This is a genomic window from Micromonospora sp. NPDC005254, assembly GCF_042872525.1.
Lineage (GTDB): Bacteria > Actinomycetota > Actinomycetes > Mycobacteriales > Micromonosporaceae > Micromonospora.
This window is the reverse complement of the sequence record NZ_JBIAKM010000007.1, coordinates 136,739-194,409: the sequence shown is the minus strand read 5'-3', so window position 1 is coordinate 194,409 and position 57,671 is coordinate 136,739. Positions and strand designations below refer to the sequence as shown.

Below are 57,671 nucleotides of genomic sequence, written 5' to 3'. Positions count from 1 at the left end.
CTCGGTGCAGTTCGCCGGGGACCGCGCCCTGACCTTCCGCGTCGTGTCGGTGTCGAACCAGCCGACGTACGAGGGTTGGGTCTGGTTGACGGGCTACGTCCTCGACCGCCGAGGCGACGCGACCGTCAAACGCGAGGTCTTCGTACAACTCGCCGGTCTCCGGACTCCGAAAGGCACCGGGGAGATCCCCTCCACGGTTCGTCACACGTCGTCGACGCGTACGGCGCTCTCGGCCGGTACGGTCGTCCGGCCGGCGAGCGCCTGACGTAGCGCGGCCGACTGCTCCACCGAGCCGCCCCGGACGCCGAGGCTCCGTCGGGCCGCCCGGTAGTAGCCGTCCCGGGCCTCGTTGACCCTGTCCAGTTGCGCCGAGATGTCTTCCGGAACTTGGACGATCCCCCGGGCCAGCCGCTCCAACTGCCAGATCGCGTCCCGCCAGGCCGCGGCGGCGAGCACCGTGGGCTCGTCGCCGAGAAGCAGCAGGTTCTCCCAGACGATGGTGCGCCGCGCGTCCGACTCGGCGAGCCGGGCGAGGCCCTCCTCCCGGTCGATCGGGTGGCTGTGCGACCCGGGCCGCAGGTGGGCCGTCATCCGCAACGCCACCGCGTGACTCTCCTTGAGGGCGTGCGCGAACTCGACGTACGCGTCGAGGCGTCGCTCGTCCCAGCGCACGTTCTGGCTACGACGCCAGCGCGCGCGGTCGGCGAGCGAGGTGGCGAGGATCGTGCCCAAGGTGCCGACCAACACACCGAGGAGCGCCGGAAGCTGCGTCAGGAACGTGCCCACGACGCCGAGGCTGCCGTACCGGGGTGGGCTGTGCCAACCCGCCGCCGGCGGACGGGACGCGACGAGGGGGCACTGTCCGTCCTGCTGCCGGTCGGGAAACGTGACCTGATTGAGGGACGTCGCGGTGGCACCCGCCGTCCATAGTGGTGGTCGGTCACCGATGTCGCACAGGACGGACAACCGATGAAGACGGTAGCGAACCTGGGCCGGACGGGCATTTCATCGGTCCCCGCGGACCTGCTGGAGCGGACCGAGCTTGAGGTGCTGTCCCTGTACGGCAACGAGATCCGCAGGCTACCGCCCGAGATCGGCGCTCTGGGGCAGCTGGAGAAGCTGGACCTCGCTGGAAACAGGTTGAGCAACCTCCCGCGCGAGATCGGCGAGCTGAAGCGCCTCCGCGAGCTGGATCTCGGCGGAAACCGGCTCACGGTCCTGCCCGAGGAGCTTGGTGCGCTGCCCGATCTGCAACTGCTCGACCTGCGGGGCAACCTGCTCAAGACCCTCCCGACGAGTCTCGCGCCGCTGCTGATCCGGGGTCAGCTGACGATCCGGCTCGACGACAACCCGCTGGACCAGGCCCTGATCGAGACGCTGCGTCGTGGGGACGCCGCGCTGGGGGCGTACCTGCAGAGCCTGGGGGACGGGGCTCCGCAGTACGAGGCCAAGATCCTGCTGGTGGGCGAGGGGAACGTCGGCAAGACGTCGCTGGTGGGCGCGCTCAACGGCGAGCAGTTCGTGAAGGGGCGTCCGACAACGCACGGCATTCAGATCCGGGAGTTGGTTCTGCCGCACCCGTTCCTGAACGAGACGTTGACGCTGCGCACCTGGGACTTCGGTGGCCAGGAGATCTACCGGGTGACCCACCAGTTCTTCTTCAGTCGACGCGCCATCTACCTGCTCGTCTGGCACCCACGCGAGGGCCAGGAGCAGGGCGAGGTGGAGGGCTGGCTGCACCGCATCCGACTGCGGGTGGGAACGGAGGCCTCGGTGATGATCGTGGCCACCCACGCGGACGAACGGCGGCCGGAGTTGGACTTCCCGCGCCTGCGGGAGCTGTTCCCGGGCATGATCGCGGGCCAGTACGCGGTGGACAGCGAAACCAACCGCGGCGTCACGGCGCTACGGAGGGCCATCGGCGACGAGGCGGCACGGCTGCCGCAGATGGGCCAGTTGACCAGCCGCCGGTGGGCCAGCGCCCGGGACGCAATCCTGGCGCAGGCCGGTGCCCAGCCGCAGATGTCCTTCGAGGACTTCGCCGCGATCTGCCGCCGTCACCGGGTCCGCGACGACGAGGTCGTCCACCTTGCCGAGTTGCTGCACGACCTGGGCCAGGTCATTTACTACGGCGACGACGACGGTCTGCGCGACATCGTGATCCTCAACCCCGAGTGGCTGACGAAGGCGATCAGCCACGTGCTGGAGGACCACGGCGTTCGGGCTGGCGACGGAATCCTCGAACACCACGAGCTGCGGCACATCTGGCGTCCGCGCGACGACGGCCTGTCTTACAACCCGGTCCACCACCCGTTCTTCCTGCGGTTGATGGAGAAGTTCGACGTCTCGTACCGGCTCAACGACGGTGACCGGAGCCTGATCGCCCAGTTGGTCCGGTACGAGCGCCCCCGGCTGCCGTGGGAGGCGACACAGCCGGTACCGGACGGTATCCGGGTGCTGCGGCTCACCTGTGAACTCGGCGAGAGCGCGCCGCCGGGCCTGGTCTCGTGGATCACCGTCCGCCACCACGACGCGTCGACGGGTCGGCACTGGCGGCGAGGCGTGTTCCTGCGCCATCCGATCGACACGTACCAGTCCGAGGCGCTGGTGGAGTTGCAGGCCGACCACAGGTTGGCCATCGAAGTCCGCGCTCCGTCGCCCGATCTCTTCTTCAACGTGCTGCGGGACAGCCTGGAGCGCCTCCTCACCACGCGCTGGCCGGGCCTGCCCTTCAAGCTGTTCGTACCGTGCCCGAGCCGCGACGCCGACGGCGTGGCCTGCACCGGGCGTTTTCCGCTCGACGGGCTGATCAAGTTCCGGGAGCGTTCGACGCGTCCCGGCCCGGTCCAGTCCGTCGGCCTGTTCGACGTGACCCCGGCGGCCGGGACGAACCGGCCGGAGGTCGTACTCCCCTGCCTGACCTGCCAGCAGGACCACGACGTCGCCGGCCTGCTGACCGGTTTCGTGGCGCCGCAGCCCTTCGGCGCGGAGCTGAACCGGCTGGAACGACGGCTCAGCACCCTCAGCCAGGAGGTCGGCCTGATCGGGGACCATGTGGCGGAGACGGCGTCGTTCGCCGCGGACACGGCCCACCACCTGCGCCGACTGGTGCGGGCCGTCGGCACGGAGGTGACCGACTGCCCGCGGCTGTTCACCGTCGCCACGATCCCGCCCATCGGCTGGCGTCGTCTCTCGTTCGGGCAGCGGTCGATCCGGATCACCCTCTGGTGCGAGCAGCCCGGCGAATGGCACACCTGGGACGGGGCCAGCTACGAGCTGACCCAGCCGCGCGCCTGGCTGGAGAAGGCCGCGCCGTACCTGAACCTGGTGTTCAAGACCCTGCGCCTCGTGTATCCGGTGGCGGCCTCGGTGGCCGGCTACGTCGCGCCCAACCTGGAGCACGCGCAGCGGGAGTTGGACCTGATGAAGAGTCTGATCGACTCGTTGCCCACGTCGCTCGCCGAGGACGCGCTGGCCGCGCCGCCCGAGTCACGGCACGCCCTGACCGTGGCACAGGGCGCCGCCCTGCGCTCGTTCAAGGTGCTGCTCATGGAGTTGGACGCCGTACGGACGTTTGGTGGGCTCGGCCGGGTGCTGACGTCCACCGGGGAGTTCCTGTGGGTGTGCCCGACCCACCGACGCATGCACGACCCAGGTCTGCCGGTGCTGCCCGCCTGACACCGCGCCGCCCCGATCGGTGGCAGCTCAGCAGAACGGCACGCGGCGTGTCGAATCGCTCAGCTGCCACCGATCACGGGCGGCCACAGATCCCGGCGCGTCGCGAGGATCGCCAGGGTCTCCCGGCGTACGTCGTCGTCCTCGTTGACCAGCCGGCGATGGGCGAAGCGGACCACCAGGATTCCGACGGTCGCCAACAGAGCGTCCCGGCGCAGGTCGGCCTCCCGTTGGCGGGGGTCGCCATGGGTGGTGGAGCCGTCGAGTTCGATGTTGACCCGTTCCCGCTCTGCGTACATGTCGAGGTACACGGTGCGGCGCCCGAGACGCACCGGCACCTGCCGGCGGAACTCCGGCATGGTCGGGCCGGTGAACACGTGCTCGTGGCCCCAGATCTCCAGCGGGCTACGGCTTCCCTCGCCGAGCCTGGTCAGCAGGATCCGCAACGCTGCCCGGTCGGTCAGCTTCGGCTCGCTGCTGAGGGCGACCGCCAGCCGCTCCGGGGTGGTCAGCCAGTCGTTGACCGCCCGGATCACCGGCGCCCGTCGCTCGGCGGACGGCAGGATCGGCCACGAGTCGACGATGGTCTGCTCAAGACGGGTCACCGTCAGCCCTCTGCGGACGACCACGTGCGGCGGCTCGATGACGAGGCCCCTGCGTCGGTGCACCACCACTCCCGGGCGCGTCCGTAGGCCAGCGTTGATCGGTGCGCTGAGGTGCAGTGGCTCGTTGGCAGTCGGCGCGTGCAGGCCCCATGCGGCGAGCGCGCTGACATGGCTGAGTGTCGCGCACCCCCGTGCCCACGCGAGAGCCGCGAGCGGGGCCACGCCCGGGTCGAGCTGCTTCAGGACCGGGATGCCCGGCCGACTGTCCACCAGGTGCGCCGCCACGAAGACCTCCGGCAGCACCCGTACCAATTCACCGCCGCGGGAGGCATGCTCCAGCGCCCACTCCGGCACCACCTGGGTCACCGCCGCGCGGGTGACCAGCCCTCCGGACCGTTTCACCAGTTCCCGCAGCACCGAGTTCACACCACGCACCGTGCGGCTCCGCCCCCGAGGGCCGCAAGGACCCCCGTCGGCCTCTGTGGACAGCACTCCCCATGTGGAAAACCCCCACGTGCGCCCACGTTCTGCTAGCCCGCGATGATCCGTGGCACCTCAACAGCGAAGCTGTCGGCGTGTCATGTCGCCCAGCCGCCAACGATCAAGGGGGACATCGATCAAGCGGGGCAACGGGGGCTCACGCGGCCAGCGTGGCGTAGCGGCCGTTGCGGTTGAGCAGGCTCTGGTGGGTGCCGGTCTCGACGATGCGGCCGTGGTCGAGCACGGCGATCTGGTCGGCGTCGCGGACGGTGGAGAGCCGGTGTGCGATGGTGAGCACCGTCCGACCCTCGGAGAGCACGTCGAACGCCTGCTGGACGGCGCGTTCGGTCTCGGTGTCCAGCGCGCTGGTGGCCTCGTCGAGGACCAGGATGCGCGGGTCGCGCAGCAGCGTACGGGCGATGGCGAGTCGTTGCTTCTCGCCGCCGGAGAAGCGGTGCCCGCGGGAGCCGACCATCGTGTCGTACCCGTCGGGGAGGCCGGCGATGAGGTCGTGGATCTGGGCGGCGCGGGCGGCGGCCTCGATCTGGGCGTCGGTGGCGTCCGGCCGGGCGTAGCGCAGGTTCTCCCGGACGGTGGTGTGCAGCAGGTACGTCTCCTGGCTGACGACGCCGACGATCGCGGCCAGGTCGGTCAGGCGCAGGTCGCGCAGGTCGACTCCGTCGATGGTGATGCGGCCGGCGGTCGGGTCGTGCAGGCGGCTGACCAGTCCGGCGAGGGTGCTCTTGCCGGAGCCGGTCTCGCCGACGAGGGCGAGGCTGGTGCCGGCGGGCACGTCGAGGGTGATGCCGGCGAGGGCGGCGGTGTCGCTGCCGGGGTAGCCGAAGGTGACGTCCGCAAGGCGCAGGTGGCCGCGGACCCGGGCGGGGTCGAGGCGGACCGGCTCGGCGGGGTCGGCCACGTCGACCGGCAGGTCGAGGTATTCGAAGATCCGGGCGAACAGCGCCAGCGAGGCGGTCAGCGACACGCCCACGTTGAGCAGGCCCATCAGTGGCCGGAACAGGCCGCCCTGCAGGGCGGTGAAGGCGACCAGGGTGCCGATGCTCAGCGTGCCGGCGGTGCCGGGCAGGCCGGCGGCGAGGTAGATCACTGCCGGTACGGCGGCGAAGATGATGCTCATCGAGGCCATCCGCCAGCGGCCGGCCAGTTCGCTGCGCAGCTCCAGGTCGACCAGGCGGGCCGACGAGGCGGTGAACCTGTCGATCAGGGCGGGGCCGGTGCCGAGGGTCTTGGCGAGCTGCACGCCGCTGATCGACAGCCCCTCCTCGACGGTGACGTTGAGGTCGGCGAGTTCGCGCTGGCGCTGGTCGGTGATCTCGCGGCGCATCCGGGCGACCCGGCGGGTCAGCCAGATGGCCGGCGGGAGCACCACGAGCGAGACCAGGGAGAGCTGCCAGGAGAGCGCGACCATGGCGACGGCGGTGGCGACCACGGTGGTGAGGTTGGCCGCGACGGCGGTGGCGGTGGAGGTGACCACCGACTGCATGCCGCCGATGTCGTTGGTGATGCGCGACTGCACCTCGCCGGTGCGGGTGCGGGTGAAGAAGCCGAGTGACTGCCGCTGGAGGTGGCTGAACACGTCGGTGCGCAGCCGGTGCATGACCCGCTGCCCGACCTGGGTGGAGATCCAGGTCTGGACGACGCCGAGAGCGGCGGTCACGGCGGCCACGGCGACCATGCCGAGGACCAGCCAGACCAGCAGGGTCACGTCGCCCTGCGGAAGGGCACGGTCGATCACGGCACGCAGCAGGAACGGGCTGGCCATCGCGACGACCGAGGAGAGCACGATGATCGCGGTGACGATGGCCAGCGCGGGTCGGTGGGGGGTGAACAGGCGGCCGATGCGGCGCAGGGACACCTGGCGGGCCTGCGTCTTCTCCTCGGCGCTGACGGTGCGGTGGCCGCGGTCGCGGCCCATCGGGGTGGGTTCCAAGGGGGAACTCCTTCCGGAGGCGATATGCTGAGGTTACCTCAACATGAGGGAACAACAGTATCGGCTGCTACCGTATTCCGGTGACCGAGGACACCACCGACAGCGGCGACGAGAGCCTGGCCGAGACGTTCTGGGCGGTCGCGTCCCGTCTGCGCCGACAGACCCGGGAGTCGTTGGCGCCGTGGGACGTCACCCCCAGCCAGTCCCGCGCGCTCGGGGTGCTCGGCCGTCACGGTGAGGTACGCCCCGGCACGCTCGCCGAGCACCTGCACATCGCGCCCCGCTCGGCCACCGAGGTCGTCGACGACCTTCAGGCCCGAGGGCTCGTCGAACGGAGACCCGACCCGGCCGACCGCCGGGCGACCCTGGTCGCGCTCACCGACGAGGGCACCCGCGTCAGCGCCGCCATCCGGGCCGCCCGCCGCGCCGAGGCGGACCGCTTCTTCGGCCACCTCCCCGACGCCGACCGCGCCGAGCTGGCCCGCATCCTGCGCACCCTGCGCGCATAACCGCCCCGCGCGCGGGTAGCCAGCCGCCCCGCTCGTTCGCCGGACCCCCGCCACCACCAGCCGGGGAGACGTGACAGGAGGCGCTCATGTCTGCCCTGAACCACCGCCACCCCGCCTGATGTGCGGGATCAGCGGGGAGGTGCGCTTCGACGGCCGGCCGCCCGACGCGGCGGCGGTCACCCGGATGACCGAGGCGATGCGCTCGCGCGGCCCGGACGACGAGGGCCTGTACGCCGACGACTGGGTGCTCCTCGGGCACCGGCGGCTGACCATCATCGACCTGTCCGATGCCGGCGGCCAGCCGATGGTGCGCGACGACCTGGGCCTGGCGCTGGTCTTCAACGGGTGCATCTACAACTACCCCCAGCTGCGCGAGGAGTTGCGGAACGCCGGGTACTCCTTCGGATCCACCAGCGACACCGAGGTGATCCTGGTGGCGTACGCGCACTGGGGTGAACGCTTCGTCGACCACCTGGTCGGCATGTTCGCGATCGGGCTGGTCGACCGGCCCCGGCGGCGGCTCGTCCTGGCCCGCGACCGGCTCGGCATCAAACCGCTCTACCTCGCCGAGGCCCCCGGGCGGCTCCGGTTCGCCTCCACCCTGCCCGCGCTGCTGCGGGCCGGCGACGTCGACACCGGCATCGACCCGGTGGGGCTGCACCACTACCTGTCCTGGCACTCCATCGTGCCGGCGCCCAGGACCGTGCTGCGTGGCGTCCGCAAGCTGCCGCCCGCCACGGTGCGGGTGATCGAGGCCGACGGGCGCAGCCGTGAGCAGGTGTACTGGCAGCCCGACTACGTGCGGGAGCCGGCCGACGCCGGGATGGACGCCGCCGACTGGCGGGCCGCCATCTCCGACGCGCTGCGCACGGCCGTACGCCGACGGCTGGTCGCCGACGTCCCGGTCGGGGTGCTGCTCTCCGGCGGTCTGGACTCCAGCCTCATCGTGGCGCTGCTCGCCGAGGCCGGCCAGGAGCACCTTCGCACGTTCAGCATCGGCTTCGACAGCCGGGGCGACGAGTCCGGCGACGAGTTCCACTACTCCGACCTGGTGGCCCGCGCGTACGACACCGACCACCACCGGATCCGGCTCGCCGACGACGACCTGACGCCCGCCGTACGAGGGGCCGTGCTGGCCATGACCGAGCCGATGGGCAGCCACGACGTGGTCGCCTTCCACCTGCTCTCAGAGCAGGTGGCGCGGCATGTGAAGGTGGCGCAGTCCGGGCAGGGCGCCGACGAGGTGTTCGCCGGCTACGGCTACCACCAGCCGCTGACCCAGGTGCCCCGCCACGGCGCCGCCGAGACGTTCGCCGCCGCGTTCTTCGACCGTGGCCACGACGAGCTGCGCGCCATCGTCGGCCCGGCGTACGCGCTGGAGCGCGACGCCAGCCGTGACCTGCTCACCGACCACCTCGCCGCGCCCGGGGCGCAGACCGCGCTGGACGCCGTCCTGCGCCTGGACACCCACCTGATGCTCCCCGACGACCCGGTGAAGCGGGTGGACAGCATGTCCATGGCCTGGGGGCTGGAGGTGCGTACACCGTTCCTCGACCAGGACCTGGTCACCCTCGCCGCGCGCTGCCCACCGGAGCACAAGGTGGCCCAGGGCGGCAAGGGCGTGCTCAAGGAGGTCGCCCGGGAGGTGCTGCCGGCCGAGGTGGTCGACCGGCCGAAGGGCTACTTCCCGGTGCCGGCGCTGCGCAACGTGGACGGGCCGGTGCGCGAGCTGGTCGCCGAAGCGTTGCAGGCCCCGGTCGCGCGCGAGCGGGGCCTGTTCCGCCCCGAGTACGTGGCGCGGCTGCTCGCCGAGCCGGACCGGGCCGAGGCCGCGGCGGGCAGCAACAAGCTGTGGCAGCTCGGTCTGCTGGAACTGTGGTTGCAGACCCACGACATCCGTTGAGAACCGTTGGTCAGCCGGCGGCGGTGTGGGCGGCGAGGTCGTCGATGACCGCGCGCAGGTCGCCGGTGTGCTCCAGCACCCGTCGCTGTCGGGTCGCCCCGGTGCCGTCGCGGCGCAGCCGGGCCAGTTGGGCCAGCACGTAGCCGAGATCGCCGTGACGCAGCAGCGCCGGGGCGATCACCGCCATCAGCTCGTCCACCAGGTCCCAGGCCGGTCGGGCGCCGCCGGCGCGCAGGTCGATCAGCTCGCCGTCCAGGCCGTCGTGGGCCGCCCGCCAGTGCGCGGCGGCGACGAGGCAGTCGCGCACGGGCGGGGCGAGCACACCGGCGCGTACGTCGTCGGCCAGTGTCGCGACCAGGCTGCGGACCAGGGCGGCGACCAGCACGGCGTCGTCCACGGTCGGACAGACATCACCGACACGGACCTCCACCGTCGGGTACGCCGACGACGGCCGGGCGTACCAGTAGACCATCGCCGCGTCCAGCATGATGCCGGCGGCGATCAGCTCGTCGACGGTGCGGTCGTAGTCGGCGGCGGAGTCGAAGTACGGCGTGGGGCCGATGCTGGGCCAGCGCTCCAACTGCATCGACCGCCAGCTGGCGTGGCCGGTGTCGTACCCGTCGTGCAGCGGCGAGTTGGTGGTGATCGCCTGCACCACCGGCAGCCACACCCGCAGGTGGTTGCAGACCTGCACGGCCAGCTCCCGGTCCGGCAGCCCGACGTGCACGTGACAGCCGCAGACCGCCGGATCGTGCGCCACCGGCCCGTACCGGCGGGACATGGCGTGGTAGCGCGGCCGGTCGGGCACCGTCCGGTGCGGCTCGGCCACCGGGGTGGCGCCGACCGCCACGAGCCGGGCCCCGGCCACGGCGGCGGCCTCGACGGCGGAGCGGCGCAGCGCCACCAGGTGGGTGCGCAGCTCGGTGAGGTCGGCGCAGACCGGGGTGACCATCTCCACCATGCTGTGCCGGAACTCCTGGCGGCCCTGGTCGCGGGCCGGGCCGCGCAGCGCGGCCAGCACCTGGTCGGCCACCGGCAGGTTCCGGCCGCTGTCCGGGTCGAGCAGCAGGAACTCCTCCTCGACGCCCAGGGTGAGGGTGAGGGTGTCGAGGTCCGGCACGGTGTCGACGGTCGCCGGTCGGTAGGCCATGGCCGCCTCCATCCGCTGCTGCGGCCAGGGGTGGACACCCCGGCCGACGGGCGGCTCGGTTTCCCGGCCGGGGCGGCCGGCAAACGCACGGTCAGCCCGCCGAAACCGCCGCCGCCCGACGGTCGAGAAAGGCCCGTTCGGCCGAATTGTCGGTCAGCGCGACGGCCGTCCGGTACGCCTCGACGGCCTCCCCACGCCGGCCGAGCCGGGCCAGCAGGTCGGCGCGGACGGCGTGCCGCACGTGGTAACCGGGCAGATCGAGGCGGTCCACCTCGGCCAGCGCCGCCGCCGCACCGGCGACCTCGGCGAGCGCGACGGCCCGGTTCAGCGCCACCACCGGGCCGGGGGCGACCACCGTCAGCTGGTCGTACAGGGCAAGGATCTGACGCCAGTCGGTGTCGGCGGCGCGCGGCGCGGCGCTGTGCACGGCGGCGATCGCGGCCTGGATCTGGTACGGCCCCGGCCGGTCGCGGCGCAGGCAGCGACGCACCAGCGACTGCCCCTCGGCGATCAGGGCGCGGTCCCACCGGTCCCGGTCCTGTTCTCCGAGCGGCACCAGCTCGCCGTCCGCCGTGGTCCGCGCGCCCCGGCGGGACTCGGTGAGCAGCATCAACGCGAGCAGGCCCAGCGCCTCCGGCTCGTCCGGCATCAGCTCGACGAGCAGCCGGGCCAGCCGGATCGCCTCGACGCACAGCTCGGCACGGACCAGGTGCGGGCCGGCGCTGGCCGTGTACCCCTCGTTGAAGATCAGGTACAGCACGGCGAGCACAGCGTGCAGCCGCTCGGGCAGGTCTGCGTCGCGCGGCACCCGGTACGGGATGCGGGCGTTGCGGATCTTCGACTTGGCCCGGACCAGTCGCTGCGCCATCGTCGCCTCCGGCACCAGGAACGCGCGGGCGATCTCGGCGGTGCGCAGGCCGCCGAGCAGACGCAGGGTGAGCGCGACGCGGGTGGCCGGGGCGAGCGCCGGATGGCAGCAGGTGAAGATCAGACGTAGCCGGTCGTCGCGCACGGGCCCCTCCTCGTCGGGTGGGTCGGCGGCGTACAGCAGGGCCGCCTGGGCGTGCCGGTCGACGCGCGTCGCCTCCCGGCGCAGCCGGTCGATGGCCTGGTGGCGGGCCGTCGTGATGATCCAACCGGCCGGGCTGGGCGGCGGGCCGCTGTCCGGCCACCGACGCAGCGCGATGGCGAAGGCGTCCTGGACGGCCTCCTCGGCGAGGTCGATGTCGCCGAGGAGGCGCACCAGCACGGCGACCGCGCGGCCGTACTCGGCGCGGAACACCGCCTCCACGTCGGGCACGGTCAGTCTCCGGCCCCGGACCGGAAGGGGCGGACCTCGATCGGCAGGGTGGTGGCCAGCGCGTAGCGGCGACCCCAGTGCAGGGCGGCGTCCAGGTCCGGCACGTCGATGATGGTGACGCCGCCCAGGTACTCCTTGCCCTCCACGAACGGTCCGTCGGTGACCAGGACGTCACCGTCGCGGGCGCGCAGCACCGTGGCGGTCTCCGGCCCGTGCAGACCCTGACCGAAGACCCAGGACCCGGCGGCTGCCAGCTCGTCGCGCAGCTCGCCGACCTCGCGCATCACCTGTGCCAGGAACTCCGGCTCCGGCACCCCACCCTGCGGCTGGTGCATGCTGAGCAGGTAGAGCGTCATCGTTCCTCCTCGTGGCGGCCGGCGCGACGCCGACCTCTCATCCTCCATACGAACGACTACCGCCCACCTCGACAGGCCGGCCGGAAAAAATCGGCCGTCCCGGCCGCGGGCGTGCGCCGCCGCGCCGGGCGGCCCCGGTCGTACGCCAGGTAACGGCACGGTGGCCAGCGCGTACGGGCTGCGGTGTCGCGCCGTCCGGGGCCGGGTGCGATGGTGTAGAAAGGCGGAGTGAGCGCAGCGGTGACGCAGGTGCCGGTCTTCGACCGAAGGACGGTCCACGGTGGCTGACCACGACCAGCCGCCCATCGGACGCACTGTCGGCACCGCTCTGGTGCAGCTCGGCGACGTACCTCTGGCGGACCTGCTGGCCGGCGCCGGTGACGGCGTCCTGGCCCACGTGCTGGGCACGCTGGCCGCCGAGAGTGAGCCGGGCCGGCCCGGCGACGTGTCGGCGTTCGAGTCGAGCTTCTGACCGTGCCGGCCGACGCCCCGCCGTCGGCCACCCGACACCGGCCTGCCGTGGCCGCGCCCCGCATCCGCCAGGTGGTGCTGAAGGTCCACTCACGGTGCAACCTGGCCTGCGACTACTGCTACGTCTACCGGCACGCCGACCAGGGCTGGCGGGCCCGGCCACGGGTCATGGCCCCCGGCACCGTGAGCCGGGTCGCCGACCGGCTCGCCGCCCACGTGGCCCGGCACGGCACCGACCGGGTCCGGGTGGTGCTGCACGGCGGGGAGCCGCTGCTCGCCGGCCCCGCCGTGCTCGATCGGACGGTACGCACGCTGCGCGCCGCGATGCCCTCCGGCGTCGCACTCGACGTGGCGATGCAGACCAACGGGCTCCTGCTCGACGAGGCGGCGCTCGACCTGTGCCACACGCACGGCATCGACGTCGGGGTGAGCGTGGACGGCGACCGCACCGCCAACGACCGCCATCGCCGCCACGCCGACGGCCGGGGCAGCTTCGCCGAGGTGGCCGCCGCGCTGCGCCTGCTGGCCCGGCCCGAACACCGGGCCCGCTACGCCGGTCTGCTCTGCACGGTCGACCTGGCCAACGACCCGATCGCCGTCTACGAGGGCCTGCGGGAGTTCGACCCGCCCCGGCTGGATCTGCTGCTGCCGCACGGCAACTGGAGCGCTCCCCCACCCGGGCGCCACCCCGACGACCCCGCCACCCCGTACGCGGACTGGCTGATCGCCGTCTTCGACCGCTGGTACGCCGAGACGCCCCGGCGTACCGGCATCCGGCTGTTCGAGTCACTGATCGCGCTGCTGCTGGGCGGACGCAGCGGCACCCAGGCGCTGGGCGCCGCCGAGCCGGACGTCATGACGATCGAGACCGACGGCACCATCGAGGGCACCGACACGCTCAAGACGACCACCGCGTCGGCGATGCGGACCGGCTTCGACGTCTTCCGGCACAGCTTCGACGAGGCGCTGCGTCACCCGTCGCTGGCCGGGCGTCCCACCGGGACCGCGGCGCTCGCGCCGGCCTGCCGGGCCTGCCCGGTCGTCGACGTCTGCGGTGGCGGCCTGTACGCGCACCGCTTCCGCGACGGCGCCGGCTTCGTCAACCCGTCCGTCTACTGTGCCGACCTGCTGCGGCTGATCCAGCACGTGCGGACGGTGGTGACCGCCGACCTGGACGCGCTGCGCCGTCGCGTCGCCGGGGCGAGCGTGCCGACGCCGGTGGCACGCCCATGACGGGCCCGCTGTCGGTGGCGCAGCTCGCCGGGCTGGCCGGGGGCCACGGCGACGCCGCAACGGTCGCGGTGTTGCGGGGCGGGCAGCTCGGTCGCCGTCGGCTGCTGACCGTCGCCGCGGCCCGCGCCTGCCGTGGCGAGCCACTGGTCCGGCAGAGTCTGGAGCTGCTCACCCGCGCCGAGCACGCCGACCCGGCAACGGTGGCCGCGGTGCTGACCCATCCGCCGGTGACCGGATGGGCCCGCGCCGCGCTCGACGGCGCCGCCGGCCCCGCCTACCTGGCCGCGCTCGCGGCGGCGGCGGCGACCCGCGCCGGCCTGACGTTCACGCTGACGCTGCCCCGCCCGGCCGACGGTGTGCTGCCGCTGCCCACCGTCGGCGCGGCGACGGGCCTGCCCTTCGACAGCCCGGTGCGGCTGTCCGGCGAGGCCGGCACGCTGCGGATCGGCAGCGGCGCGGACGAGGAGGTACGGATCGAGGCGGGCGGTGGCCGGCTGCTCGACGCGGGCGTCGGCGGGATCGGCTGGCTGCCGGTCCGCAGGACCAGGCCGTTCGACGCGGTCGAGGTGCTGGTCGACGACCAGGACCCGTGGCGCGACTGCTACCACCGGCCGTCGGCACCCCGACTGGACGACGTGTCGGCCGACCGACTGGACCGGCTCACCGCCGAGGCCGGGCAGTGGCTGCGTGCCCACCTTCCGGCGCACGCCGACGCGCTGGCCGGGCTGCTGCGCACACTCGTGCCGCTGCGACCGCCGCCCTCGGGCAACCCGGTGAGCGCCACCAGCAGGGACGCGCTCGGCGCCATAGCGCTCTCCGTGCCCGCCGACGCGCGGACCCTGGCGCTGTTGCTCGTGCACGAGTTGCAGCACACCAAACTCGGCGCGCTGCTCGATCTGGTTCCGCTTCACCGCCCGGGTGGGCCGGCCCGCTACCGGGCGCCCTGGCGACTGGACCCGCGCCCGGTCGGCGCGCTGCTGCAAGGCGCGTACGCCCACCTGGGGGTGGCCGAGGTGTGGCGTTGCCGGCGGCACGAAGGGACCGCCGCCGCGTTCGAGTACGCGTACTGGCGGGAGCAGACCATCCGCGCGGTCCGGCAGCTCGCCGACGCGGCCGAGCTGACCGCGGCCGGCCGGGCGTTCGTGGCCGACATGGCGAGCACCCTGCGCGGCTGGCGCGACCCGGTCGACGGCGCGGTCGAGGCGGCGGTGCGGGACGTGGCGGACGCCAGCGCGGTGCGCTGGGGCCTGGCCAACCTGGTTCCCGACCCCATGGAGGTCGAGCTGGCATTACGCGCCGTGCGGCGAGGCGAGCCATGGTCGGGCGGCGGCCCCGCACCTATCGTGACGGCCACCGCGGCTCGACCCGCGCTAGCCGTGCGCAGTGGCCCCGAGGCGGCGGTGCGCCGCCGCCTCGTCGCCCCCGGCAGCGGGTTTTTCACTGACGATCCGGCGGACCGGGCTTACGTCGCAGGTGACGTAGCGGGCGCGTTGATGGCGTACCAGCGGCGGCTGATCGATGATCCCGAAGACAGCGACGCGTGGGTCGGCTTGATGCTCGCTGCCCGTCGAGGCGGCCACTCCGACGCGGCGCACACCTTGATGGCGCGGCCGGACCTGGTCCGCGCAACCCATCAGGCGGTCCCTGATACCGATGTGCTCACGGTGGCAGCCGCCCTGACGCAACGTCGGTGATCATGGTGTACGCGTCCACGAGGAAGCGGCCGAGCCGTCGTCACCAGAGGCGTTCGGCGGCGGTTCGGGCGAGTTCGACGAGCACGCTCAGCACCGCTGGGTCATTCCGGAATTCGGGATCGCCGAGGGTAAGGCTCATCATCTCCGCACCACTTCGGACGAACACCTCGTAGATGCCGGAACCGGCCGCCGCCACCGCCTCGTCTCCGATGTCGACGACGTGCGGCTTGATGCCGCCCCCGAGGCCGAGCGTCCCGTTGCGCATGGAGGCGAACTCGGCCCTCGCGGACGCTTCGTCTGGCTCGAGGTCCAGGGCGAGATTGAGTCGTACGGCGCCGTCGAACCACGCGCAGCTGGGCCGGAAATCCGAGTCGAACGACTGCGCCTCCACCCACTGTCGCAGCACCCGTCGGACCTCGGCGAGGGAGAGCGCCTTGCACCACCTGGTCGTCGGCACAGTGGCCGGAGCGACCGAAATGGTCCGATCGCCTCCATTGACCACCCACTCCCTCTTGTCCGCCAGCCAGTCGTAGTTGGCGTCGAGGTAGCGCAACGTGCTGTCGTAGAGGGAGAAGGGGCGGCCACCATCGTCGAGGATGTGGGTTTCCTGGACGCCGTTGATCGTCACGTCGACCTCGATCTGGAACCCGATCCGGTGGGCGGGCCCGCCATGCCCCGTCACGTAGAACGGCACCCGCAGGTCCCCGCCGGCCGGCACGTCCAGGTCCTCGCTGGTCACGCCCAGGTACGACATTCTGACTGCCGGCCGATCGACGGACTCTTCGGGCCTCGCAAGCTGTACGACCTCGGTCTTGGTTGATGCGGGCGCGCCCAGGATGCCGAACGTCTCCGCGAAGCGCCAGTTCCCCGGACGAGGATCCACCGTGTAGTCGGAGTTGGTGCAGACGACGGCGGCTCGAGGGTCGACGGCCTCCGAGTCGACGGTTCGCACCCGGATGTCGCGGACGTTGACCTGCACCCGTCTCGGGACTCGGATCGAGATCTCTGCCCGTGCCTCACCGATGGCCGCGCCACCTATCGCCCGCATCCAATTCATCGCCTCCGCACAGGTACGGGCGGGAGGCGGCTTCTCGCCGGTCTTCAGCGGCATGGCGAGCGCGCCGATCTGGAAGGGCACCACGTCCGCGCGCACTGTGGCCGGTGGTGTTGACGCCGTGTCGACGGGCTGGACGTCGGGCGTTCCGGATGGTTGGTGTCGGCCCTCGTTCCGCACCACGAGAAGCGCCGTCAGGAGGGACGGCACCAAGAGGACGACAGTCAGGAGGACGATGCGCACGCCAGGCCTTATCCCGAACCCGCTCCTCATTCCGGTTTCCGCCACTGCTCACGCCGGCAGTCCGAGCCGCACACCTGCTCGACCGGCACCCGTTGCACGCCCTCGTCATTCCATCGGTACGAGTGGGAATAGCGGCTGGTCAGTGCGGTCACCCGCATGGGAGAGCCGCCCGGAAGCACCGTCAGCGTCCGGGCCCGACCACTGACCACATAGTCGATCTTGATTGACCACTCGACATAGCTGGATTTCGTACGTCCGACGAAATTGAACCTCAGCTTCTCGCCGCCGGTCAGCGTGAGGCCGGTTGTGTCAAGATACGGACCGGTCAAGACGTCGTGCTTGCCGAACGCCTGCGCGGACAGACTGGGCCCGTCAAGATCGAATCCGAGCGCGACCGGACCCGCACCGGGGCCACCCCCCGCCCGCGAAATGACGACCAAGGAATCGCTCAGCGGCACGGCACGCCGGTGCACGGAGGCGGTGATCGCGGTCAGGACAGCCGTATCAGAGCGCTTGTTCTCGATCGTGACCGCGGTCGTGGCCTGACCCGCCCGGACCACGCCCGCGGCGAGCAGGACAGCGGTGAGCCGCTCCGGGCTCTGACCGCCCGTCGTGATGCTCGACGGCAGTGGACGGCCCGACACCCAGGCAGCATCCAGCTCCGCGCCCAGGTCGCGGTCCGGAACCGCGTACACCTGCAACGGGTCACTGCCGATTACGTCCGCGGCCCCATCGACCACCGGATCGAAGCTGCGGGCGACCACCACGCCGGTGAGGGCGGCCAGCAGGCCGCTCGCGCCGACGATCGCCGCCAACCGCGATGCCATCCTGCGCGACCTCGACGACCCGTTCGATGGTTGCGGCGGCCCTTCGGCGGGGACCCGGCTCCGTGGCCTACGCCGCCTCGACATATGCACCATCCCGTCCCACTAGAGCAGCGCCGGTTCGATGTAGGCGTTGGAGCGTTCCCGTTGGCGGGCCTGCATCACCCGCGGGTTGTCACCGCCGAAGAGCTGCACCAACTGGCCGAACGCCTCGTCGTAGAGCGCCCGGCCGGCGTCCGCCTCGCTCTCGGTGGCCTGCCGGCTCAACGCCAGGTTGACCGAGGCGGAGAGCGTGTCCGGGTGCTCGGCGCCCAGCGCCCGGGTCAGCTCCACGTACGCGGTGGTGTCCAGCAGCAACGCGTTGTCGCGATCGCCGAGGGCGAACAGGTCGTTGGCCAGGTTGAGGGTGGCCAGCAGGGTGTGTGGGTGCCGCTCGCCGAGGTTGGTCAGCAACTGGTCGCGGACCCGCTGGGACAGCTCGCGGGCCTGGGTGTGGTCGCCCTGCTTGCGCAGCAGTACGCCGAGGTTGTTCAGGCAGGCCAGGGTGATGGCGTGCGACTCGCCGAGCACCTCGTTGTAGCCGTCGCGCAGGCGGCGTGCCACCCGCAGGGCGGTCTGGTTGTCGCCCACCGCCGACCAGGTGGTGGCCAGGGCCATCTCGGCGGAGAGGGTGTCGGCGTGCTCACCGCCGAGGGTGCGCTGGTAGCGGACCACGGTCCGCTCGATCAGCCGGTGCGCGTCGGCGAAGCGCCCGAGCTGACGCAGGGTGAGCGCCAGCTCCTTCGCCGTCCGCAGGGTCTCCGGATGGTCCGCGCCGATCACCTTCTGCTGGATGGTGTAGGTGCGTTGCAGGACGCTGTGCGACCGCCACAGCTCGCCGGTGTCGCGCAGGCCACGCCCGTAGTTGCTGGCCGAGGCGAGGGTGGACGGATCCTCCTCACCGAAGCGGTCCCGCCGCCGCTCGTGGATGTTCTGGTCGAGCGCGGCAGCGCCGCGGAAGTCACCGACCAGGCGCAGCGACACGGCGAGGTTGTTCTCCGCGGTCAGCGTACGGCCGCTGTCGTCGCCGAAGCTGCGCACGCTCAGCTCCAGGGTGCGCCGGTCCTGCGCCTCGGCCTCGTGGTAGAGACCCTGGGCGCGCAGGTCCGCACCGAGGCTGCGGGCCGTCATCAGGGTGTAGAGGTGCTCCTCGCCGAAGATCCGCCGTTGCCGGTCGTAGACGTCCCGGTCGATCTCGTACGCCCCGTCGAAGTGGCTCTGCGCGCGCAGGACGTTCGCCAGGTGGAAGCGCATCCGCAGCTTGGTGGGGTCGTCCTCGTCGGTGTCGCGCCACGCGGCCAGCGACTCCTCGGCCAGTGCGCGGCTGGTGTCGTAGTCGCCCCGGCGGTAGAGGTAGCGCACGATGTCCACGACCAGTTGCCGGGCCTCGTCCATCGTGGACAGGTGCAGGCCGCTGGGGCGTACGTGCGGCCACAGCTCGGCGTACCGCGGCCAGTTGACCGGCCTGTCGGGGTCGCGTGGGCTGGCGGCGGCGAGCAGCAGTTGGGCCTCCCGGCGGGCCTCGTCGGGGTCGGCCAGCTGGTCCTGGATGACGAGCTGGACCAGCCGGTGGATCCGCACCGAGTTGTTCTCCGCGTCGACCTGGGCCAGGCCGTAGCGGCCCAGTTCGGCGGTGACCAGGCCCTGCAGGATCGGGTCGGTCAGCGTCGGGTCGATCGGGGCCATGAAGCTGGCGAAGCGGTCGCCGGTGAGCATCGCGACCGGGATCGGCTCCGGCGCGTAGAACGAGCACAGCTCCAGCAGCCGGGCCGCCGCCGGCTTCTCCTCGCGCAACTGGCCGAGGGTGAACAGCCAGGTCGCGGCGAGCGCCTTGGAGTAGCCGGCGGACTGCCGGCCGTCGAGGATGCGCAGCAGGCCGGGGGTGTCCAGCGAGCTGAGGTACTTCTCGACCTGCATGGCGCTGGCCCGCAGGTACGCCGCGCCCTGCTCGACGGCGAGCGGCAGGTCACCGAGCTTCTCGGCCACCTGGGCGGCCTCGGCCTCGGTGAGCCCGCGGACCCGGTCGCGCAGCAGTTGGACGCTCTCGGCGCGGTCGAAGACGGTCAGCTCGGTCGCGGTGGCGTACTCGCTCCAGCTCTGGTCGCGGGTCGTGAGCAGGACGTGGCCGGGCCCCTGCGGCAGCAGCGACCGGGTGGCGCGGGTGGGCTTGTCGGCGTTGTCCAGGACGATCAGCCAGCGCCGGTCGGGCCCGGCGCGGCGCAGCGTGTCGAGCACCCGGCGGGCCGCCTCGGCGCCGCCGCCCGTGCCCAGCCCCATCGCCTGGCCGAGGTCGGCCAGACCACCGCGGATGCGGTCCTCGCTGTCCGCCGGGATCCACCAGACCAGGTCGTAGTCGCGGCCAAAGCGCAGCGCGTACTCGGCGGCGAGCTGGGTCTTGCCGACGCCGCCGAGGCCGTGCACGACCTGCGTGGCCGAGTCCGGCGAGGTGGTGAGCCGGTCGCGCAGCGCCTCCAGTTGGGCGGCGCGGCCGACGAACGGCGTCCCGTGCTGGCGGACGTTGGAGATCGCCGGGAACGGGCCGGGGAACCGGCCGACCGCGCGACCGCCGGCCGTGATCGTCGGCGTTCCCGCCGCCTCCAGCAGCCGGGTCCGCGCGGTGGACGGGTCGCTGTCGGTGAGGTCGACCGGGCTGTGCTCGCTGTACGGGGCGGTCAGCCGCGATTCGTCGACCCGCAGCGGCACCAGCACTCCCCCGCCGCCGAGCTGGTCGCGGCCGGTGGCGGTCTTCCACACCTCACCCGCGAGGGAGGTGCTCGCGTAGTGCCGGGTGAGCACGGCCAGCACCCGGCTGGCGCCGCTGACGGCCCGGTCGAACTCGGCCCGCCCGCCGGTGAGCAGCGGCACGTCCAGGGCGCGGCGGTCCACCCGCAGCCCGGCGTCCTCCAACTGGTCGGTGATCCACTCGGCCCAGAGCCGGTCGGCGGAGGCGTAGCTGAGCAGCACGGCCTGCTCGGCGGTGAGCCGGCTCCGTTCGAACTCGGCCAGCGAGCGGCGACGGTCCGTCTCGCCGATCGGGTGCAGCTGCGTGATCCGCCCGTCGGTGATCACCGAGGCGAGCTGCTCGTACGCGGCCAGCAGGGTGCCGACCTGCTCGGGCCGGTCGCCGAACGCGGCGAGGATCTCCTCGTAGGCGTAGAACGTGCGGTACGGCACCTCGATGGTGTTCCAGTAGCGGGCGGCCGCCGCGTCGGAGAGGTGGTCGAGGAACGGGGCGAACTCGGCGCGGACCAGGTCCCGACCGGTCTCCAGCTTGCGCAGCTCGGCGTCCTCCACGCGCATCGGCACCGGCAGCAGCAGCGGCGGGTCGTCCGGGCGCTGGCTGCGGATGGAGCGGGCCACCGCCGCCGCGCCGCGAATGCTCTGGGTGGACATGGTGAAGCAGTTGACGACCAGGTCGGGCAGTTGGACGGTGCAGATGCCGGCGACGTCGCTGAGGCCGGTGCGGCTGTCGATCAGCACCACGTCGTACTCGGCGCGCATCTGCGCCCGGACCGCGTCGATGAACGACGCGCCGCCCTGCCGCTCGTAGAAGTTGGCCCAGTCGAAGGTGCTCACCAGCCGGGAGTACGCCGAGTCCTGCTGCCCGGCGGCCACGAAGTCGATCACGCCGCCGTGGCTGAAGTCCCAGTTCAGCGAGACCGCGCGTCGTTGGATCTTGGCATGACCGGTGAGGATCTCCTGGGAGTCCTCGTCACGGTTGCGCTGCATCGTGGCGATCGAGTAATCCCAGATCATCTCGATGACGCCGGGGGTGGCGCGCAGCTCCTTGTCGCGCAGGAACGGATGAAAGTAGCGGTGCAGGCCCGGAGACTCCAGGTCCCAGTCGACGACCAGCACCTGCAACCCCTGGCTGGCCAGGATCCAGGCCACGTTGGCCAGCGCCATCGTGCGGCCGGTGCCGCCCTTGTACGAGTAGAAGGTCACGATCTGGCCGCGTGCCGTCTCGTTCACCGCCATGGCGTGCCTCCCCTAGGGACCTTCGAGGATCGGGCGAAGACCGGAGCCGTCGGTGGGCGGCTCCTGGTAGACCGTGCCCGTGCGGTAGATCCGACCCTGCTCGACCACCAGCACGTCCTCCAGTTCCTCCTGGAAGCGTGCGGAGGTCGCGATCTCGGTGCGCCACACGTCGCGGGTGTTGTGCAGCACGTGATGCGGGAGCACCCGGGCCAGGGTGTCCCACATCTTGCGGTTGCCGCCGGCAGCCGCGTCGTCGGCGGCCGTCCACGGCACCAGCACCGGCGCCCGGGGCGAGTTCACGTCCCGGTCGTAGCCGATCAGGCTGACCTGGTAGCGCGGCAGGTCGGCGGACCAGACGTCGACCACCAGCACGACGATCTGGTTGTGCGCCCGCGCCCACTCCCGGACCACGGCCAGCTCCTCGGCGTCCTCCACTGTCCAGCCGTAGCTCTTGGTGGTGGCGATGGCCCCGGCCCAGCTGCCGATCGGCACCTCCAGCTCGGGCCGGTACGGCCGCCAGTCCCGCGAGACCGCGCCGTAGCGGTCCTCGGCGCCGGGCCGGCTGCCAGCCAGCTCGGCGGAGCTGCCGGCGACCAGCACGATGTGCACGTGCCGGGCACTGGTGGCCCGCTGCACCGCCGTCGACATGCTCGGGCCGTGGTGCGCCTGCGGCCTCGCCGGCCGGTCGAAGGCACTGGTCACCTTGGACAGCACGGGGCGCTGCGCCGGCCGGTGCAGGGTGTGGTCGCGGGCGGTCTGCACGATGTGCCGGGCGAGCGCGTCGACGAAGTCCTTGTAATCGTCCTCGTGCCGTTTGCGCTGCTTGAGGGTGAGCAGGCCGTCCTGGGCGTAGGCGGTGCCGGTGTGGAAGTTGCGGTACTGGAAGCCGGCGACCGCCGTGGGCAGCCGGTCGCACGGGAGCCACTGCACCGGCACGATCGCGGGCGGACGGACGTGGAACTGCCGCTCGTGCTCGTCGATCCGGTCGGCGAAGACCTGGAACTCCCGACCGCAGTAGTCGCTGACGACGTACCGCGGCGAGGTGAGCGCGACCAGGCAGGCGCTGGTGGACAACGCGTCGGACAGGGTGTCCGGCCAGGTGCTGCCGAGCGGGATGTGCCCGTCGATGAACCCCGCCTCGTCCCAGTGGAGGGCGGCCAGCCCGGCCACCGCCTCGCTGAGATCGACGAAGAACTCCTGTATCTGGCTGTTGCGGTTGTCCTCCTGGGCGTAACTCAGGAAAAAGAGTGGCACGCCCGCCTCCGCTCACGGGTTCCACGACCGGTAGGCACAGTATAGGACCGTCGATGCCACCCCACCCGGACCGCGATCATCGCTGCGGGCCCGCGAAGAGTCATATGCCCGACGCTTTGGGGTAGACCGTCGCCGTGTCCGAGGGCCTCCGGGTGGTCGTGGTCGGCGCCGGCTTCTCCGGTCTCGCCGCCGCGGCGGCGCTGCACCGGGCCGGCGCGCGCGTGCGGGTGCTGGAGGCCCGCGACCGCGTCGGCGGGCGGGTGCTGACCCGATGGCTGCCCGACGGGACGCAGCTCGACCTGGGCGCCCAGTGGATCGGCCCGACCCAGGACCGGATGTACGCGCTGGTCGCCGAGCACGGGCTGGTCACCTTCGCCTCGGCGGCGCTCGGCGCGTCCACCCTGCTGTGGGCCGGCGAGCGGCGACCCGACCCGCCGGCGCAGGTCGCCCGGGTACTCGGGCTGCTCGACGGGTACGCCGCCGTCCTGGACCCGGCCGAGCCGTGGCGGGCGCCGGAGGCCGCGCGGTGGGACGCGACGACGCTCGGCGGCTGGCTGCGCGCCACGGCCGGGGACGCCGACACGGCCGACTATCTGGGACGGCTGCTCGCCGGCGGGCTGCTGGCCACCGCCGCGGACGAGCTGTCCCTGCTGCACCTGCTGTTCTACCTGCGCAGCGCCGGCGGCACCGGGCCACTGCTGAGCATGGCCGGCGGCGCGCAGCAGGACCGGATCGTGGGCGGTCCCGCGGCGCTGGCCGAGCGGATGGCGGCCGGGTTGCCGCCGGAGACGCTGCGGCTGGGCGCCGCGGTGCACACGATCCGGCAGGACGCGGACGGGGTGACGGTGTGCACCGACGCCGGGCCCGTCGACGGCGACGCCGTGGTGGTCGCGCTGGCACCGGCGCTGGCCGGCCGGATCCGGTACGACCCCCCGCTGCCGGCGCTGCGCGACGGCCTGACGCAGCGGATGCCGATGGGGTCGGCGTGGAAGGTGCACGCCGTCTACGCCGAGCCGTTCTGGCGTGCCGACGGGCGCTCCGGCGTGTCCACCAGCAGCGCCGGACCGCTCACCGAGACGGTGGACAACTCCACCCCGACCTCGCCGCGCGGCGTGCTGACCGGGTTCAGCTACGCCGGCGACGCCGCCGCGCTGCGGGAGATGTCCCCGGCGCGGCGGCGGGAGTGCGTGCTGGACGCGTTCGCGGCCGTGGTCGGGCCGCGCGCGGCGGATCCGGTGGCGCTTGTCGAGTACGACTGGTCGGCCGACGAGTGGACGCGGGGCTGTTTCGGCGGTGTGCTGACTCCGGGGGCGTGGCGCACGTACGGGCCGCGGTTGCGAGCGCCGGTCGGGCGGGTGCACTGGGCGGGCACCGAGACGGCGACCCGCTGGGCCGGCTATCTGGAGGGGGCGGTACGCGCGGGCGAGCGCGCGGCGGCCGAGGTGCTGGCGTACTGAGGTGTGACCGTGGCCGGCCCGGTCTTCGGCGGGACCGGGCCGGCCCGGCCCGCGGTGCCACCCGCGCCAGCCCGGTCACGTGCGCGAGCGGGCCGGCGCGGGCGCCCCGGTCAGGGGTAGGTGGTCAGGTACACCTGCTGGGTGGCCGCGTTCGCGGTCCCGCCGGCGTTGTTGATCACCCGGTTGATGGTGCCGACACCCCCGAGCGAGACGGTCACCATGTTGGTGAACCGCACGTTCGAGTTGGTGGGCGCCTCGATGGCCCGGTCCGCGACGACTGCCGGGTTGACGTTGAAGTAGCAGTAGCTGCCCAGGCCCCACGCCCCGTGGCTGGTGACCGAGTCGGCCACCTTGTACGCGGCGTACCCCCGGGTCGACCCGTTCATCCAGGCGGCCTGGTTGGGCGGGTCGTACGGCATCTCGTTCTGGTAGAAGTACGTCCGGCCGCCGTTGCCGTTCCAGACGGTCTGGTACTTCTGGTAGTGCTCGACGAAGAGGCCGTACATGGTGACGTTGTCGCCGTTGACGGTCAGTCCGGTGTCGGCGGTGTTCAGCGTCCACCCGGTCGGTACGCCGCTGGCGGCGTGGTCGGCCCGCCACAGCCACATGTGGTCACCGATCACGTTGTCGCTGTTGACGGTCAGCGTGTTGGTGGCCTTGCCGACGTGCGGCCCGCCGATGCGGAAGAACACGTCGTGCAGCGAGGTCGGGTTCGTGGCGTGGCTCGCCGCCGAGCCGGACGGCCCGACCTCCATCAGCACCGGCGAGTTGGTCGTGCCGGCCTCGAACATCAGGCCGGCGACCTTGACGCCGTCCACATCGGCCACCCGCATCCCCACGCTGCCGTTGTCGGCCTGGATGGTGGCCAGGCCGAGGCCGAGGACGACCGTGTCGGCCCGGTTGACCTGGATCGGCTCGGTCACGTGGTGCACGCCCGGGGTGAAGAGCAGGTGCCGGCCCTGGGCGAGGGCCGCGTTGATGGTGGCCGCGCTGGTGCCGGGCTGGACGACGAAGAACTGCGACAGCGAGATCGACGAGCCGGCCGGGGTCTTGTTGTACCAGCTGGTGCCGGTCGAGTTGGTGCGCAGGGCGGGGACGAAGACCCGGTACTCACCGGTGCCGTCGACGTACAGGAACGGCTTCTCCCGCACCTGCGGGGTCTGCGCGATGACCGTGTGCGACGGGTTGGGGAAGCTCGGCGCCGGGGCGCCGACGACGCCCTGGAAGACCATGTTCCACACCGAGCCGGTCCAGCCGTTGCCGAACTCGCTGTTGCGGGAGTACCACTGCTGCTGCGAGCCGGAGACGACCAGGCCGTCGATGCGGGTGTCGGCCAGCAGGCCGCCGCTGGACCAGCCGTCGCCGCCGTTCCAGAGCTGGATCTGGTTCTGCGCGCCGCGCAGGTGCATCCGCCGGTACGGCGCGGCCTGCGACACCGCCCAGCGCTCCACGGTCTGCCCGGCGGGCAGGGTGACCGAGAGGTTCTCCGCGGCCCGCCAGAAGTTCTGGGTGGCGTTGCCGCCCATCCAGAACGCCTCGGTGCGGACGTGGCCGTTGAGGTTGACGTCGTCGGGGCTCATGCCGAGCCCGGCGACCTGGGTGAAGAAGCCGAGGTTGACGTCGGCGGTGTAGGTGCCCGGCTTGAACAGCACGGCGTAGCGCTGCGGGCCGAACTGGTTGGTCTCCTGCTGGGTGAAGAGGGTGTTCAGTCGACTCTGGATGGTCGACGTCGGCGTGCTCGGGTCGAAAACGTACGTGTTCGGCCCGAGGTTGGGGTTGTACGGGTCGGTGGTGCCGACCGGGGGCTCGGTGGTGCCGCCGCCGGTCGTGTTCACCGCCAGCTCCCACAGCGAGTAGCCGTAGGCGGTGCCCCGGGCGGTGCCGTACACGCGCAGGTAGCGACCGCTGCCGGTGACGGTGAGGCTCTGCGTGCCGCCGGTGGCCGTCGTGGTCGAGTAGATGGTGGTCCAGGTGGACCCGTCCGCGGAGGTCTGGAGCTGGAAGGCCCGGGCGTACGCGGCCTCCCAGGTGAGCGTCACCCGGCAGATCGTGCGGGTGCTGCCGAGGTCGACGCGCAGCCACTGCGGGTCGCTGGCGGCGCTGGCCCAGCGGGTGCCGGTGTTGCCGTCGACGGCGGCGGACGCCGGGGTGCCGGCGTTCTCGGTGGACGAGGCGGTCGCCGGGCTGCCCTGGGCGACGTTGGTGCTGCCGCAGGTGGAGGTGCCGCCGTCGGTCTCGCCATAGACCTGGAACTCCCAGAGCGAGTAGCCGTAGCCGGTGCCCCGGGCGGTGCCGTACATGCGCACGTACCGGCCGGCGCCGGTGACGGTGAGGTTCTGGGTGCCGCCCGCGCCGGTGGTGGTCGAGTAGATCGTGGACCAGGTGGCCGCGTCGTCAGAGGTCTGGATCTGGAAGGCGCGGCCGTAGGCGCCCTCCCAGAGCAGGTTGACCTGGCTGATGGTGGCCCGCGCGCCCAGGTCGACCTGGAGCCACTGGGGATCGCTGAAGGCGCTGGCCCAGCGGGTGCCGGTGTTGCCGTCGACAGCGGCCGAGGCGGGGGTGCCGGCGTTCTCAGTGGACGAGGCGGTCGCCGGGCGTCCCTGCGACAGCAGGGTGGGGGCGGCCTGCGCCGGGGCGGTGGCCACGGCCGGGGTCAGGGCCGCCACCAGGGCCACAGCGACTCCGGCGAGGAGGTGCCGGACGGTCCGCCGCCGGGGACGCGGGCGTACGGATGTAGCACGAGATGTCATGACATCGCCTGTCGATAGGGCGTTACGGACGCCGGGGGTGGGGAGCGGTTTTCGCCCGTGGTGCCGTGGGTGGTGCCGCCGATGCGACGCCGCGGGGAGAGGAGAGCGCTCTCGTAGGAGTGTTGCGGCGAGATTGCGACGGAGTCAAGACATCGATCTATAACTTCGTTATTTATCCCGAGGATCGGTTTTGTGTAATTCCCAACCCCCACCCCCGGTCCCCCACCCCCGACCACTCCCGGTGATCAAGAGGTTTGCGTCAGAAAATCGCGCCCAGGATGACGCGAACCTCTTGATCACCGGGTGGAGGAGGAGGCGGGGTCAGGCGGGTCAGGTGCGGCGGACGCCGCCGTCGGTGAGGAAGCGGGCGATCGGGAGGGTGGCCGCGCCGAGGGCCACCGCGTCCACGCCGAGGCGGCACAGCTCGATCGACGCCTGCTCGTACGGCTGGCGCAGCGCCTGCCGACCGGCGGCCTCGCGGACGGCCGGCAGCAGGTCGCCCAGCGCCATCGCCGCCCACCCACCGAGGACGACCCGCTCCGGGTTGAACAGGTTGATCAGGTTGGCCACCCCCGCGCCGAGATAGCCGGCGGTGTCGTCCAGCACCCGGCGGGCGGTGGCCGACGACTCGGCGGCGGTGACCAGCGCGGCGAGCTGCGACTCCTCGTCCTCGCCCGGCACGGCGCGACCCCGACGCGCCTCGCGGTAGCGGTCGATGATCGCCTCCGCCCCCACGTACGCCTCCAGGCAGCCGCGCGCGCCGCACCGGCAGGCCCGGCCGCCGTACACCAGGGTGGTGTGCCCCCACTCCCCCGCGCTGCTGGACGCGCCCCGGTAGGTGGCGCCGTTGGTCACCACGGCCGCGCCCACGCCGGAGCCGACCAGCGCGAAGACGGCGTGCCGGGCGCCGCGCCCGGCGCCGAACCACATCTCGGCCTGGCCGAGGGTCTTCGCGCCGTTGTCGATGTGCAGCGGCAGGTCGGTGCCGGCGGCGATGAGGCGCTCCAGCGGCACCCGGTCCCAGCCGAGGGCCTGGGCGTGCACGACGGCCTGGACGCCCTGCTCGACCACGCCGGAGACGCCGATACCGACGCCGAGCACGTCGGCGGTGGCCACCCGGGCCTTGCCGGTGACCACCTCGATGCCGGCCAGCACGTGCCCGGCCACCACGTCGGGCTCGGTGCGCGCCGGGTCGAGCGGGTACTCGATGCTGGCGAGCAGGGTCATCGCGAAGTCGAAGAGCTCGACCCGGACCCGGGTCTCGCCGACGTCCACGCCGATCACGAAGGCGTACCGGGGGGCGACCCGCAGCAGCATGCTGGGGCGGCCGCCGTCGGACTCGGCGGCGCCGGCCTCGGCGACGATGCCCTCGTCGATCAGGTCGGCCACCACGTTGCTCACCGCCGGCTGGCTCAGTCCCGTGCTGCGCACCAGGTCCTGCCGGGTGAGCGGAGCATCGAGGAAGAGCTTCGTCAGCAGGGCGGACCGGTTGCGCAGCCGGACGCTCCGGTTGGTGGCACGCGCCAGCTCCACTCGTCACCTCGTTCCCGTCGGCCGTTGGTGGCGACTGTAACCGCACCGTGCTTGACGACCCACCTGCCAGCAACTTTAATGACGACATTCATTAAGCCGTGATGTAACTCCCGGGAAACGCCGGCGGACCCCCGACGGCGCATCCGGAGAAACCCCGTCCGCAGCCGACCACCGTCGCCGCACCCCTATCGACGACGGCGGCCGGCGGACCCCCACCACGCACCGGAAGGGCTGACCGTGTCGAGACGACACCTCGGGATATTCACCGCCGCCGTACTGGCCGCCGCATCGCTGACCGCCTGTGGCGGCTCCGGCGACGACTCCGCCGCATCGCCCAAGACCCTCACCTACTGGGCCAGCAACCAGGGCGCCAGCCTGGAGGCCGACAAGACCATCCTCCAGCCGGAGCTGGACAAGTTCGAGAAGCAGTCCGGCATCAAGGTCAACGTCGAGGTCGTCCCCTGGTCGGACCTGCTCAACCGGCTGCTCGCCGCCGCCGCCTCGGGCAAGGGCCCGGACGTGGTGAACATCGGCAACACCTGGTCGGCGTCGTTGCAGGCCACCGGCGCGCTCGTCGAGTTCGACGACGCCGCCCTGCAGGCCGTGGGCGGCAAGGACCGGATCGTGCCCGCCGCGCTCGCCGCCGCCGGCGCCCCCGGCAAGCCGCCGGCCGCCGTGCCGCTCTACAGCATGGCGTACAGCCTGTACTACAACAAGAAGTCGTTCGCCGACGCCGGCATCACCGCGCCGCCGACCACCTGGGAGCAGCTCGCCGAGTCCGGCAAGAAGCTCAGCACCGGCGGCAAGTGGGGCCTGGCGATCGAGGGCGCCAACCCGTCGGAGAACGCGCACCACGCCTTCACCTTCAGCCAGCAGTACGGCGGTGAGTGGTTCGACTCGGCCGGCAAGCCGACCTTCGACACCCCGCAGAACGTCTCGGCCATCAAGCGCTACATCGACTTCATGGCCGCCGACAAGATCACCAACCCGAGCAACGCGGAGTACGCGCAGAACCAGTCGGTCTCCGACTTCGCCAACGGCAAGGCCGCCATGCTGCTCTGGCAGTCCGCCGGCTCGAACCTCAAGACGCAGAACATGCCCGCCGACGCGTACGGGGTGGCCCCGGTGCCGTTCCTGGCCAGCCCGCCGGCCGGCGGCAAGAAGGTCAACAGCATGGTCGCCGGCATCAACATGGCGGTCTTCAAGCACACCAAGAACAAGGACGGCGCACTGAGCTTCGTCAAGTTCATGACCAGCGACGAGGAGCAGACGCTCCTCAACAAGACGTACGGCTCGCTGCCGGCGGTGAAGACCGCGGGCGCCGACCCGGCGTTCACCGCCCCGGAGCAGAAGAACATCCAGGAGACGCTTGTCACCACCGCCGCCCCGCTGCCGCAGGTGCCCGACGAGAGCACCTTCGAGACCCTGGTCGGCACCGCGATGAAGGAGTTGTTCGCCGACGCGGCGAGCGGCAAGCCGGTCACCGAGCAGTCGGTGAAGGCGAAGCTGACCGACGCGCAGCAGAAGATGCGCTGACCCACGCAGCGCCGGTGGCCGTGGTCGGGCGACGAGCCCGGCCACGGCCACCGCCTCCGAGAGGACCCCGATGGCAACCAGCACCACCGCGCCGAACGCCGACCGGCGCGTACCCCGGGCCGGGTCACCCGCCCGGGGGGCCGCCCGCCGGCCGCGCGGCCCCCGCCGCTCGCTCCTGCCGTACCTGCTGCTCGCCCCGGCCATCGTGCTGGAACTCGCCATCCACGTGATCCCGATGGTCGTCGGGGTCTGGATGAGCCTGCTGGAGCTGACCCAGTTCCACATCCGGGACTGGTCCACCGCGCCCTTCGTCGGGCTGGAGAACTACCGGGCCACGCTCGACCTGAACTCCGCCGCCGGCAAGGAGCTGCTGCACTCGTTCTGGGTGACGCTGATCTACAGCCTGCTCTCGGTCGGGTTCGCCTGGCTGCTCGGCATCGCGGCGGCCGTCGTGCTGCAGAAGCCGTTTCGCGGGCGGGCCATCCTGCGGGCGCTGTTCCTCACCCCGTACGCCCTGCCGGTCTACACCGCCGTGATCACCTGGAGCTTCCTGCTGCAGCGCGACACCGGCCTGGTCAACCACGTGCTCGTCGACCAGCTCGGGCTGCTGAACGAGCGGCCGTTCTGGCTGATCGGCGACAACAGCTTCTGGTCACTGCTGGTGGTGTCGGTCTGGCGCAACTGGCCGTTCGCGTTCCTCTGCCTGATGGCCGGCCTGCAGAACGTGCCGGGCGAGCTGTACGAGGCCGCCGCGATCGACGGCGCGGGATTCTGGCGCCGGCTGCGCTCGGTCACCCTGCCCATGCTGCGGCCGGTGAACCTGGTGCTGCTGCTGGTGCTGTTCCTGTGGACGTTCAACGACTTCAACACCCCGTACGTGCTCTTTGGCGGCTCCGCGCCCGAGCAGGCCGACCTGATCTCCATCCACATCTACCGCAGCTCCTTCAAGACCTGGGACTTCGGGTCGGGCTCGGCGATGTCGGTGGCGCTGCTGCTGTTCCTGCTTGTCGTCTCGGCCGCGTACCTGCTGATCACCAACCGCCGGAGGGACGACCATGCGTGAGACCGCCGGTGAGCGCTGGGGCCGGCGCATCGTGCTGACCCTGCTCACCCTCTTCGTCGTCATTCCGCTGTACGTGATGGTCACCTCGGCGGCAAAACCGTTGCGGGACGTGCAGAACGGGTTCACCTGGTGGCCCAGCCGGCCCACCCTGCAACCGTTCGTCGACATGTGGAGCACCGTGCCGCTGGCCCGCTACCTGGTCAACAGCCTGGTGGTGTCGAGCGTCGCGGCGGTCTGCTCGGTGGCCGTGGCCATCTTCGCGGCGTTCGCGGTCAGCAGATACCGCTTCCGCGGCCGGGGCGTCTTCTCGGTGACGGTGCTGTCCACCCAGATGTTCCCCGGCATCCTGTTCCTGCTGCCGCTGTTCCTCATCTACGTCAACCTGGGCAACGCCACCGGAATCGAGCTGTACGCCAGCCGCACCGGCCTGATCATCACGTACCTGACCTTCTCGCTGCCGTTCTCGATCTGGATGCTGGTCGGCTACTTCGACTCGATCCCGCGCGGGCTGGACGAGGCGGCGCAGGTCGACGGGGCCGGGCCGCTGCGCATCCTGTTCCGGGTCATCCTGCCGGCCGCCGTGCCCGGCGTGGTCGCGGTGACCGTGTACGCGTTCATGACCGCCTGGGGTGAGGTGCTGTTCGCCTCCGTGATGACCGACGAGGGCAGCCGCACCCTGGCCGTCGGCCTGCAGGGCTACTCCACCCAGTTCAACGTCTACTGGAACCAGATCATGGCCGCCTCGCTGGTGGTCAGCATCCCGGTCGTCGCCGGGTTCCTGGCCTTGCAGCGCTATTTCGTCGCCGGCCTCACCGCCGGTGCCGTCAAGTGAGTCACCCCATCCCAGAGGAGAACCGTCCCGTGCCCGACCTGTCCAAGCTGCCACCCGACTTCCTCTGGGGCGTCGCCACGGCGGCGTACCAGATCGAGGGGGCCGTCGACGTCGACGGCCGGGCGCCGTCCATCTGGGACACCTTCTCGGCGATCCCCGGCAACGTCGACAACGGCGACACCGGCGCGGTGGCCTGCGACCACTACCACCGGTGGCCGGAGGATCTTGCGTTGCTGCGCCGGCTCGGCGTGGACGCGTACCGTTTCTCGGTGGCCTGGCCCCGGGTGATGCCCGACGGCGTCGGGCGGGTCAACCCCGCCGGGCTGGACTTCTACGACCGGCTCGTCGACACGCTGCTCGCCGACGGGGTCCGGCCGTTCGTCACGCTCTACCACTGGGACCTGCCGCAGGTTCTCCAGGATCGCGGCGGTTGGCCGGAGCGCGCCACGGCCGAGGCGTTCGCCGACTACGCGGCGGTGGTCGCCGCCCGCCTCGGCGACCGGGTGGCCGACTGGAACACGGTCAACGAGCCGCTCTGCGTGTGCTGGATCGGGCACCTGGAGGGGAAGATGGCCCCCGGCGAGCGGGACCTGACCCGCGCCGTGCACGCCTCGCACCACGCGCTGCTCGGGCACGGCCTGGCCACCCAGGCGATCCGGGCCAACGCCGCCCGACCGGCGTCGGTCGGTCTGGTGCTCAACCTCAGCCCGATCGAGCCGGCGACCGACCGACCCGAGGACGTCGCGGCGGCCCGGCGGGCCGACGGGCACGTCAACCGCTGGTGGCTGGACCCGATCCACGGGCGCGGCTACCCCGCCGACATGATCGACACGTACGGGGTCGAGCCGCCGGTGCGCGGTGACGACCTGGCGGTGATCGCCACGCCGACCGACTTCCTCGGGGTGAACTACTACTTCCGTCAACTGGTCGTCGACGACCCGAACGGCCCGGCGCCGTACGCGAAGCAGGTGCCGGTGCCCGGTTCGGTGGAGACCGCCATGGGCTGGGAGATGTACCCGGCGGGCCTGGAGCGACTGCTGGTCGACGTGCACGAGGAGTACCGGCCGGGGCGGATCATCGTCACCGAGAGCGGCTCGGCGTGGCTCGACGAGGTCACCGCCGACGGCACGGTCGAGGACAAGGAGCGCACCGACCACCTGGAGCAGCACCTGGCGGCGTGCGCGTCGGCGGTGGCCCGGGGGGTACCGCTGGACGGCTACTTCGTGTGGTCGCTGCTGGACAACTTCGAGTGGGCGTACGGCTACGACAAGCGCTTCGGGCTGGTGCACGTCGACTACGCCACCCAGCGGCGGACGGTGAAGGCGAGCGGCCTGCGCTACGCGGAGCTGATCCGCGCCCACCGACACCTCGCCCGCGCCACCGACGCCACCGACGCCGCCGCGCCGGTGGCCTGAGCCCGCAAGCCCCGGGCGCCGCAGCCGGCGGCGCCCGGGGCGCCCCACGATGGGCTCTGTGCGTAATTCGCCCGCTTATGTGCCACTGCCGTTAGTCTGGGCCGGTGCGGGGCGGACCGGAGAACGAGACGACGACCGACGAGCGTCACTCGTCCCGGGTGGCGTTCGAGGTCAACGGCGACCGCCGTGAGCTGACGCTGGACAACCGCACCACCCTGCTCGACGCGCTGCGCGAGCACCTGGGTCTGACCGGGGCGAAGAAGGGCTGCGACCACGGCCAGTGCGGCTCCTGCACGGTGCTGCTGGACGGTCGCCGGGCGAAGAGCTGTCTCGTCTTCACGGTCACGGTGGACGGCCGGTCGGTGCTGACCGTCGAAGGGCTCGCCGGTCCGGACGACCTGTCCCCGTTGCAGGCCGCGTTCGTCGCACACGACGCGTTCCAGTGCGGCTACTGCACCCCGGGGCAGCTCTGCTCCGCCCGGGGCATGCTCGACGAGGTCGCCCGGGGATGGCCCAGCGCAGTCACCGACGACCTCGACTCGCCGCCCGAGCTGACCGACGCCGAGATCCGGGAGCGGATGGCCGGCAACCTCTGCCGCTGCGCCGCGTACCCGCACATCGTCGCCGCGATCCGTGAGACGGCGACCACGCCGTGAGGCCGTTCCGCTACCACCGGCCGGCCGACGTGGCCGACGCCGTCGCCGTGCTGGCCGGCGAGCCGCACGCGGCGTACCTGGGCGGCGGGACCAACCTGGTGGACCTCATGAAGCTCGGGGTGCAGCGGCCCGAGCTGCTGGTGGACGTGACCCGGCTGCCTCTGGACACGGTCGAGGAGCTGCCCGACGGTGGGCTGCGCATCGGCGCGACGGTGCGCAACAGCGACCTCGCCGCCCACCCGGCGGTTCGCCGCGACTACCCGGTGCTGGCCCGCGCCCTGCTCGCCGCCGCGTCCGGTCAGCTGCGCAACCTGGCCACCACCGGCGGCAACCTGTTGCAGCGCACCCGCTGCGTCTACTTCCAGGACACCGGCAAGGCGTGCAACAAGCGCGACCCGGGCAGCGGCTGCGCCGCCCTGCACGGGCAGAACCGCGACCTCGCCGTGCTGGACTGGTCCGAACAGTGCGTGGCCACCCACCCGTCGGACCTGGCGGTCGCCCTCGCCGCGCTGGACGCCGTGGTGGAGGTGCACGAGGCCGACGGTCCCCGCGACGTCCCGCTCGCCGCGCTGTACCGCTCCCCCGGCGCGCATCCGGAGCGGGAGACGACTCTGGCGCGTGGCGCGCTGATCACCGCCGTACGGCTGCCCGCGTTGCCGGCCGCGCGCCGTTCGGCGTACCTCAAGGTGCGCGACCGGGCGTCGTTCGCCTTCGCGGCCGGCTCGGTGGCCGCCGTCCTCGACCTCGACGGCGACGTGGTCCGCGACGTGCGCCTGGCGTACGGGGCGGTGGCGCACCGGCCGTGGCGGGCGTACCGGGCCGAGGAGGAGCTGCGGGGTCGACTGTTCAGCCCGGAGCTGGCGGCGCGGGCCGCCGACGCCGAGTTGACCGAGGCTCGGCCGCTGCGGCACAACGGCTTCAAGCTGCCCCTGACCCGGGCCATCACGGTGCGGGTGCTCAGCGAGTTGGCAGCCTCGTGAGCACGGGCGCGGTCGGTCGGGCGCATCCCCGGCTGGAGGGTCGGGAGAAGGTCACCGGCACGGCCCGGTACGCGGTGGAGTACCCGGTGGACGGCGTCACCTACGGCTGGGCGGTGCCGGCGGCCGTGGTCCGGGGCCGGATCACCCGCGTCGACACTGACGAGGCGCTGGCGTCGCCCGGCGTGCTTGCCGTACTGCACCACGGCAACGCGCCCCGGATCGCGCCGGGCCCGCAGCCGGAGCTGTGGTTGTTGCAGGAGCCGGCGGTGCACCATCGAGGGCAGTTCGTCGCGGTGGTGGTGGCCACCAGCCTGGAGGCGGCCCGCGAGGGTGCCCGACTGGTGCGCATCGACTACGACGCCGCGCCGCACAGCACCGTGCTCACCGACGACCACCCCGGCCTGTACCGGCCGGAGCACGTCAACCCCAGCTATCCGACGGACACGGCCGAGGGGGACTTCGACGCCGGGTACGCCGCCGCGCCGGTGCGGGTGGACGCCACCTACCGGACACCGGCGTACCACAACAATCCGATGGAGCCGCACGCCACGACGGCACGGTGGCACGACGGGCGGCTGCTGGTGCACGACTCGACCCAGGGCGCCGCGCCGGTGCAGACCACGCTGGCCGAGCTGTTCGGGCTGCCCCAGGAGTCCGTGCGGGTCATCGCCGAGCACGTCGGCGGCGGCTTCGGCAGCAAGGGCTCCGCCAAGGCGGCGGTGGTGCTCGCCGCGCTCGCCGCCCGGCACGTGGACCGCCCGGTCAAGCTGGCGCTGACCCGCCAGCAGCTGTTCGGGCCGATCGGCTACCGCACGCCCAGCATCCAACGGGTCCGCCTCGCCGCCGACACCGACGGTCGGCTCACCGCGGTCTGTCACGACGCGATCAGCCAGACCTCGACCGTCCGGGAGTTCGCCGAGCAGATCGCCGTCTACACCCGCAGCATGTACGCGGCGCCGCACCGACGCACCACCCACCGGCTGGTCCGCCTCGACGTGCCCACGCCGTTCTGGATGCGCGCCCCCGGCGAGTGCCCCGGCGCGTACGCCCTGGAGTCGGCGATGGACGAGCTGGCCATCGCCGTCGGCGTCGACCCGGTGGAGCTGCGGATCCGCAACGACGCCCAGGTCGACCCCGACCAGGGGGAGCCGTTCACCAGCCGCAATCTGGTGGCCTGCCTGCGCGAGGGGGCGCAGCGGTTCGGCTGGGCGCAGCGGGATCCCACGCCTCGGGCCCGGCGCGACGGGCGGTGGCTGATCGGCACCGGGGTGGCCGGGTCGAGCTACCCGGCCCGGGCGAGACCGTCCTCGGCGGCGGCCACCGCCCGGCCCGACGGCACCTTTCTGGTACGGATCGACGCCACCGACATCGGCACCGGCGCCAGGACGGCGCTCTGGCAGGTGGCCGCCGACGCGCTGGGGGTGCCGCCCGAGCGGGTCGAGATCCGCATCGGCGACAGCGACCTCCCGGTGGCTCCCGTGGCCGGGGGCTCGATGGGCACCGCCTCGTGGAGCTGGGCCGTGATCCGGGCCTGCGAGGCGTTGCGCGGGAAGCTGCGCGACGGTGCACCGCCGGGCACCGAGGTCAGCGCCGAGGCGGACACCACCGACGAGGTGGGCGGTCAGCCCGAGCGGCCCCGGTACGCGTACGGGGCGCAGTTCGTCGAGGTGCGGGTGGACGCGGACACCGGCGAGGTGCGGGTGAACCGGATGCTCGGGGTGTTCGCCGCCGGCCGGGTGGTGAACCCGACGACGGCGCGCAGTCAGCTGATCGGCGGCATGACGATGGGGCTGTCCATGGCGCTGCACGAGGAGGGCCTGCTCGACGAGCGCTACGGCGACTGGGTCAACCACGACCTGGCCACGTACCACATCACCGGCTGCGCGGACGTCGAGGCCATCGAGGCGTACTGGCTGGACGAGCGGGACGACGAGCTGAACCCGGCCGGGGTGAAGGGCGTCGGCGAGATCGGCATCGTCGGCACCGCGGCGGCGGTCGCCAACGCCGTCCACCACGCCACCGGCGTCCGCATCCGGGACCTGCCGATCCGGCTGGACAAGCTGGTCGGAGTTTCAGGCTTGGCTTAAATAAGCCGATGGTGATATAACTGTCGCCGTGCACGCCTTCGACGTGCTGGGCGATCCGGTCCGGCGCCGCATCCTGGAACTGCTCGCCGACGGCGAGCAGACCGCGGGCGCGGTCAGCGCGGTCATCCGCGAGGAGTTCGGCATCTCCCAGCCCGCCGTGTCACAGCACCTCAAAGTGTTGCGGGACAACGGCTTCGCCACCGTGCGGCCAGCGGGCGCCCGGCGGCTGTACGCGGTCGACCCACGCCCGTTGCGCGAGGTCGACGGCTGGTTGGAACACTTCCGCCGGTTCTGGGCGCCACCCCTGGCGGCACTCGCCACCGAGCTGGCCCGGGGCCGACGCGAACGTCGCCTGCGCGGGCCCGCCGACCCACCCGAGGAGAGGAACACCTGATGTTCGACGCGACCGAGCAGATCAACGCCGTCCAGCGGCAGGTCGGCAGCCGCACCCTGGCCGCAGGCGAGGCCCGGGTGACCACGATCAGCCAGACCTACCAGGCGACGGCCGAGGATCTGTGGGACGCCTGCACCAACGCCGAGCGCATCCCCCGCTGGTTCCTGCCGATCAGCGGCGACCTGCGGCTGCACGGCACGTACCAGCTCCAGGGCAACGCCCACGGCACCATCGAGAGCTGCGAGCCTCCGCACCGCTTCACCGCCACCTGGGAGATGGGCGGCGAGGTGAGCTGGATCGAGGTGCGGGTCACGCCGGTCGGCGACGAGCGGGCCCGCCTCGACCTGGACCACATCGCGCATGTCGACCAGGACCGGTGGGCACAGTTCGGGCCGGGCGCGGTCGGCGTCGGCTGGGACCTGGGCCTGCTCGGTCTTGCCACCTACCTCTCCGGCGGCGGCAGCGGCGTCCGGCCGGAGGACAGCGCCGAGTGGGTCGCCTCCGCCGAGGGACGACGCGCCATGGAGCTGAGCAGCCAGCTGTGGTGCGAGGCGAGCATCGCCGCCGGCACCGACGCCGACGAGGCCAAGGCCGCCGCCGAGCGCACCACCGCCTTCTACACCGGCGCCCCGCAAGCCTGAGCGGCTCCGACGACGGCGGCCGGCCGGCCTGCCGCCGTCGTCCGGCGCCTGACGTGAATCCGACTCATCGGTTGGATCAGCGGCCTCTCCTAGATCCGGTAGGGTCACGCAAAGCGTTGCTGTGCTGTCGCAACGTAGTTGCCCACTGGATCACCTGGGGGTGCTGTGATGAGCCGACGGTGGGCGATCCTGATCGGAGCCAACGCTTGCGGGTATGACGTCAACCTGCCCAGCCTGCGCTATGCCGAGGACGATGCGCGGGCGGTGCGGGCGGTGCTGTTGGACGAGCGGATCGGCACGTTCGACGACGGCGACGTCGACCTGTTCATTGGCAAGGGCGCTACCTGGCGGGAGATCAAGGCCCGGCTGCGCGAGCGGGTGCTGGAGTCGCGCCCCTCCGACGTGCTGCTGGTCTACTTCGCCGGCCACGCCCTCGTGCCCGAATGGGGCACGCAGTCCGACGCGTACCTGGTGACGGCGGACCTGGAGGCCGACGGCCTGCGCCGCGAGCCGGACAACGGACTGCGGATGGCGTTCCTCAAGCGGGACGTCTTCGAGGCGTTCGCCGGCACCTCGTTCCTGATCCTCGACTGCTGCCACGCGGGCGTCTACCTGGACTCGGAGCTGCGGCACACCGAGGCGATGCAGACGTACCGCACCCAGGTCGACCGGCACAGCGCCCTGCTGGCGTGCCCGAGCGGCGCCGCGGCCCGGGAGAGCGAGGAGCACCGGCAGGGTGTGCTCACCCACCAACTGCTGCGGGCGTTGCGCGGCGAGGCCGCCGACCCCAGCGGGAAAGTCTCCTTCGCGCAGATGGCCACCTTCGTCGCCGAGCAGGGCATCCACCCCGCACCCGGACAGCTCGTCCACATGTGGGGCCCGACCACCGTGCTCACCCAGCCGCCGGTGTCCCGCCACGAGCGGCAGTCATTGACGGCCCCGGTCAACTCCGGCACGATCCGGCCCTGCAAGAACCCACTCGACGACCTGTCCAGCTCGATCACCCAGCTGCTCGGTCGGGTGTTCCGCTCGCAGTCTCGTCCGCCGCGTTCCGCCCAACAGGCGGGGCACGCCGAACGGGTCGAGGTGATCCGGTACGCCCTGGAAGCGGATTCCGTCGCGGTGGTGGAATCCAGCCCCACGGGTATCGGCCAGGTCACCTCCACGGCCCGGTTCAACAAGGAGGAGTTGCGACCGCTGCTCGAACTGAGCGCCGCGGACACGACCCTGGTCCGCACCTCCTCCCCCGGGCATGTGGTGGCCGACGACGCCGGCCGACGGATTCTCTGCGTCCCCCTGTCCCAGAAGAACAGTCGGAACCTCACCCTCGCGGTGGTCGATCCCGCCCTCGCCGCACTGGACATGGGCGAGCCGTTGGCCACCATGCTGCGGGCCATCTGGAACTCCGATGTCCGCGACGACCCGGTGCACGCCGAGATGCAGGTGCTCACCGCCCTGCGCTCGGCCTACGGCCGGCTGCCGGTGGATCTGTACTCGCACGCCTTCAGCCTCTACCAGAAGCTGATCGAGTCACTGACCATGGTGTTCCAGCCGGTGATGTCGCTGGACCGGCGGCCCGCCGGGGTGGGCATCCACAGCTACGAGGCACTGGCGAGGCGGCTGGAGACCGACGTGCGCGCGCCGGTCGCGGCCCTTCAGATGGCGTACGCCTGGGGTGACCGCTTCGTCATCGAACGCGACGCGCTGCTGCTGGCCAAGGCGATCGACTCGTACGCCGAGGCGGACGTCGCGTCCGTCTTCGACGTCACCAAGCCGATCTCGGTCAACGTCGCGGTCCGCTCGCTGCTCAGCGACGCCTACATCGCCCAGGTGCGCACGGCGATCACGGAAGCGAACCTGGATCCGCGCACCGTCACGCTGGAGATCTCCGAGCAGGACCCGATCCAGCCCGATCCCGGCGAGGTATGGCCTCAGGAGCCGCTGACGTACTTCCATCGTCGGCTGACCAGCCTGGCCCGTGACCTGGAAATCAGCTTCGCGGTGGACGACTTCGGGGTCGGCTACTCGTCACTCGCCCGGATGGCGGAACTTCCGTTGACCCAGATCAAAGTGGACCGGGCCGTCCTTCACCACCCGCTGGCCGTCGAGGAACTGGACCTGGTGACCCGGGTCGCCCGCTACGCCAGCGACCTCGGACACGCGCCGAACCCACGCGCCGTCATCGTGGAGGGCTTCGACGAGCAGGCGCCGGTGACCCTCAAGCAGATCTACGACCTGCGGATCCGGCACGTACAGGGCTTCATCTGCGGGGAGACCGCGTCGACGTCCCTGCGTCCGCTCGGCCAGAGCGTCCGGGACCGGATCGCCGCGATGGTGAGGGGTGACGATGACTAGCGTTCGACTGTTGCTACCGCCCGAGGTCGTCGCCGAGCTGCGCCTGCCACACGAGGGCGTTCGGGACGCGGGCGCCCTGACCCTGGCCATCGAAGGAATCAGCGTCCTGGCGAATCTGGCCACGCTGGCCACCCTGCAACCACAGGCCGAGGCGCTGGTCTCGGCCATCCGAGGTTGGCGGCTGCGCGATCCCCGCCCGACGGTGACGCTGACCGCGCGCGGCCCGGGCCTGGACCTCACCATCGAGCTGCCGCGCAACGTGAGCCGGGCGCAGCTGCTCGACCAACTGCGCCCGTTGCTCGACCGGGACGACTGAGCCTCGGGCGGCGCGTCGATCCGATCGGGCCCGGGTAACGTGCTGCGTCATGACCGGCACGCCGTACTCGCACTGCTCCTACTGCGGCGCCGCGTACCCGACGGCGGCGGGATGGCCGCGGGTCTGCGCGGTCTGCGGCGAGACCGTCTGGCGCAACCCGCTGCCCGTCGCGGTGGCGGTGCTCCCGGTCCGCACCGCCGACGGGCTGGGTGTGGTGGTCGTCCGCCGGGACATCGAACCGGCCCGCGGGCTGCTCGCGCTGCCCGGCGGCTTCATCGAGTACGGCGAGGAGTGGTCCGACGCGCTCGTGCGTGAGCTGCGGGAGGAGACCGGGCTGGTCGCGGCGGCCGAGGATGCTCGGCTGCTCGCCGTGCGCGGCGCCCCGGCGGGCGGCACCATGATGGTCTTCGGGGTGCTGCCCGAGCGGGCCGTCGAGGACCTGCCGCCGTCGGCGCCCACGGAGGAGGCCACCGAGTGGCTGGTGCTCACCGACCCGGTCGAGCTGGCGTTCTCCACCCACACCCGGGTCCTCGCTGACTTCCTCACCCGCGACTACGCGGCCTGACGGCACGGCGGGCGGAATGGTCGGGGGTCAGTGGTTTGCGGGGTCGGTGGCGCCGGCCCGGTAGCCGCTGGCCTGCAACTCGAACAGCTCGCGGTAGAGGCCGCCGGCCGCCATCAACTCGTCGTGGTTGCCCTGCTGGACGAGGCGACCCCGGTCCATGACGAAGATCCGGTCGGCGTGCCGGACGTTGGCCAGCCGGTGGGTGATCAGGACGACCGCCCGGTCGGGCCGACGGCGCAGGTGCTGGAACAGGGCGTGTTCGGCGCGGGCATCCAGGGCGGCCGACGGCTCGTCGCAGATCAGCAGGGCGGCGTCGCGGTAGAGCCCGCGGGCGGCGACGAGCCGCTGCCACTGCCCGCCGGACAACTCGTGACCGTTCTTGAACTCCCGGTCGAGCAGGGTGTCGTAGCCGTGCGGCAGACCGACGATCATGTCGTGGGCGGCGGCCGCGGCGGCGGCCTCCTGCACGTCGGGGCCGGGTTGGTCGGGCGTACGGTCGTGCCGGCCCACGCGGATGTTCTGCCCCGCGGTGAACGGGAACTTCCAGTACTCCTGCGTCATCACGGCCACCTGAGCGCCGAGCGTCCGCGGATCCAGCTCGGCGGCGTCGACGCCGTCCCAGCGGATCGTCCCACCGGTCGGCTGGTAGAGCCCGGCGATCAACGTGGCCAGGGTGGTCTTGCCGGAGCCGTTCTCGCCGACCAGCGCGATCACCTCACCACGTCGGATCGTCAGGCTGACCCGGTCCACCGCAGGCGCGTCGGTGTCGGGGTAGCGCAGGCTCACCTCGTGCAGGTCGATCGTCTCGACGCCGTCGACCACCCGGTCGCCGCCGACGGGCACCCGGCCCTGCGCCCGGGTCAGGAAGTCCCGGTAGTCCTGGTAGTAGAGGGCGTCCTCGTACAGCGAGTTGGTGGCGACGACCGCGACGCCCAGGCTGGTCCGGGCGGACTGCAGGGCGAGCAGGGCGGTGGCCGCGGCGGCGAGGGCGACCATGCCGGCCAGCAGCAGGCCGCCGAGCACGGCGTACACCCCGAAGGTGGCCAGCCCCGCCACGCTGGCGCCGGCCACGCGGGTGCCGGTCTGCGAGCGCACCAGCCGCAGTTGGGCGCGGGTCTCGACGGCCATCACACCGCGGTACTCGGCGAGCAGGAAGTCGCGCATCTGGTAGGCGCGCACCTCGGCGGCGGTGTGCCGGTTGGCCATCAGGTGGGCGAGCATCCACATCCGACGGCGGCGGGTGATCCGGGCCAGCATCGCCAGGTACTCCCGGCGGGCCATCCGCACCGCCGTGATCGCCTGGGGCACGGCCGCGAGCAGCAGGCACGGCAGCAGCAGCGGCTGGATGACGGTGACCGCCACTGCGGTGGCGAGCATCCCGACCACGCCGGTGACCAGGTTGACGGTGTGGTCGACGATCCACGCCGCCTCGCCCATCCCCCGGTCGCGGACCCGGTCCATCTCCTCGGCGAACCCGGCGTCGTCGAACGCGGCCAGATCCACTGCGGTGGTGGCCTCGAACAGCCGCAGCTCCACCTGATAGTTGATCTGCGGGGTGAGCCGCGCCTGGGCCCAACCGGCCGCGATCGTCAGACCGCCGCGCGCCGAGACCGCCGCCGCGGCCACGACCAGCGCCGGCAGGGCGGAGCGCACCCGGTCCGGGGTGGGACCGGCGGCGAAGAGTTCCCGCAGCACGCTGGTCGTGGCGAGCAGGCCGAAGGTGGTCATCACCCCGGCGGCGACGTTCAGCCCGATGGAGGCGACCGTGTCCATGCGGTTGGTGGCCCACGCCAGCGCCACCGCCTCACGCACCAACCTCGGCAGGCGTCGGGCCACCGCCCAGAAACTGGTGTGCGCGAACGTGTTCGCGTGGTGCATCCACGCGGCGTCCTCCAGCTCCGGAAGCATGGAGCTGTCGTGAGGGTTGTCGATCGGCTGGTCGTCGTCGTGGGGCGCGGTGCGCGGGCGGGCCATCGAGTCCACGGACGCTCCTCGGGGGGCGGGAAGCACGAACGCCGCCCGAGACTACTGCCAGCGACCACCTGATGTCTTTAGGTAGTCGGCGCGTCGTACGGGTGTTTCACACAGTCGGCGCGACGTCCTCGGTGATCGGCAGCAGCACCCGGAACGTGGTGTTCCCGGGCTCGGTCTCCACCCGGATGTCACCGTGGTGCTTGTTGACCACGATCCGGTACGAGATGTCCAGCCCCAGACCCGTGCCGGCACCGACCGGCTTGGTGGTGAAGAACGGCTCGAAGATGCGCGGGCGTACCTCGGGCGGGATACCGGGACCGGTGTCAGTGATCTCCACCGCCAGCAGGTCGCCGACCCGGCCGGTGCGGACGGTCAGCACGCCCTTCTCCCCCATCGCGCCCAGCGCGTTGTCGATCAGGTTCGTCCACACCTGGTTCAGCTCGGCCGCGTACGCCGGGATCGGCGGGAGCGACCGGTCGTACTCGCGGACGAGCTTGACCTCGGCGGGGACCTTGCCCTTGAACATGACCAGCGTGGCGTCGAGCAGGTCGTGCACGTCCACCACGCGGTGCGGGGCGCGGTCCAACTGGGAGTACTGCTTGGCGGCACCCACCAGACCCGAGATCCGGGTCACCGCGTCGCCGATCTCGCGCATCAGCAGCTCGGTGTCGACGGTGTAGGAGAGCCACCGCACCGCCGCCTCCAGGTCCGCCGGGCCGACGGCCGCCTTCACCTGCCCGAGCCAGGCCGCGTCGAGACCCCCGCCGACCAGGATGGGCGCCAGGTCCCAGGCGCCGCCCACCCCGTGCTCCTCCAGCCAGTCGGTGAGGGTGTCCTCGGCGTCGGCGGTGGCCACCGGGCTCAGCTTCGGCGCGGTGGCCACCCGGGCCACCGCCTCCTCCTGCAACGCGACCAGCCCGTGCAGCGCGCGGCCGTCGAGCCGACCGTCGGCGATCATCGCGAGCTTGTGCCGCATCCCCGCGACCCGGTCGCGCAGCACCGACGTGGCCCGCACCGCCGCCGCAGCCGGATTGTTCAGCTCGTGCGTCAGCCCCGCCGAGAGCGAGCCGAGCGCCAACAGCCGCTCCCGCTCGCCGACGATGGTCTGGCTGTCCCGCATGCCGAAGAACAGCCCCTCCAGCAGGTGCATGGGCATCGGGAACCAGGACCGCAGGGCGTGCGCGAAGTCCTCCGCCGGCAGCACGAAGAAGTCGGAGTCGACCAGCGCCCGCAGACTGTTGCGGTAGGTCTGCTCGACCTGGTCGCCCAGGTACGCCTGGGTGGCGCCGCCGTACACGCCGGGCTGGTCGGTCCGGCTGACCTCGACGTCGTCGCCACGGACCTGACGGCTCAACGCCACCGCGCCGCGCAGCAGCACGAAGAAGCAGGTGGCGGCCTCACCCTCGCCGTAGACGAGGGTGCCGCCGGGACGCTGCTCCACCCGGCCGTGCTCGACCAGCCAGTCGAGCTGCTCGTCGTCGAGCGCCTCGAACAGGAACAGGGCACGCAGCTGCGCGGGCGTCAACCGCTCCGACGGGGTGGTCATGGCGTCTCCTTCGTTCGCGACTGCGGGGCTCGCAGACCCGGCTCACTCCTCGCGCTCACTGGGCCTCCAGGTAGCGGTGCACGAGCGAGACGGCCATCGCGCCCTCGCCGACGGCCGAGGCGACCCGCTTGACCGACTCGGCGCGGACGTCCCCGGCGGCGAACACCCCCGGCAGGCTGGTCTCCAGGTGGTACGGGTCGCGCGACAGCGACCACCTGGCCGGGCGCCGGCCACCGCTCAACAGGTCCGGGCCGGTGACGATGAAGCCGCGCCCGTCGCGGACGAGCACCCCGTCGAGCCAGTCCGTGCGGGGCTCGGCGCCGATGAAGATGAACAGCCAGGAGGTGTCGACCGAGCGGGCCTGCCCGGTGCGGGTGTCGCAGAGCGTGAGCTGTTGCAGGTGGTCCTGCCCGGTGGCGCCGACCACCGCCGTGTGCGGGTGCACGGTGATCCCGTCGATGCGTTCCAGCTGGTCGATCAGGTAACGCGACATCGACGCCGTGAGGTCCGCGCCGCGGATCAGCAGGTGGACGCGGGCGGCGTACCGGGAGAAGTGCACGGCGGCCTGGCCGGCCGAGTTGGCCCCGCCCACGATGTAGACGTCCTGGTCGACACAGCTGGGCGCCTCGGTGGCGGCGGCGCCGTAGAACACTCCCCGGCCGGTGAAGTCGGCCAGGCCGGGCGCGTCGAGCACCCGATAGGAGACCCCGGTGGCCAGCACCACGGTGTGCGCGGCGATCTCGCTGCCGTCGCCGAACCGCAGCAGCCGGGCCCCGCCGGCCTCGCTCAGGCCGACCACCTCCCGGGCGCTGAGCAGCTCGGCGCCGAACTTCACCGCCTGCCGTCGGGCCCGGTCGGTCAACTGCGCGCCGGAGACGCCGTCCGGGAAGCCCAGGTAGTTCTCGATCCGGCTGCTCTGCCCGGCCTGCCCGCCGGTCGCCCGCCGCTCCACGAGGACGGTGCGCAGCCCCTCCGACGCGCCGTACACGGCCGAGCCCAGGCCGGCCGGACCGCCGCCGATCACCACGAGGTCGTAGAAGTCGGACGCCGGCACCACGGTCAGCCCGGCCAACGCGGCCAACTCGGCCTCGTTGGGGGCCACCAGGGCCTTGCCCTCGGCGGTCACCACCAGGGGTACGTCCGCCTCGGTGGCCCCGGCCGCGTCGAGCAGGCGGGCGCCCTCCGGATCGTCGGACAACAGCCAGCGGTACGGCACGAGGTTGCGGGCCAGGAAGTCGCGGACCTTGAACGACGGCGCCGACCAGCGGTGCCCGACGACCCGGATCTCGACGCTCGTCGCGTCCGGGGTGACGGACCACGCCTCCAGCAGGCCGTCGACCACCGGGTACAGCTTCTCCTCCGGCGGGTGCCAGGGCTTGAGCAGGTAGTGGTCCAGGTCGACCACGTTGATCGCCTGGATCGCCGCGTCGGTGTCGGCGTACGCGGTGAGCAGCACCCGGCGCGCGGCGGGGAAGATGTCCATCGCGGCTTCGAGGAACTCGACGCCGGTCATCTCCGGCATCCGGTGGTCGGCCAGCAGCAGCGCGACCTGCTCGCCGCGCAGCTTGACCTCCCGCAGCGCGTCCAGCGCCTCCGGCCCGGAGGCGGCGCGCAGCACCCGGTAACGGTCGCCGTAGTGGCGCCGGATGTCCCGGGCCACCGCCCGGGACACCGCGGGATCGTCGTCGACGGTCAGGATCACCGGGTTTGCCATGGCGCCAATAGAACCACCCCGGCGGGCCCGGTCGCACCACCGCGCGGGCACCGACGCATGCGTGACCCGGCCCGGGACGGGTAAGCGGGACCGCCGCGGGAGGTGTGCGACCGCCGACCCGCCGGCGGTCGCACACCTCGGGGGGCCCATGACGGACGCGTCGCCGACCGACCCGACGACGTCGGGTCGAGTAGTGGAGCTGCGGGTGCACGGCGTCTCCGGGGCGGGCGCCGACCAGGTCCTCAACCGGCCGCACGTGCACCAGGTCGCCGGAGACCGCAGCGGCGGGTTCTTCCGCCCCCGCCCGGGCTACCCGGACTCGACCGGCACGGACGGGGTGACGCTGGAGGCGTACCGCTGGAGCGACCTGCCGTCCGGCACGGCCGTACGGACGCTGTCGCTGGTGTTCCTGTTGCCGTTCATGCTCTGCAACGTGGCGCTCTGGATGCGCCCGGCGAGCCTCTCGGGGAAACACGTCATCGTCGCGCTGTGCCGGGTGCTCGCGCTCACCCTCACGATGCTCTACGTGCTCTCCATCGTCGGGATGGCGCTGGACCTCGTCGCCTGGCGCTGCATGGACTCCCCGACCTGCACGGCCGGCCGGAGCTGGCTGTCCTGGCTCGGCGAGCGTCCGCCCGGGGTACGGCTGGGTGTGTTGGCCCTGGCGCCGGTCGCCGCCATCGGGATCGTGTGGTGGCTCGGCGCGCGGCCGAGCCACTCGTACGACGCCTTTCGCACCGGCGCGACCGAGGAGACCTCCGTCCAGCAGTTGAGCGCGGTCGGCCAGTGGGACGGGACCCCGGTGGTGGGACGGCTGCGCTCGGTGCACGTCGCGGCCGCGTTCGCCACGCTGGACGTCAGCCTGCTGGCCGCCTGGGACAGCCAGAACGAGTCGACGGTGTGGGCGGCGCTGGCGGTGGCGACCGGGGCCGTGCTGCTCGCCTGCGTGGTCCTGCTGACGAGGGTGCGGGGCATGGACCGGCCCAGCCCGGTGCCCCGGCTGGAGGCGGTCACGCGAGGGCTGCGCACGATCGCCTGCGGCCTGACGATCCTGGTGATCGCGTACACCCTGACCAGCCGCGCGTCGTGGCCGCAGAGCAGGATGCTGCCCGGGTACAGCGCCACGGTGGCCTGGTTGTTCGTCAGCCAGACCGTCCTGCTGGTGATCCTCGCAGCGGTGGTGATCTGGGCGCGCGGCAGCGGGCGACGCGCCGGCGGACAGCGGCTCCCCCGGCTGCGCGCGCTGGGCGCTCCGGTCTTCGTCACAGTCGGCGCCGGGCTCGCGGTGGCGTTCTCCGCCGAGTTGGTCTATCGGGTGGCCGACGTGTTGGACCGCAACAGCGGGTACCGGGAACGGTTCGCGTTCGGCCCGCCGCTGGCGTACAAGTGGGCGATCGTCGGGTTTTTCCTCGCAGTGCTGGCCGCGCTGCTGGTGGGCGTGGTGGTCACCGTGGCGACCCGTCCCAGCCGGTGGCGGGCGGCGCGGGCGATCGTGGCCGCCGACTTCCCGCACGCCCCGCCGGAGGCGGCGGCGCGGCTGCGCCGGGTCGAGCAGGCGGTGGCGCGGGCCCGTTTCACCGAACGGCTGGAACCCCTCGCCGTGGTCTACGCCGGGTCCGCCGCGCTCGGACTGGCCACCAGCCTGCTCGGTCTGCTCCAGCTCTATCCCGGGGACGTGTTCGAGCAGTACGTCGGCGTGCCCGACAGCCTCGTCAACTTCCTCATCGGGGCGGGCAGCTACGCGATCGGCGCGATCCTGGTCGGGCTCGTGATCGGCGGCATCTTCGCGTACCGGACAGCCGGGTTCCGTAGGTACGTGGGCGTCCTGTGGGATCTGGGCACCTTCTGGCCCCGGGCGGCGCACCCCTTCGCGCCGCCCTGCTACGCCGAACGGGCGGTGCCGGAGCTGACGAAGCGGATCACCTACCTCGTGGACCAGGGCGAGGGGGTGCTGCTGGCGGGGCACAGCCACGGCTCGGTGCTGCTCGCGGCCACCCTGCTGCAACTGCCGCCGCGGGTCACCGACCGGGTCGCCCTGCTCACCTACCTGTCGCCGCTGAACCGGTTGTACTCGCGACTGTTCCCCGCCTACGTCGACGAGTCGACGCTGCGCGAGATCGGCGAGCGCGTCGGCTGGCGCTGGGTGAACCTGTGGCGCGACACCGACCCGATCGGTGGGTGGATGTTCGCTCCACACCGGCCCGGGGACAGCGCGACGCTGGCCGGGCCGGAGGCGGCGGTGGACCGCCGGTTGAAGGACCCGCAGGGCGTGGTGCCCCCGCCCAGCGACAGCGTGCCGCCGCCGATCCTGGGCCACTCGCCGTGCGAGTCGCAGGACGAGTTCACGCAGGCGGTGCGAGAGCTGGCCGCGCGGCTGCGCGCCCAGCTCCGGACGACCGACTGAGGGGACGGCCGGATATCGTCGCCGGGTGAGCCCGTCCAAGCAGCCCGAGCGCCGACTGATCGCCTCGAACAAGAAGGCCCGGCACGAGTACACCGTGCTGCGCACGTACGAGGCGGGCATCGTGCTGGTCGGCACCGAGGTGAAGTCGCTGCGCGAGGGACGGGCGTCGCTGGTGGACGCGTTCGCGCACGAACGCGACGGCGAGATCGTGCTGTACGGGCTGCACATCGCCGAGTACAGCTACGGCACGTGGACCAACCACGCGCCGCGCCGCAACCGCAAGCTGCTGCTGCACCGCTCCGAGATCGGCCGGATCCTGGAGAAGGTTCGCGAGGGCGGGGTGACGCTGGTGCCGTTGTCGATGTACTTCGACAACGGCTGGGCCAAGGTCGAGCTGGCCCTGGCCAAGGGCAAGCGCGCGTACGACAAGCGGCAGACCCTCGCCGAACGCGACGCCAACCGCGAGATCGCCCGGGAGCTGGGCCGACACCTCAAGGGCCACCCCCGCCGCCACTGACCGGCTGCGCAATACCGCCACGTCGCCGACCTGGCGGATAGCAGATGCTGGCGTATCGAGCGGCAAAGCCATGCGAATGCGGGCGGCATGGGGTCTATACCCTCGCGGATGCGGCCCGCTAGGGTGAGGCGGTGACGACGTTCCGGATCGGCGCGGCGGCCGAACTGCTCGGCGTCAGCGCCGACACGATCCGCCGCTGGGTGGACGCCGGGCGGCTGCCCGCCGGGCGTGACGAGCACGACCACCGGATCATTGACGGCGTCGACCTCGCGGCGTTCGCCCGCGCGCAGGCCGCCGACCCGGACGCGGGCGCCGAATTCTCCTCGGCCCGCAACCGGTTGCGCGGCATCGTCGTCGACGTCCGCAAGGACACGGTGATGGCCCAGGTCGACATCCAGGCTGGCCCCTTCCGGGTCGTGTCGCTGATGAGCCGGGAGGCCGTCGACGACCTCGACCTGAGGGTCGGTTCGGTCGCCGTCGCCGTCATCAAGTCGACCACCGTGGTGGTGGAGCGCGCCGCGCCCACCACCCCGGCCGGAGCAAGGGCGGTCGGATGAGTCGTCGGACCAGATTCGTCGCGGTGGCGCTGGCGGTGACCGTGCTGGCGACGGCCGGCTGCGACCGCGCCGGCGACCCGGGCGACGCCCGGGACGGTCGGGCATCGGGCACGGTGATCGTGTTCGCCGCCGCCTCGCTGACCGAGTCGTTCACCCGGATCGCCAGGGACTTCGAGGCCGCCAACCCGGGCGTCACCGTCACCCTCAACCTGGCCGGCAGCTCCGCCCTGGCCAACCAGATCACCCAGGGCGCTCCGGCGGACGTCTTCGCGTCGGCCGCGCCGAAGAACATGGCGACCGTGACCGAGGCCGGCGACGCCGAGGGCACGCCGCTCGTCTTCGCCCGCAACCAACTGGTGATCGCGGTGCCCAGCGGCAACCCCAAGGGCGTGACCGGTCTCGCCGACCTGACCCGCCCAGGAGTGAAGGTGGCGCTCTGCGCCGAGCAGGTGCCCTGCGGCGCGGCGGCGCGTACCGCCCTGACCGCGGCGGGTGTCGCGCTGACCCCCGTCACCCTGGAACAGGACGTCAAGGGAGCGCTGGCGAAGGTCAAGCTCGGCGAGGTCGACGCGGCCCTCGTCTACCGTACGGACGCCCGCGCCGCGAGCAGCGACGTGACCGGTGTCGAGTTTCCCGAGTCGACGCGGGCGATCAACGACTATCCGATCGTCGCGCTGAAGGACGCGCCGAATCCGGCCGGCGCGCGGGCCTTCGTCGCGTACGTCCGCTCGACGCCGGCACAGACGGTCCTCGCCGCGGCCGGCTTCCAGGCGCCATGAGACGGGCCTTCCCCGCACCGTGAGGCGGACCTTTCCCAGCGGCGGGCGACAGACCCTTCCCGGCAGCGCGAGGCGGCTTCCCGACGCCGCGCCGCGCCGACGGGGGCGGGTGCCGGCGGCGCTGCTGATCCCGGCGGGGCTGGGGCTGCTCTTCCTCGTCCTGCCGCTGGCCGGGCTGGTGGTCCGGGCGCCGTGGACGACGCTGCCGCAACGGCTCACCGCGCCGGGGGCGCTGACGGCACTGCGGCTGTCGGTGCAGACGGCGACCCTGGCCACCCTGTTCTGCCTGCTGCTCGGGGTGCCGCTGGCCTGGCTGCTGGCCCGGGTCGAGTTTCCCGGCCGCCGGCTGGTCCGCGCCCTGGTCACCGTGCCACTGGTGCTGCCACCGGTCGTCGGCGGCGTGGCGCTGCTGCTGGTCTTCGGCCGGCGCGGGCTGCTCGGCGGCTGGCTCGACGCCACGTTCGGCGTCACCCTGCCGTTCACGACCGCGGGCGTGGTGCTGGCCGAGGCGTTCGTCGCCATGCCGTTCCTCGTCATCGCCGTCGAGGGTGCGCTGCGCGCCGCCGACCACCGCTACGAGGAGGCCGCCGCGACGCTCGGCGCCGGGCGGTGGACCACCTTCACCCACGTCACGCTGCCCCTGGTGGCACCGGGTCTGGCCGCCGGCGCGGTGCTGTGCTGGGCGCGGGCGCTCGGCGAGTTCGGCGCCACCATCACCTTCGCCGGCAACTATCCCGGGCGTACGCAGACCATGCCGCTGGCCGTCTACCTGGCGTTGGAGACCGACCTGGAGTCCGCGATCGTGCTCAGCCTGGTGCTGCTGATCGTCTCGGTGGGCATCCTGGCCGCGCTGCGCGACCGCTGGCTGGCCAGCCCGTGACCGCGCCGCTGCACGACGAGGCCGGAAACCCGCTGCTCGACGCCCGGCTCGTCGTCGACCGGGGCGCCTTCCGGTTGGACGTGCCGCTGCGGGTCGCGTCGGGCGAGGTCGTAGCGCTGCTCGGGCCGAACGGCGCCGGCAAGACCACCGCGTTGCGCGCGCTGGCCGGGCTGCACCCGCTCACGGCCGGGCACGTCACCCTCGGCGGCGTCGACCTGGATCGGCCGGCGAGCCGGGGCTGGGTGCCCACCGAACGCCGGCCGATCGGCGTGGTCTTCCAGGACTACCTGCTCTTTCCGCACCTCAACGCGCTGGACAACGTGGCCTTCGGGCCGCGCCGGCACGGCGTCGACCGGCGGGCGGCGCGGGCCACCGCCCGGGACTGGCTCGACCGGGTGGGCCTGGCCGGCCAGGCGCACCGCCGGCCCCGGCAGCTCTCCGGCGGGCAGGCGCAGCGGGTGGCGCTGGCCCGCGCGCTGGCCGTCGGGCCGTCGCTGCTGCTGCTCGACGAGCCGCTCGCCGCCCTGGACGCCCGCACCCGCCTGGACACCCGCGCGGAGCTGCACCGCCACCTGGCCGCGCACCCGGGCGCCACGGTGCTGGTCACCCACGATCCGCTGGACGCGTTGGCGCTGGCCGACCGCCTGGTCATCGTCGAGGGTGGGCGCGTGGTGCAGGAGGGCGACGGCCCGAGCGTCACCGCCCGCCCGCGCACCGACTACGTGGCCCGCCTGGTCGGGTTGAACCTCTATCGGGGCCGGGCGGAGGGCCACGCGGTACGTGTCGCGCCGGAGCTGACCCTCAGCGTGGCCGACCGGCTCGACGGGGACGCGTTCGTCGCGTTCCGCCCGGCGGCGGTGGCCCTGCACCCGGCCCGGCCGGACGGCAGCCCCCGCAATACCTGGGCGGGCACCGTGGTCGGCGTGCAGCGCCACGGCGACAACGTCCGCGTGCAGGTGGACGGGCCGATCGGCGTGGCCGCCGACGTCACGCCGGCCGCTGCGGCGTACCTGCGGCTGATCCCCGGCCAGCGGGTCTGGGTCGCGGTCAAGGCGACCGAGACCAACGCCTACCCGGCCACGACCTGACGCCTGCGCGACGCCGGGGCCGGCGACGGCCCCTCGACGAGCGGCGGTCAGTCGGTGAGCAGGTCGGCGTGCGCGGCGCGCAGCCGGGACAGTCCCGGGTCGCTGCCCGGGACGACGCGGCGGTCCAGCTCGGCCCACACCTCGGCCAGCGCCGCGCGGACCGCCCCCAGCTCGGCGGCGTGCCGCTGGCTGCTGCGACGGTGCTGCTCGTCGAGGCGGCGGGCCCAACCGGCGGTGACCGCGGCGAGCCGGTCGGCGTCGGCGCGGGCCTGCGCGCCACTGCGGGCGGCGGCGGCGGGAACGATCGCGGCGACCGGGCGGGGATCGCCGTCGCGGGTGACGACGGTGACGGCGTCGGTCAGCTCGGCCAGCGCGACGAGCTGACTGAACCGGGTGCGCGCCTCACGCAGCGGCACGGAACGCGGCGGGTCGGAATGCGGGGTGAGCGCGGGGACGGCCATGAATGCATGGTGCCGCCCGGGTACGACAGGAATTCGCCGTCGTCAGTGGACGGTGGGCGGTGACGGTGTGGGCCGGGCCAGCCACTCGTCGGCCAGCACCGACCAGACCTCGAGGTCGATGCGCCCGCGCGGGCTCGGGTAGAGCTGGCGCAGGGTGCCGTCGTGGCGCAGGCCGAGCCGGCGGGCCAGGGCGATGCTGCGGGTGTTGGCCGCGTCGGTGCGCCACTCGACCCGCTGGATGCCGCGCTCGCGGACCGCCCAGTCGATGATCCGGCGGATCGCGGGGGCCATCATGCCCCGGCCCTGCGCCGCCGGCTCCAGCCAGCAGCCGACCTCGCAGACGCCGAGCGTGACGTCGAACGACACGAACATGACCCCACCGACCAGGGTGCCGCGCCACCACAGCCCCCAGATGCCGCCGCTGTCGCTGGCCCAGCGGTCGGCGTAGCGCTGCAACACCGCGCGGGCCGACGGCAGGTCGGTGGCGACGAAGGACGGCGACACCCAGGGCCGGATGTGCTCGCGCGACCGGTCGAGGTTGGCGAGGAACTCCTCGGCCCGCCAGGGTTCCAGCGGGCGCAGCTCGACCTCGTCGGTCAGCGGCAGGGCGAACACCGGACCTCCCCCGAAGTTGGCGACGACGGGTAGCAGCTTTGCACAAGCCGGCTGAATCCTCAGACCGGCAGGTGCGTCCGCAGGGCGGCGAACTGGGCCACGGTCAGGTACGAGGGGTTGGCCGCCTGCGGCTGGCGGAACACCTCCAGGGCGGCGAGCCGGTCGTCGGCGCGCAACGCCTGCCGGGGCACCCGGTCCCGCTCGGGGAGGATGGGCAGCTCCAGGGGCACCGACCAGGGTCGCCCCGGTGGCGCGGGCTCGGCCACCCCGGTGACCCGTCCGATGCCCCACACCCCGTACGGCAGGCGAGCGCGGCTGCCGCTGGCCCAGAACACCACCGGCTGCCCGGCGCGCATCAACCGGGCCCGGTAGCCAGGGCGTACGCACCAGTTCGTCACCAGCGGCTCGCGGGCGAACCGGGCGGTGAGGTCGACGGCGTCCGCGTTGCCCTTGATCAGCCAGGCGCCGAGATCGTCGAGGCGCACCCGTGGCTCGGTCATCGCCTCATCCTGCCCCGACCGGCGGCCACCCAATCAGATGATCATGTGGGTCCAGTAGGTGAGCCAGAGCACGAACAGCGCACCCTGCACCACGGCGAGGGCCGCCGTCAGCCACACGTCGACACCGGCGCGACGGGCCCAGCGGGCCAGCACCAGGGCCACCGGGAACACGGCCAGCAGGTAGCGCAGCAGGCTCTTGTAGACCGGCGGGCCCATCGACAGCGGCACCAGCACCATGAGCACGCCGTAGACCAGATACGGCAGCTCCCGGCGACGGAACCCGGCGACCAGCACGGCCAGCACGGCCATGGCGAAGAGGACCCGTCCGGCGTCGCGCGGCTCTCCGGCCAGAGCGTCCACCACCACCGGCAGCGGGTTCTGCACCCTGATCCCCCAGCCGACCTGTTGGGCGTGCTGGTAGGCGAACCAGTCCCCGCCGCGCCACCGGCAGAACGCCATGAAGGTGAACCATCCGGCGGGCAGCAGCAGCAACGGCCAGCCGATCCGCAGGTACCCGAGCAGGGCGCGTGGGCCGAGCCGCCAGTCGTGCTGGCGCAGCAGCACCAGCGCCAGCGGCAACGCGACGAGCAGCCCGACCGACCGGCTCATCGCCAGGAAGTAGCCGAGCACGCCGACCAGCAGCCACCGACGTCGCTCGGCGTAGTAGAACGCGGCGAGCGCGAGGCACACGAACAGCGACTCGGTCAGCGCGGCCTGGAACAGGAAGGCCGTCGGCAGCAGCACCAGGTAGCGGGTGAACCGACGGGCCGCGTCCGCGTCGCCGAGCAGCAGCTCGGCCAGCCGGTAGCCGTACGCGAGGGCCCCGAGGAACGCGACGTTGCTGATCAGCAGCAGGGCCAGCGCGTTGTCGCCGCCGAGCAGCGCGCCGACCGGCCGGGCGAGGAAGGGGTAGAGCAGCGGGAAGCCGAAGTCCCCCCACGGCCGCCCGGTCAGCGGCAGCTCGCTCAGCCGCAGGTAGAGCAGCGCGTCCCAGGCGAACCAGAAGGAGATCCACCGGTGGCCGGAGACCTCCCGCTGCTGCGCCCACATCATCGCCTCGTCCGGCGGCGGCGCGCCCGGAATGCCGTCCCAGGCGTGCAGGACCAGCAGGCCGAGCAGGGTCAGCAGCAGCTTCGCGCCGATAAAGAGCCCGATGAGGTACGGCCAGGGCGCCGGCACGCGGCGGGCCAGCCGCGCGCCCGCTCCGGCCAGCCGGACCGCCCACGCCGTCGCGTGCCGCCGGCCGCTTCGCCACCGGTGCATCCGCCCCGCTCCCCCGGTCCGCCGACCCACCCGCCGCGTGGGGGTGCCGCCCCTTTCGTTGTACGCCCCGATGCGCCCCGCCGGAGCGAAACGACCACGACCAGCAGGTGACATCCCAGGCATAACGGGTACGCGCCGCGCCTCAACCATCGGCAGGGAGTACGAGCGGCATGAGCGAGCAGCACGGCACGGTGGTCATCGGCGCGGGACCGGCGGGGCTCACAGCGGCATACGAGTTGCTCCGGCACGGGCGGCCGGTCCGGGTCTTCGAGGCCGACGAGGTGGTCGGCGGGATCAGCCGGACCGTGGAGCGCGACGGGTGGCGCTTCGACATCGGCGGGCACCGGTTCTTCACCAAGGTGCCCCGGGTGGAGGCGTTCTGGCACGAGATCCTCCCCGACGAGGACTTCCTGACCCGGCCCCGGATGAGCCGGATCTTCTACCGGGGCGCCCTGTTCAACTACCCGCTGAGCGCGACGAACGCGCTGCGCAACCTGGGGCTGCCGGAGGCGGTGCGCTGCCTGGGCTCGTACGCCCGGGCCCGCCTGCGCCCGCCGAAGGACCAGTCGCACTTCGAGGGCTGGGTGTCGGCCCGGTTCGGCTGGCGGCTGTACTCGATCTTCTTCAAGACGTACACCGAGAAGGTCTGGGGCATGCCGGCGGACCGTTTGCAGGCCGACTGGGCCGCCCAGCGGATCAAGAACCTGTCGCTGGCCACGGCGATCCGCAACGCGGTGCTGCCCCGGCGCCGCCGCACCGACGTGACCAGCCTGATCGAGGAGTTCCAGTACCCGAAGTACGGGCCGGGGATGATGTGGGAGCGCTGCGCCGAGGAGGTGCGCCAGCGCGGCGGGGAGGTGTCGACCGGCACCTGGGTGACCGCCGTGCACCGCGACCCGAAACGACGGCGGGCGATAAGTGTGACGCTCAACGGCGCCGGCGGGCAGCGCACCGAGCCGGCCGACGACGTGATCTCGTCGATGCCGATCTCGGAGCTGGTCGCCGCGCTGCGCCCGCCGGCGCCCCCGGAGGTGCTGGCCTGCGCCGCCGACCTGCGCTACCGCGACTTCCTGACGGTCGCCCTCGTGGTGCCGGCCGAGTTCTCGTTCCCCGACAACTGGATCTACGTGCACGACCCGGCGGTACGGGTGGGCCGGATCCAGAACTTCGGCTCCTGGTCGCCCTACCTCGTGAAGGACGGGCGCACCTGCCTGGGCCTGGAGTACTTCGTCTTCGAGGACGACGAGATGTGGCGTACCCCGGATGCCGACCTCGTGGCCCTGGCCACCGCGGAGCTGGAGCGGTTGGGGTTGGTCCGCCCCGGTGTCGTGGAGGCCGGCCACGTGGTGCGGATGCCCAAGGCATACCCGGTGTACGACGAGCGCTACCAGCACAACGTGGACGTGATCCGGGCCTGGCTGGCCGAGGCCGTGCCGAACGTGCACCCGGTGGGGCGCAACGGCATGCACCGCTACAACAACCAGGACCACTCGATGCTCACCGCGATGCTGACCGTCGAGAACATCGCCACCGGCGCCACGCACGACGTCTGGTCGGTCAACGTGGAGCAGGACTACCACGAGCAGTCGACCGGCGGCGGCGGTCGGCGGGGCACGGGCCGCGACGCGCCGGTGCTGCCCAGTCGGATCATCACCACCCCGATCACCGCTTCCGAGGGCGCCCGCGCGGCCGGCGACGGCGGCCGACCCGCGCAGGCGCCGCTGGTCTGACGGACCGGGGCTCGTTACGGCAACGCCGGCGTCAGATCGGGCCGCTGGTGTAGATCTCCGTGCTGCTCTCGTTGCCGATGAACGGGTTGTTGACCGCCCACAGCAGACCCTCGTCGTACTCCGGCACGTCGAAGTTGCACATGACCCAGCCGGCGTCCGCGCCGCTGCTGTTGAAGCACTGCCGGCTCCAGTCCGGTCCCTGGATCGTGCCGGCGGCGGACGCGCCGTTCGCCTTGGTGTCCTTCACCCAGACCCGATCCCCGTACGCGGCGAAGCACGCCTTGGCGCCGGTGGTCGACACGCACCACACGTCGACACCGTTGGCCGCCGGCGGCGCACCGCTC

At 72.4% G+C, this 57,671-nt stretch carries 46 protein-coding genes (1 of these 46 cut by a window edge); 26 read left to right on the top strand and 20 right to left on the bottom strand.

Annotated features, from left to right (window positions below; translation table 11 throughout):
• Nucleotides 1-201: 201 nt before the first annotated feature.
• The gene (locus ACFYPR_RS22255; protein WP_355065191.1) at nt 202-786 is read right to left on the bottom strand and encodes a hypothetical protein; all 585 of its coding nucleotides are present in this window, start codon (nt 784-786) and stop codon (nt 202-204) included.
• Between the two features lie 183 nt (nt 787-969).
• On the opposite strand from ACFYPR_RS22255, the gene ACFYPR_RS22250 reads away from it, so the two are divergent.
• Nucleotides 970-3,678: a COR domain-containing protein gene (locus tag ACFYPR_RS22250; RefSeq protein WP_387262177.1), complete on the top strand. Its 2,709-nt coding sequence runs from the start codon at nt 970-972 to the stop codon at nt 3,676-3,678.
• A gap of 59 nt (nt 3,679-3,737) precedes the next feature.
• Here the strand turns inward: ACFYPR_RS22250 and ACFYPR_RS22245 are convergent, their stop codons facing one another.
• Together ACFYPR_RS22245 and ACFYPR_RS22240 are read right to left on the bottom strand one after the other, a co-directional pair.
• On the bottom strand, nt 3,738-4,715 hold the full coding sequence (locus tag ACFYPR_RS22245; RefSeq protein WP_387262174.1) for an endonuclease domain-containing protein: 978 nt from the start codon (nt 4,713-4,715) through the stop codon (nt 3,738-3,740).
• A gap of 202 nt (nt 4,716-4,917) precedes the next feature.
• Nucleotides 4,918-6,696, bottom strand: coding sequence for an ABC transporter ATP-binding protein (locus tag ACFYPR_RS22240; protein WP_387262462.1), 1,779 nt, complete (start codon nt 6,694-6,696; stop codon nt 4,918-4,920).
• A gap of 95 nt (nt 6,697-6,791) precedes the next feature.
• Here ACFYPR_RS22240 and ACFYPR_RS22235 point away from each other — a divergent pair, with 95 nt between their 5' ends.
• Together ACFYPR_RS22235 and ACFYPR_RS22230 are read left to right on the top strand one after the other, a co-directional pair.
• Nucleotides 6,792-7,220, top strand: a complete 429-nt coding sequence (locus ACFYPR_RS22235; protein WP_354859624.1) for a MarR family winged helix-turn-helix transcriptional regulator — start codon at nt 6,792-6,794, stop codon at nt 7,218-7,220.
• Between the two features lie 118 nt (nt 7,221-7,338).
• Nucleotides 7,339-9,123 (top strand): N-acetylglutaminylglutamine amidotransferase, encoded by a 1,785-nt coding sequence (locus tag ACFYPR_RS22230; protein WP_354859625.1) that lies wholly within the window; start codon nt 7,339-7,341, stop codon nt 9,121-9,123.
• Nucleotides 9,124-9,133: 10 nt separating this feature from the next.
• On the opposite strand, the gene ACFYPR_RS22225 is transcribed toward ACFYPR_RS22230, so the two are convergent.
• The 3 genes from ACFYPR_RS22225 to ACFYPR_RS22215 form a co-directional block, all read right to left on the bottom strand.
• On the bottom strand, nt 9,134-10,273 hold the full coding sequence (locus ACFYPR_RS22225) for a glutamate--cysteine ligase (RefSeq protein WP_387262171.1): 1,140 nt from the start codon (nt 10,271-10,273) through the stop codon (nt 9,134-9,136).
• 91 nt (nt 10,274-10,364) lie between these two features.
• Nucleotides 10,365-11,573, bottom strand: coding sequence for an RNA polymerase sigma factor (locus ACFYPR_RS22220; protein ID WP_387262169.1), 1,209 nt, complete (start codon nt 11,571-11,573; stop codon nt 10,365-10,367).
• A 2-nt stretch (nt 11,574-11,575) separates the two neighbouring features.
• Nucleotides 11,576-11,929 carry a YciI family protein gene (locus ACFYPR_RS22215; protein WP_387262165.1) on the bottom strand — a complete coding sequence of 118 codons (354 nt, stop codon included), beginning with the start codon at nt 11,927-11,929 and terminating at the stop codon, nt 11,576-11,578.
• Nucleotides 11,930-12,209: 280 nt separating this feature from the next.
• Here ACFYPR_RS22215 and fxsA point away from each other — a divergent pair, with 280 nt between their 5' ends.
• Genes fxsA through ACFYPR_RS22200 form a run of 3 tightly spaced genes read left to right on the top strand, consistent with a single transcriptional unit; the run spans nt 12,210 to nt 15,327 of the window.
• Complete coding sequence (gene fxsA / locus ACFYPR_RS22210) at nt 12,210-12,401, top strand: FxSxx-COOH cyclophane-containing RiPP peptide (protein WP_354859636.1); 192 nt, start codon at nt 12,210-12,212, stop codon at nt 12,399-12,401.
• Between the two features lie 2 nt (nt 12,402-12,403).
• Nucleotides 12,404-13,633, top strand: a complete 1,230-nt coding sequence (locus ACFYPR_RS22205; RefSeq protein ID WP_387262162.1) for an FxsB family cyclophane-forming radical SAM/SPASM peptide maturase — start codon at nt 12,404-12,406, stop codon at nt 13,631-13,633.
• On the top strand, nt 13,630-15,327 hold the full coding sequence (locus tag ACFYPR_RS22200) for an aKG-HExxH-type peptide beta-hydroxylase (protein WP_387262160.1): 1,698 nt from the start codon (nt 13,630-13,632) through the stop codon (nt 15,325-15,327). The genes ACFYPR_RS22205 and ACFYPR_RS22200 overlap by 4 nt, the downstream gene beginning before the upstream one ends.
• Before the next feature lie 40 nt (nt 15,328-15,367).
• On the opposite strand, the gene ACFYPR_RS22195 is transcribed toward ACFYPR_RS22200, so the two are convergent.
• From ACFYPR_RS22195 to ACFYPR_RS22180, 4 genes are all read right to left on the bottom strand, one after another.
• Complete coding sequence (locus tag ACFYPR_RS22195; RefSeq protein ID WP_387262157.1) at nt 15,368-16,654, bottom strand: hypothetical protein; 1,287 nt, start codon at nt 16,652-16,654, stop codon at nt 15,368-15,370.
• Nucleotides 16,651-17,451, bottom strand: coding sequence for a hypothetical protein (locus ACFYPR_RS22190; RefSeq protein ID WP_387262154.1), 801 nt, complete (start codon nt 17,449-17,451; stop codon nt 16,651-16,653). Before ACFYPR_RS22190 ends, ACFYPR_RS22195 begins: the two co-directional genes overlap by 4 nt.
• A 102-nt stretch (nt 17,452-17,553) precedes the next feature.
• Nucleotides 17,554-21,465 (bottom strand): FxSxx-COOH system tetratricopeptide repeat protein, encoded by a 3,912-nt coding sequence (fxsT, locus tag ACFYPR_RS22185; RefSeq protein WP_387262151.1) that lies wholly within the window; start codon nt 21,463-21,465, stop codon nt 17,554-17,556.
• A 12-nt stretch (nt 21,466-21,477) separates the two neighbouring features.
• Nucleotides 21,478-22,719, bottom strand: a complete 1,242-nt coding sequence (locus tag ACFYPR_RS22180) for a TIR-like protein FxsC (protein WP_354862737.1) — start codon at nt 22,717-22,719, stop codon at nt 21,478-21,480.
• A 134-nt stretch (nt 22,720-22,853) separates the two neighbouring features.
• Between ACFYPR_RS22180 and ACFYPR_RS22175 the strand changes: the two genes are divergently transcribed.
• Entirely contained in the window at nt 22,854-24,176 is a 1,323-nt protein-coding gene (locus ACFYPR_RS22175) for a flavin monoamine oxidase family protein (protein ID WP_387262148.1), read from the top strand.
• Nucleotides 24,177-24,286: 110 nt separating this feature from the next.
• Here ACFYPR_RS22175 and ACFYPR_RS22170 read toward each other — a convergent pair whose 3' ends face one another.
• Both ACFYPR_RS22170 and ACFYPR_RS22165 read right to left on the bottom strand, forming a co-directional pair.
• Nucleotides 24,287-26,926, bottom strand: coding sequence for a discoidin domain-containing protein (locus ACFYPR_RS22170; RefSeq protein WP_354863170.1), 2,640 nt, complete (start codon nt 26,924-26,926; stop codon nt 24,287-24,289).
• Between the two features lie 330 nt (nt 26,927-27,256).
• Complete coding sequence (locus ACFYPR_RS22165) at nt 27,257-28,459, bottom strand: ROK family transcriptional regulator (protein WP_355065170.1); 1,203 nt, start codon at nt 28,457-28,459, stop codon at nt 27,257-27,259.
• Nucleotides 28,460-28,696: 237 nt separating this feature from the next.
• On the opposite strand from ACFYPR_RS22165, the gene ACFYPR_RS22160 reads away from it, so the two are divergent.
• The 12 genes from ACFYPR_RS22160 (at nt 28,697) to ACFYPR_RS22105 (ending at nt 41,299) form a co-directional block, all read left to right on the top strand.
• Nucleotides 28,697-29,995 (top strand): extracellular solute-binding protein, encoded by a 1,299-nt coding sequence (locus ACFYPR_RS22160; RefSeq protein WP_387179525.1) that lies wholly within the window; start codon nt 28,697-28,699, stop codon nt 29,993-29,995.
• Between the two features lie 70 nt (nt 29,996-30,065).
• The gene (locus tag ACFYPR_RS22155; protein ID WP_355065168.1) at nt 30,066-31,058 is read left to right on the top strand and encodes a sugar ABC transporter permease; all 993 of its coding nucleotides are present in this window, start codon (nt 30,066-30,068) and stop codon (nt 31,056-31,058) included.
• Complete coding sequence (locus ACFYPR_RS22150; RefSeq protein WP_007460899.1) at nt 31,051-31,890, top strand: carbohydrate ABC transporter permease; 840 nt, start codon at nt 31,051-31,053, stop codon at nt 31,888-31,890. Before ACFYPR_RS22155 ends, ACFYPR_RS22150 begins: the two co-directional genes overlap by 8 nt.
• 29 nt (nt 31,891-31,919) lie before the next feature.
• The gene (locus tag ACFYPR_RS22145) at nt 31,920-33,305 is read left to right on the top strand and encodes a GH1 family beta-glucosidase (RefSeq protein WP_387262146.1); all 1,386 of its coding nucleotides are present in this window, start codon (nt 31,920-31,922) and stop codon (nt 33,303-33,305) included.
• Between the two features lie 158 nt (nt 33,306-33,463).
• On the top strand, nt 33,464-33,961 hold the full coding sequence (locus tag ACFYPR_RS22140; protein WP_354862173.1) for a 2Fe-2S iron-sulfur cluster-binding protein: 498 nt from the start codon (nt 33,464-33,466) through the stop codon (nt 33,959-33,961).
• Complete coding sequence (locus tag ACFYPR_RS22135; RefSeq protein ID WP_355065162.1) at nt 33,958-34,941, top strand: xanthine dehydrogenase family protein subunit M; 984 nt, start codon at nt 33,958-33,960, stop codon at nt 34,939-34,941. Before ACFYPR_RS22140 ends, ACFYPR_RS22135 begins: the two co-directional genes overlap by 4 nt.
• Nucleotides 34,938-37,028 (top strand): xanthine dehydrogenase family protein molybdopterin-binding subunit, encoded by a 2,091-nt coding sequence (locus ACFYPR_RS22130; RefSeq protein ID WP_387262143.1) that lies wholly within the window; start codon nt 34,938-34,940, stop codon nt 37,026-37,028. Before ACFYPR_RS22135 ends, ACFYPR_RS22130 begins: the two co-directional genes overlap by 4 nt.
• 28 nt (nt 37,029-37,056) lie before the next feature.
• Nucleotides 37,057-37,422 (top strand): metalloregulator ArsR/SmtB family transcription factor, encoded by a 366-nt coding sequence (locus ACFYPR_RS22125; protein WP_354862161.1) that lies wholly within the window; start codon nt 37,057-37,059, stop codon nt 37,420-37,422.
• Nucleotides 37,422-38,063 (top strand): SRPBCC family protein, encoded by a 642-nt coding sequence (locus tag ACFYPR_RS22120; RefSeq protein WP_354862163.1) that lies wholly within the window; start codon nt 37,422-37,424, stop codon nt 38,061-38,063. The genes ACFYPR_RS22125 and ACFYPR_RS22120 overlap by 1 nt, the downstream gene beginning before the upstream one ends.
• Before the next feature lie 168 nt (nt 38,064-38,231).
• Entirely contained in the window at nt 38,232-40,418 is a 2,187-nt protein-coding gene (locus ACFYPR_RS22115; protein ID WP_387262141.1) for an EAL domain-containing protein, read from the top strand.
• The gene (locus ACFYPR_RS22110; protein ID WP_354862166.1) at nt 40,411-40,734 is read left to right on the top strand and encodes a hypothetical protein; all 324 of its coding nucleotides are present in this window, start codon (nt 40,411-40,413) and stop codon (nt 40,732-40,734) included. Before ACFYPR_RS22115 ends, ACFYPR_RS22110 begins: the two co-directional genes overlap by 8 nt.
• A gap of 49 nt (nt 40,735-40,783) precedes the next feature.
• Nucleotides 40,784-41,299: an NUDIX domain-containing protein gene (locus ACFYPR_RS22105; protein ID WP_363939023.1), complete on the top strand. Its 516-nt coding sequence runs from the start codon at nt 40,784-40,786 to the stop codon at nt 41,297-41,299.
• 27 nt (nt 41,300-41,326) lie between these two features.
• Here ACFYPR_RS22105 and ACFYPR_RS22100 read toward each other — a convergent pair whose 3' ends face one another.
• From ACFYPR_RS22100 to ACFYPR_RS22090, 3 genes are all read right to left on the bottom strand, one after another.
• Nucleotides 41,327-43,273, bottom strand: coding sequence for an ABC transporter ATP-binding protein (locus tag ACFYPR_RS22100; protein ID WP_387262459.1), 1,947 nt, complete (start codon nt 43,271-43,273; stop codon nt 41,327-41,329).
• A gap of 106 nt (nt 43,274-43,379) precedes the next feature.
• Entirely contained in the window at nt 43,380-44,819 is a 1,440-nt protein-coding gene (locus tag ACFYPR_RS22095; protein ID WP_387262138.1) for an ATP-binding protein, read from the bottom strand.
• A 55-nt stretch (nt 44,820-44,874) separates the two neighbouring features.
• Entirely contained in the window at nt 44,875-46,533 is a 1,659-nt protein-coding gene (locus ACFYPR_RS22090; RefSeq protein WP_387262136.1) for an FAD-dependent oxidoreductase, read from the bottom strand.
• Between the two features lie 148 nt (nt 46,534-46,681).
• Here ACFYPR_RS22090 and ACFYPR_RS22085 point away from each other — a divergent pair, with 148 nt between their 5' ends.
• From ACFYPR_RS22085 to ACFYPR_RS22060, 6 genes are all read left to right on the top strand, one after another.
• Nucleotides 46,682-48,937: a hypothetical protein gene (locus tag ACFYPR_RS22085; protein WP_387262133.1), complete on the top strand. Its 2,256-nt coding sequence runs from the start codon at nt 46,682-46,684 to the stop codon at nt 48,935-48,937.
• Between the two features lie 25 nt (nt 48,938-48,962).
• Complete coding sequence (smpB, locus tag ACFYPR_RS22080) at nt 48,963-49,454, top strand: SsrA-binding protein SmpB (RefSeq protein ID WP_354856048.1); 492 nt, start codon at nt 48,963-48,965, stop codon at nt 49,452-49,454.
• A 131-nt stretch (nt 49,455-49,585) separates the two neighbouring features.
• The gene (locus tag ACFYPR_RS22075) at nt 49,586-50,011 is read left to right on the top strand and encodes a TOBE domain-containing protein (protein WP_354856049.1); all 426 of its coding nucleotides are present in this window, start codon (nt 49,586-49,588) and stop codon (nt 50,009-50,011) included.
• On the top strand, nt 50,008-50,790 hold the full coding sequence (gene modA / locus ACFYPR_RS22070) for a molybdate ABC transporter substrate-binding protein (protein ID WP_387262130.1): 783 nt from the start codon (nt 50,008-50,010) through the stop codon (nt 50,788-50,790). The genes ACFYPR_RS22075 and modA overlap by 4 nt, the downstream gene beginning before the upstream one ends.
• 19 nt (nt 50,791-50,809) lie before the next feature.
• A complete protein-coding gene (locus ACFYPR_RS22065; RefSeq protein ID WP_387179502.1) occupies nt 50,810-51,670 on the top strand; it encodes an ABC transporter permease in 861 nt (286 codons plus the stop codon).
• Complete coding sequence (locus ACFYPR_RS22060) at nt 51,667-52,758, top strand: ABC transporter ATP-binding protein (RefSeq protein WP_355065141.1); 1,092 nt, start codon at nt 51,667-51,669, stop codon at nt 52,756-52,758. Before ACFYPR_RS22065 ends, ACFYPR_RS22060 begins: the two co-directional genes overlap by 4 nt.
• Nucleotides 52,759-52,805: 47 nt before the next feature.
• Here the strand turns inward: ACFYPR_RS22060 and ACFYPR_RS22055 are convergent, their stop codons facing one another.
• The 4 genes from ACFYPR_RS22055 to ACFYPR_RS22040 are packed head-to-tail and all read right to left on the bottom strand — an operon-like array spanning nt 52,806 to nt 55,597.
• Nucleotides 52,806-53,219, bottom strand: a complete 414-nt coding sequence (locus ACFYPR_RS22055; protein ID WP_355065139.1) for a type II toxin-antitoxin system Phd/YefM family antitoxin — start codon at nt 53,217-53,219, stop codon at nt 52,806-52,808.
• A 42-nt stretch (nt 53,220-53,261) separates the two neighbouring features.
• A complete protein-coding gene (locus ACFYPR_RS22050; RefSeq protein WP_354856054.1) occupies nt 53,262-53,834 on the bottom strand; it encodes a GNAT family protein in 573 nt (190 codons plus the stop codon).
• 59 nt (nt 53,835-53,893) lie between these two features.
• Nucleotides 53,894-54,334, bottom strand: coding sequence for a hypothetical protein (locus ACFYPR_RS22045; RefSeq protein ID WP_354856055.1), 441 nt, complete (start codon nt 54,332-54,334; stop codon nt 53,894-53,896).
• 33 nt (nt 54,335-54,367) lie between these two features.
• Nucleotides 54,368-55,597, bottom strand: coding sequence for a hypothetical protein (locus ACFYPR_RS22040; RefSeq protein ID WP_387262127.1), 1,230 nt, complete (start codon nt 55,595-55,597; stop codon nt 54,368-54,370).
• A gap of 170 nt (nt 55,598-55,767) precedes the next feature.
• Between ACFYPR_RS22040 and ACFYPR_RS22035 the strand changes: the two genes are divergently transcribed.
• Entirely contained in the window at nt 55,768-57,327 is a 1,560-nt protein-coding gene (locus tag ACFYPR_RS22035; RefSeq protein WP_387262124.1) for an NAD(P)/FAD-dependent oxidoreductase, read from the top strand.
• A gap of 31 nt (nt 57,328-57,358) precedes the next feature.
• On the opposite strand, the gene ACFYPR_RS22030 is transcribed toward ACFYPR_RS22035, so the two are convergent.
• Nucleotides 57,359-57,671, bottom strand: partial view of a hypothetical protein gene (locus ACFYPR_RS22030; RefSeq protein ID WP_387262121.1) — the 3' portion only. Its footprint extends 113 nt past the window's final position; the window shows 313 of its 426 coding nt (coding positions 114-426); its start codon lies beyond the right edge, outside the window — the gene reads right to left on this strand; it ends in the stop codon at nt 57,359-57,361.

Bases quoted from the DNA above. Each gene is read 5' to 3' on its own strand.
- ACFYPR_RS22240 (WP_387262462.1), bottom strand. From the start codon at position 6,696: ATGGGCCGCGACCGCGGCCACCGCACCGTCAGCGCCGAGGAGAAGACG.
- ACFYPR_RS22200 (WP_387262160.1), top strand. From the start codon at position 13,630: ATGACGGGCCCGCTGTCGGTGGCGCAGCTCGCCGGGCTGGCCGGGGGC.
- ACFYPR_RS22150 (WP_007460899.1), top strand. From the start codon at position 31,051: ATGCGTGAGACCGCCGGTGAGCGCTGGGGCCGGCGCATCGTGCTGACC.
- ACFYPR_RS22100 (WP_387262459.1), bottom strand. From the start codon at position 43,273: ATGGCCCGCCCGCGCACCGCGCCCCACGACGACGACCAGCCGATCGAC.
- ACFYPR_RS22120 (WP_354862163.1), top strand. From the start codon at position 37,422: ATGTTCGACGCGACCGAGCAGATCAACGCCGTCCAGCGGCAGGTCGGC.
- ACFYPR_RS22225 (WP_387262171.1), bottom strand. From the start codon at position 10,273: ATGGCCTACCGACCGGCGACCGTCGACACCGTGCCGGACCTCGACACC.
- ACFYPR_RS22215 (WP_387262165.1), bottom strand. From the start codon at position 11,929: ATGACGCTCTACCTGCTCAGCATGCACCAGCCGCAGGGTGGGGTGCCG.
- ACFYPR_RS22115 (WP_387262141.1), top strand. From the start codon at position 38,232: ATGAGCCGACGGTGGGCGATCCTGATCGGAGCCAACGCTTGCGGGTAT.
- ACFYPR_RS22195 (WP_387262157.1), bottom strand. From the start codon at position 16,654: ATGAGGAGCGGGTTCGGGATAAGGCCTGGCGTGCGCATCGTCCTCCTG.
- ACFYPR_RS22105 (WP_363939023.1), top strand. From the start codon at position 40,784: ATGACCGGCACGCCGTACTCGCACTGCTCCTACTGCGGCGCCGCGTAC.
- ACFYPR_RS22095 (WP_387262138.1), bottom strand. From the start codon at position 44,819: ATGACCACCCCGTCGGAGCGGTTGACGCCCGCGCAGCTGCGTGCCCTG.
- ACFYPR_RS22250 (WP_387262177.1), top strand. From the start codon at position 970: ATGAAGACGGTAGCGAACCTGGGCCGGACGGGCATTTCATCGGTCCCC.
- ACFYPR_RS22170 (WP_354863170.1), bottom strand. From the start codon at position 26,926: ATGACATCTCGTGCTACATCCGTACGCCCGCGTCCCCGGCGGCGGACC.
- ACFYPR_RS22230 (WP_354859625.1), top strand. From the start codon at position 7,339: ATGTGCGGGATCAGCGGGGAGGTGCGCTTCGACGGCCGGCCGCCCGAC.
- ACFYPR_RS22090 (WP_387262136.1), bottom strand. From the start codon at position 46,533: ATGGCAAACCCGGTGATCCTGACCGTCGACGACGATCCCGCGGTGTCC.
- modA (WP_387262130.1), top strand. From the start codon at position 50,008: ATGAGTCGTCGGACCAGATTCGTCGCGGTGGCGCTGGCGGTGACCGTG.
- ACFYPR_RS22085 (WP_387262133.1), top strand. From the start codon at position 46,682: ATGACGGACGCGTCGCCGACCGACCCGACGACGTCGGGTCGAGTAGTG.
- ACFYPR_RS22040 (WP_387262127.1), bottom strand. From the start codon at position 55,597: ATGCACCGGTGGCGAAGCGGCCGGCGGCACGCGACGGCGTGGGCGGTC.
- ACFYPR_RS22190 (WP_387262154.1), bottom strand. From the start codon at position 17,451: ATGGCATCGCGGTTGGCGGCGATCGTCGGCGCGAGCGGCCTGCTGGCC.
- ACFYPR_RS22110 (WP_354862166.1), top strand. From the start codon at position 40,411: ATGACTAGCGTTCGACTGTTGCTACCGCCCGAGGTCGTCGCCGAGCTG.
- ACFYPR_RS22055 (WP_355065139.1), bottom strand. From the start codon at position 53,219: ATGGCCGTCCCCGCGCTCACCCCGCATTCCGACCCGCCGCGTTCCGTG.
- ACFYPR_RS22035 (WP_387262124.1), top strand. From the start codon at position 55,768: ATGAGCGAGCAGCACGGCACGGTGGTCATCGGCGCGGGACCGGCGGGG.
- ACFYPR_RS22045 (WP_354856055.1), bottom strand. From the start codon at position 54,334: ATGACCGAGCCACGGGTGCGCCTCGACGATCTCGGCGCCTGGCTGATC.
- ACFYPR_RS22155 (WP_355065168.1), top strand. From the start codon at position 30,066: ATGGCAACCAGCACCACCGCGCCGAACGCCGACCGGCGCGTACCCCGG.
- fxsT (WP_387262151.1), bottom strand. From the start codon at position 21,465: ATGGCGGTGAACGAGACGGCACGCGGCCAGATCGTGACCTTCTACTCG.